Raw genomic sequence first — 55381 nt, forward strand, 5'->3', positions numbered from 1 at the left:
CAATAAATTGTGATTGGGAGGCAGAGAAGGGGTCTGAGCAGAGAGGGGCAAGAGAAGCGGCCAGGCGGTCACGAAATGGCGTAGCGGTCAACACGGTGTGGTATAATGTTACAAGATTGTCCTCAAGTTACCCGACCAGAGCGACATCGAAACTAGGAGGTAGGACGCTATGCCACGCCGTTTCAATGTGGCCGGGCCGTGCAAGCCCGAGATCCACTACATGCTGCCCGCCGCGGCACGCGTGCCGCTGGCGCGCCGCCTGGTGGCCGACCAGAACTACTTCGTCATCCATGCGCCGCGCCAGAGCGGCAAGACGACCGCGATGGCCAATCTGGCGCAGCAACTGACCGCCTCTGGCGACTATGTGGCCGTGCTCGTCTCCGTCGAGGTGGGGGCAGCCTTCAATGACGACCCCGGCGCGGCGGAACTGGCGATTCTAGACGAGTGGCAGCGTGCCATGAGCGCCCGCTTGGCACCAGATTTGCAGCCGCCACCCTGGCCCGAAGCGCGCCCAGGCGCCCGCATTGGCCGCGCACTGCAGATGTGGGCCACAGCCGCGCCGCGGCCGCTGGTGCTCTTCATTGACGAAATTGACGCCCTGCGCAATGACGCGCTCATCTCCTTGCTGCGCCAATTGCGCACGGGCTACTTCGACCGCCCACGCAGCTTTCCCTGGTCTCTTGCCCTCATCGGTCTGCGCGACGTGCGCGACTACAAGGTGGCTTCGGGCGGCAGCGAGCGCCTCAACACGGCCAGTCCCTTCAATATCAAAACCGAGTCGCTGACGCTGGGAGATTTTTCCGCTGACGACGTGACAACACTCTATGGCCAGCATACGGCGGAGACCGGCCAACGCTTTACGCCCGAGGCCGTGGCGCTGGCTTATGAATTGACCCAAGGACAGCCGTGGCTAGTCAACGCTTTGGCGCGCCGGGCGGTGATGGAGGTGGCCCCCGATCCGGCGATTGCCATCACGCCCGAGCACATTCTGACCGCCAAGGAGATTCTGATTCAGCGCCAGGACACCCACCTGGACAGCCTGGCCGAACGGCTGCGCGAACCGCGCGTGCGCCGCGTCATCGAGCCGATGTTGACTGGAGGGTCGTTGAGCGACGTGCCGCAGGACGATATTCGCTTCCTGGTTGACCTGGGGCTCTGCCGCTTCGACGGCGCTGGCGGCTTGGTGATCGCCAATCCGATCTACCGGGAAGTGTTGCCGCGCGTGCTCGCCTACACCACCACGGCTTCGCTGCCGCAGATTAGCCCGACCTGGCTCAAACCCGATGGCGGCCTGGACGCGGATAAGCTGCTCACCGCGTTTCTCGCCTTCTGGCGCCAACACGGCCAGCCGCTGCTAGGCAGCGTGCACTATCACGAGGTGGCCGCGCAGCTGGTGATGATGGCCTTTCTGCACCGCGTGGTGAACGGGAATGGCACGCTTGACCGCGAGTATGCGATCGGCACGCGGCGCATGGACCTCTGCCTGCGTTACGGTGGGCCGCAGCCGGTGACGCTGGGGATCGAACTCAAGGTGTGGCGCGATGGCGAGGAGGACCCCCTGGCTGACGGACTGGTGCAGCTCGACGCCTACCTGGACGGGCTTGGCCTGCCCGGCGGCTGGCTGGTGATCTTCGACCGGCGCAGCGGCCAACTCCCCATCGCCAAACGCACCACGGCTGAGCCCGCCGCGACGCCGGCCGGACGCACGATTACGCTCATCCGCGCCTGACGCGACCCTGGGTAGCGATGGACGGCCACATGCAGCAATCCAACTTCTGTGGCGAGAGTCTTTCACTGATTGGACTAGCCGCCGCCCCTTGGCCCCTTGGCTGCGTCCTCCAGTGACACAGCCAAGAGGCCAGGGGGGGGATGACGGATTCCGTGGCAGCCCTTACGGCACGAGCGGGGCATAACCGAGGTTCGCCAGGGCACCCGCAATGACCTCGCTGCCCTTGTCCGAGGGGTGTCCGTTCATTTTGCTGATGGTAAGGTCGCCTGCGATAGCCTTCAGACCGTCCGGGCCGTTGAACGCATGGTAGGTGTCCGCGCAGGTAAATCCGTTCGCCTGCGCCGCTTTGCAGATCATTGCGCTCCACGCGTCGTAGACGGCGCGCGTTGGGTTCGTGGCTTCGGGCGGGGTAACGTTGCCATTGGCGGAGTCTATCCCACCGAGCCAGTCATTGTAGGGGGTGATTGTCCGGAAGATGGTTGACTTTCCGGCGCGCAGGGCGACGATCTGGGCAAAAACGCTCTCGAGTTTCGGGCGGAAGATCTCCGCCGCCGTAGCCGCGCAGGTCGGATTGAACTTCGACCAGTCAATCGTGCCGCTGCTGTCACCGTCGCACGGGTCGTCGTCACGGTTGAAGGGGGAGTCGTTGGCGCCGATGCTGACGACAATGATGTCCGCATTGGCGAGCGCCTCGCGCCGTTGGACGTCGGTCTGCAGCTCTTCGAGCAAACCGTCGGTCTGCAGCCCATTGGCCTGGGAGAGGTTCCGGAGATCCACGGGGTGGCCGGTTGCCTCGGTGATGCTATGGGCATACCGGACGACGGCGTTGATACAGCCAGGACAGTAGTCCTTCCAGTTGAATAGTAACGAATCGCCAACAGCCACGAGCGACCAGGGCGCCGGCGTTGGCGTAAGTGTTGCGGTGGCCGTTGGGGTAGGTTGTGGTTTAGGCGCTGCCGGTGCGCTACACCCAACCAACAAAGAGAGTGTTAAAACTAATCCAAAGCCAATCCGGTGAAGGATTTTTCTGTCGTCCATAATAGCCTCCTATGGCCTTGGTGCCGCTCCACTCATAAAGAAGCGGGCTAACCGTTTGCGTTTCCCGCTGGCAGGCGCCAATTCCAACGCTACGCGCCCTCCTGGACCTCGATAATCTGGTCTGCGACGAGTCCATGGGCCTCGCGATGCACCGCGTTGGCTGCTTCTTTGTTTGGCGCCTCGACCAGGCAGAAGACTTTGCCCTGGCTTACGTCGTACCAATAATTCAGGTACTTCACACCGTGCTTTGCCTGAGTCTCGAGGTCTTGTGCGTGGGCATTGATGACCGCTTCCGCAGTCAGCCCTTCCACATGTTCGTGAATATCCATATAGAGCGGCATATTCTAGACAATCCCTTCATTAGTGAGTCTTGTATCTCGATACCGAGAGTGATTGATGTCCATGCCGCACCGGCACGGGTTGTTGATCTGTGTTCATCTTACGCCCATTCCCCGCGCGGTGATAGACATAAATTGATCTACTTTTGGGGCAGTTTCACGAAGATAAATTGTAATTGAGGAGAAGGGCGCGCGCGGTCAAGAAGACTGTTTATATTGGAAGTGCTGCGGTTACGCGGACGGCTCGTCCAGCGCAACCCAGCCCTGGCGCAAGGCATGGAGCGCGGCCTGGGTGCGGTTGGTCACGTGCAGCTTTTGGTGGATGGTGCGCAGCCGGTTGATCGCGTCTGAATCTAGCGATCTACCAACCGCCGATCGTTCAGCGCTGTCACGTTTGGCCTTCTTCGCTAAGCTGTAACTGGCACAGACGAAATCCCCAAGCCCGCCATCTGCCGGATGTGGTCATCGAACGCGAAAACCTGCGAAATGCCTAAACGCTTAGCCATCACCAGGATCGAGCAATCGGTATAGCTCCAAGCTTTATCGTCATACCGGCAAAAGGCTTCCCAAGTCGCGGTATCGTCATCGTCGGATAGATTGACATAATGATGTTCTTCTCGCATGACGCGGCCGATCATGATAGAAGCCTTCGGCGAAACCTTGGCTCGAAACCATGTCACTGTCTCATCAAACACCGATTCCAGGATGACCCAACGCATGTTCGAATGCGTCGCTACGTACTGTTGAGCATCCTGGTGGTGCGCTTCCGTTCTCACGAAAAAGGCAATGAGAGCCGATGTATCTGCGATGATCTCGGCCATTAGCCACCTCGGTTAAGCAGATCGTCCACGTGCTCGGCGTAGTTGGTGATTTCGTGGCCCTGCGCATCGCGGCCAACGATATATTGAGGGTCTGGTTCCGACACTTCCAGCGCGCCACAGAGTTGCCAGGTGCGAGTCTGGGTGATGTCGAAATCCGGCTCCTCTGTTTGGGCAAAATGCTCCAGCATCTGCGGGATGATCTGATCCAGAGGCGCAGAGCGGCGCGCTGCTTCATTCACCAGCCATCGGTATAATGCTGGCGATAGATCGAATTGGACACGGTAATCTGGTGTTGACTCGGCTGCTGTTCTGCCCATCGGATCCTGCTCCCTTCTCTTAAATCATCAGGTGAAGTAGCGGCAGGCGCAGTATACTTCAGAATTGACGGCTAGGCAAGCGTGTTTCGCGAACAAGCACCGGACAGGTAACTGCTGTCAATGTTACGAAGAAGGCGCCGCGAACAATGGGAGCAGGTAGAGCGAGGACAATCTCCAGACTGCGGTTACGCGGACAGCTCGTCCAGCGCAACCCAGCCCTGGCGCAGGGCATAGAGCGCGGCCTGGGTGCGGTTGGTCACGTGCAGTTTTTCGTAGATGGTGCGCAGCCGGTTGGCTACGGTGTAGACGGAGTAGTTGAGCGCTTGCGCAATGTCCTGGTTTTCAACGCCCTGGGCGACCAGGCGCAGGATAGCCATCTCGCCCTCTGTCAGCAGCTCGACGGCCGGCAGTTCCGGCATGCCCAGGTGCAACTCGCTGAGCACGCGGGCGGCGATGATGGGGTCCATGAGGTAGTCGCCCCGGTGCACGGCCTCGATGGCCGCAATCAACTCGTGGGCGTCCACGGTCTTGAGCAGATAGCCGCGCGCGCCGGCGCGAATGGCGTCGAGCATGTACTGCTCCTGGCGATACATGGTCAGCGCGATGATGCGAGCCGTGGGGGTCTCGCGCATGATCTGGCGAATGGCCTCCGCTCCGTCTACATCGGGCATCACGATGTCCATCAAGATCACGTCCGGCTGCGTCGTGCGCGCCAGCGCCACCGCCTCAGCGCCGTGCGCCGCTTCGGCCACAACTGTATAGCCCCCAAGCCCTTCGCAAAGTTGGCGCAAGCCCTGGCGCACCAGGGTGTGGTCATCGGCAATCAGGATCCTAATCCGCGGCATGGTTGACCTCTTGGGTGCGCGGCGGCAAGGTGATAACCAACTCCGTGCCCTGGCCGGGCGCGCTGCGGATGTCCAGGGTGCCGCCCAGATCCAGGATGCGTTCGCGCATCTGGCGCAGGCCGAAATGGCCGGCCTGATCGGTCGGGCCAAGCTGGCTGGGGTCGAAGCCGCGGCCGTTGTCGCGCAGCGAGACGGCGACGCCGCCAGCGGCATCTACCGTCAGCCGCACCAGCACCGAACTGGCGCCGGCATGCTGGCCAATGTTGTTCAAGCCTTCTTGCATAATGCGGAACAAGGGCAATTCATAGGCCGAGGAGAGGGCCTCTTGCCGTCCAGATACCTCGAGCCGGGCCGCCAGTTGATTTTGGTCGCCAAAGTCGCCCACCAACTGCGCCAGCGCCGGGAAGAAGCCGAGCGCCTCCAGGTCCACCGGACGTAGGGCGAAAATGGCGCGGCGCAGATCCATGATGGCGGCCATCAGCACGGCTTGCAGCTCGTCCAGCGCAGCGCGCATCCCGGGTGGCGCGCCGTCGGCCAGGTGAGACCACAGAGCCGACTTGAAACGCAGCCCGGCCAGGTTTTGCGCCACGCCGTCGTGAATCTCGTGGGCGATGCGCCGGCGCTCAGCGTCAATGGCTTCGGCCTCAGTGCGGCGCTGCTTTTCCGCGCTAATGTCTTCCACCGTGACGATCATGCGGCCGGCGTCCGTCGCATCGGGTGCGGCGATCACGCGTACGGGAAAGCGCGTACCGTCGCGATGCTGGTTGGTGGTCTCGACCATCACGGTCTGGCCATGCCGGACCTGCTGCATGAGGGCAAGGACTGTTGGCCTGGCATCGTCGGGCACGAGTTGGAGCGCCGGCATGCCCATTAGCTCGGCGGGCGTGTAGCCGTAGACCAGCCCCGCCCGGCGGTTAGCCTCCAGGATCGTCACGGAGCCAGCGGTCAGGTCGGCCACGAAAATGCAGATGGGCACGGACTCGAAGAGGCGGCGGTAGCGCTGCTCGCCAGCCCGACGTGCGCTGTTAGATTGACTACTCACCTTGTTACCATTCCTTCGCCCCTAACCCGGGCAAGCCGGAACCAGAAAGTCAAACCACAAAATTATAGCTGAGTTTACGGCTCTGACCAAGCCAGCAGGTCTTGGCAGGGTGAATGTTCCGTTACGCGGTTGACAAACTGATGCTGCGCGACTAAAATGTACGTACAGGCATTTCAATAACGTACGTTCGTATGTGTTCCATAGGGAGGAAAGATGAAGACGGTATCTGCCACCGAATTACGAGCGAACATCTATCAACTTCTCGATGAGGTATTGCGCAGCGGCCTGCCCATCGAGGTCAAACGGGGAGAGCGAAAATTACGCATTGTGCCGGTCGAGAAGGCAGACAAGTTCCAAAACCTTGTCTATCGGCCGGATGTGATCCAGGGTGATCCCGAAGAACTGGTTACCCTCAGCTGGGAAGCGGAGGTAAGCCTTGATCTACCTTGATACCCACGTCGTTGTCTGGCTCTTCTCAGGGTTGACCGACAAGTTCAGTGCGACAGCGCAAAGGCTGATCAACGACAACGAAATTCGTATCTCACCTGTCGTGCGCTTGGAATTGCAGTACCTGTTTGAAATCCAGCGGATTGCAGAAACGCCAGACAGCGTCGTGACCGACCTGGTTAACCGCATCGGGCTACAGGTCTGCACCAGACCGTTCAATCTCATCGTGACGCAAGCCTTGACATGCACCTGGACGCGTGATCCTTTCGACCGCCTGATCACAGCCAACGCGGCCTTGCACGACAATATCCTCTTGTCAAAGGATCGTAACATCCTCCAGCACTACACGCATGCCAGATGGGCGTAAGTGTCCTTCAGAAACTCGCCCTAGAGGCTCGTTTGGACATTTCCAAATCGAATGGGTAGGACAGGTTTCAGATTCGCGCCTCGACTTCATTGGTGTTGATGACCGTTTCGACGTCGTGAGGCGTCCGGAGTTCACCCTGACCTGCTTTGAAAGCGTTGATCTCTTGGATGCCATCCAGAATTTTCTGTCCGATGTCACGCTTAACCATGTTTGATTTCCTCAGAAATCTTCCTTCGTCGCTGCGGCCGGGGCCGCGCGCTCGACCAGGGCCGCGGCGACGGCCAGGCCAATGTACAGCCAGAGGAGGCTGCTCATGTGCGGATAGGTCAGGTTGAAGAGGTAATGATCGAGCGCGGCGGCCGCGAGCGCGCCGGCCAGCGCGCCGCCCAGGCCCAACAGGACGGCATCGCGCCCGGCTGCCAGGCCGTGGCGCCAGGTGCGCCAGAGGAAGGCAAAGAAACCGGCGATGACGGTGAGGAAAACCAGCAGCCCAGAGAGTCCCATCTCTTCCGCCATCAGCAGATAGGCGCTGCTGACGCCGATGTAAATATCAATGTCCGGCGTGCCGCTGAAGCCTACGCCAAACCAGGGATAGCGGCCGATAAGCAGCAGGGCGTCCTTGTATTCGCCAAAGCGCATCTGCGTCGCCAGGTCTTCGCCGCGCAGCCCGGCCAGCAGGCGCGCCACGTAGGCTTGGGTCTGCGGCAAGAGCAGCAGGAGCGCCGCACCAAGCACCCCCAGAAGGAGCAAGCGGCGGTATTTCAGGCTGGCCAGGATCAGGAGTGAGATGCCCAGGCCCATCAACGCGGAGCGCGAGTAGGTCAGGTAGAGCGCCAACACCTGCACGACGAAAATGGCGCTGATCCACACGCGCGGCAGGAGCGACGAACGGCTGAAAAACTGCGGCGCGGTCAGTCCCGCGGCCAGGATCATCATGCCGCCCAAGACATTGGGGTCCACAGCCAGGCCAATGGCGCGCATGGGATTGTTGGGATCATCTTCGATGTAGCGCAGCGCGCCGTAGCCGCCAGGGTATTTCAAACGCGCCAACGCGTCCAGGATGCGCACGGTCCAGGCGTCGGGGATGACATAGAAGACGACCGCGATCAGCGCGCAAACGCCGCCGCCGATGATCAGGACGCGGGTTAGCCAGTCCACATCCTCGCGGGTGCGAATCTCGTTGACGGCCACAAAAAAGAGCGCAATGCTGATCACCACTTCGATGAACTGGCGCATAATCTGCTGCGTTGGCATCGCGTGCGTGGCGCCCATGACAAAGGTGAACATCGCCAGGGCCAGGAAGAGCAGCACCAGGCCGCCTAACGGCGAAAAGACGAAGGCGCGATCCTGGCCCGTGGCGATGCGCACCAGCCAAACGAAGAAGAGGGCCAGCAGCGCGGCGTCCAGGAAGGTGGGCGTGAAACCGAGTTTGAACGGGAACGCCGCAAACGGTAGAATCCAGATGACGGCGGCGAGGACGATGAAACCCCAACGCGTGCTGCGCAAGACGAGGATGGCGGCGGCCAAGCCAACTGCGCCGGCCAGGGCGTAGGTTGGCCCCAACACGGCCACGTAGAGACCAAGCGCCGCCGCCGCCAGGCCGATCAACCACCAGAGGGTGCGCCGCGTGGCGCGCGGATCGCCTTCCATCAGCGCCGCCGACAGACGGCGCCAATCCCACCATCGCCTCGGCCTGGCGCCCAGCGCGACACCTGGCGCGGCGTCAGGAGGCCAGGAACGCGCGCTCATACCACGTGCACCTTCATCAGATCGGTGGCGCCGGGCTGACTGCCCACGCTGCCGGCCGTGACCACCACTGTGTCGCCCAGGTTGACAAAGCCCTGACGCTGCGCTGCGCGGATGGCGTCGGCCAGCATACGGTCGGTGGTGGTCTCGCGGTCGGCCAGCAAGGGGTAGATGCCCCACGAGAGCATGAGCTGGCGCTGCGTCTGCGCGCTGGGCGTCACCGCGACCACGGGGGCTTGGGGCCGGAAGCGCGCGACCAGCCGCGCCGTGCTGCCAGAAAGGGTCGGGGCGATAATGGCCTTCGCTTTGAGATCGCGCGCGGTCTCGCAGGAAGCATGGGCCACGGCCTGGGCGACGGTCACTTTGACCACCGATTCATCGGTGAAGCGCAGGCTCCAACTCGCGGCCTGTTCAGCCTGCTGAACGATGTGCGCCATCGTCTGCACGGTCGCCACCGGGTATTGACCACTGGCCGTTTCGCCGGAGAGCATCACCGCGTCGGTGCCATCGAAAACCGCATTCGCTACGTCCGAGGCTTCGGCGCGCGTCGGTCGCGGGTTGCGCATCATCGAGTCGAGCATCTGCGTCGCGGTGATGACCGGCTTGCCAGCCTGATTGCACAGGCGAATGATGCGCTTCTGGATCACCGGCACCTCTTCGGTCAACATCTCGATGCCCAGGTCGCCGCGCGCCACCATGATGCCATCCGCATCCGCAATGATCTCCTCGATGGCGATGACCGCCTGGGGCTTCTCGATCTTGGCAATCACCAGCGTGGGTTGATCGAGTGGGTTGGCGGCTCGAATGAGCGCCTTGAGCTCGCGCACTTCGGCGGCGCTGCGCACAAAGGAGAGCGCCACCCAATCCACGCCCTGGCCCAGGGCAAAAGCGAGATCGGCGCGATCCTTGTCCGTGATGGCGGGGATGCTCAGAGAAGCGTCTGGCAGATTCATGCCCTTTTTGGAGGTCAGCAAGCCGCCGGTCAGCACCAGGCAGGTGATCTCCTGGCCAGAGACGCTCCGCACTTCCAGTTCCAGCAGGCCGTCGTCGAGCAGAATGCGCTCGCCCTGGTGGACGACGCCAGGCAGCTCGGCGTACTGAATCGGCACCAGGCCGGCCTGGCCGATCAGCGGCGCTGTCGTAAGTACGACGGTCTTGCCTGCCTCCAGCAGCAGGCCGGCGCCCATCTCGCCCACGCGCAGCTTGGGGCCTTGCAGATCGGCCAGCAGCGCCACCGGCTTGCCGGCCGCTGACGCCGCGGCGCGCACGCGCGCGATGGTATCTGCGTGGAAGGCATGATCGCCGTGCGAAAAATTGAGCCGCGCCACGTCCATGCCGGCGGCGATCAGACTGTTCAACACATCTGGTTCGCGGCTGGCCGGGCCAATGGTGCAAATGATCTTTGTGCGCAGACGGGCTTGGTTCATTGGTAAATCATCTCCCTTGGTGGATCGAGATCGGTGTCATCCAGGCTGAGGAGGGCTGGTTCCTCAGATTGTGGGGGCATGGGCGGCGCCGCGGATTCGGTGGCGGCTTCGATGGCGGCCATGATTGTACGCGTCACCGCTTTGACGACCCGCGGCAACGGTCGCTCGCTGTGACGCTTGGCAAAATGAGTGAGCGCCGTCAGCAGGTCAATGTCAACCCCATAGCGTTCGCGCAGGCGATCGCGATGATAGGTAATCCAGAGATAGAGGTCGGCCTCGGTGCGCTTGGGGAATTCTCTCAGAATATCGCTATCGCGAATCACCTGCACATTGGGCAGATAGACATGGTCATACCAGCTTTCCACCGCCTCTTGATAGGGCACATCGCGCTGATGTTGCAGCCCCAAGTAATAGTGGTGGACGTGAATGTGCTCCAGGAGTTGTTGATAGCGGCCTGGCTCGGTCAGCTCGATGTGCGCATCAGGCCGCAGGGTGTTGAGGTCAGTCTGATCGAGAAAATGAGCGTACTCGATCTTGATGATCATTTCGTCAGGCTGCACCGTGGGAGGCAGCTCAACCGGCACATCAATCACCGTGACCCACGCTTCGATATGACTCAGGCCGTTGGCGCGCGCCACCGACACGCGGTGATTGCCGTCACGCACAAAGTAGACTTCGCCCAGTTGGTAGACCTCGATCGGCGGCAAGTCTTCCAGGCGGTTGAGGGCCATGTCAATCCGCTTCCAGCGCTCGGCATTGGCGCCGCTGAGGGGAACGAAGTAGCGGTCGAAGTCGCGGTAGCGCCCCACGCTGCCGACGATTCGGTCCAGCCGAATCATCTGGGTGTCGCGCATCTTGATCTGCCCACGGGCCAGCAGCAGGTCTTTTACTTCATCGTAAGACATCAGACGATCTGACTTGCCCGTCAACGAATTGAGAATTTGACGGACAAGCGCCTGACCCTGCACGCGATGGAAGCGTTCATACGCGGCATTGGAGGAATAAAGGGCATTACTTGCCATACGTGCATTCCATTAAAAACGGGAGCCAGCCTATGGCGCTGCCCCCGTTGCATTACCTTCAGATTTTGCACCGCCCGACCCAGGCCTGCGTCCGACCACTGGACAGCAACGACAAGCGGTCGAGTGGTAGACGGATGGCTGAGTGCGATGATTGGTCGCGCGTGGCGGCGCAAGTAGTTTAGCACACATCAGAATGGTTGTCTAGCCAGAAGATCAATCAAATGGCGAATGGATCCGCCGCGTTGCTCATGAGTTGGTCAAGGATGCGCAGTTCGCGGCGCTGAATGGTCTGCAGAAAATAGTCCGCGCCTTGCATGTGCTTGAACGCAGCAAAACCCTGCTCAAGGAAATCCTGCAGCTCAATCCAGCCCGCGCGATAAGCCGGTCCGTGCGCCAGGCGTAAAGTTAGCGTAATGAAAGGCAGTCGCGTCAGGCGATCAATGCCGCGGCCCACCTCGCCAATTAGTTCAATCTGATAACGACGGATGTCCAGGTTGTCGCACAACTGGTAGCCCCTGGCGTACTGCTGCGGGGTCAAGGAGTTGGTGACGCCCAGTTGATTCACCAGCACGTCCAGCAGTTGGGCATCCAGCGCGCGCGTCAGGTTGTTCAGCTCGATGGTCAGCGTGAGCGTGTGCAGCATGCGCTCGGGTAGGAAACGCAGCATGAAGTTGTGCATGCGCTCCACGTCCTGGTCTCGTTGGCTGAAATCGCGTGGGGCGTAGATGTGATCGAGAAAAAAACGACAGCCCGGACCGTAACGATCGCTGGCGAGCAGATCAGCATGTGTGCGCGCCAGGCGCTGCGATTGCCAGGCGCGGAAGAAAACCTCAGACGGGGGCAGCGCCGCTCGCGACAGCGATTGGTGAACAGACTGCTGATGCCGGTGTAACTGCATAAGCAGGCGAACAGCATCGGTTGGCTTGGGTGTTTCATTCATAGCTTGCCGATTATACAACAATGAGGGCCGTATGAGACAAAAGTCGCTGCCTTGCGCGCGCCTTCCGCCTATACTTGTGTCTGAAAGCACAAGTGAGGCCAGTTCAAGATGAAACCTAACGTCGGACTGCCAAGAATGGATGCCCTTCCCCTCCCCAGGATCATCGAGGAGAAATGTACAGGCTGCGGCCGCTGCGTCGCAGCCTGCCCCACCGACGCCCTCGCACAGGTGAACCAGGTTGCGCAGCTTATCCGGCCAGACGATTGTACTTATTGCACGATCTGCCAGGATTTGTGCCCCGAAGATGCCATTGAACTGCCTTTCTTGATTGTCTTTGCTTAAAGCGTTCGGTTTGAACCGGTGTCTGCCTGGTGCAGGCTGTGGCCCGTAGCCTGCAAGCCTGTGCCAGGCAGCCCGCAGTGCCAAAACCTATTTTTCTCGTTTGTCTGCTCTTGGAAAGGAGGACGTGAGTCCATGAAGCGCACAGTGTACGTTGTCCTGCTCATCACCCTGCTCGTGTTGACCGGTTGTAATCGGGCGCAGCAAACCCCCACGCCACAGGCGTCGCTGCCTGCCGACGCCGGTCTGCCCCAAAGCGCCGCCGCCATCGCCGCGGAGCGAGGCCTGACCCCAGACGATGTCGCGGCCGCCCTGAAGACCTATGTGCCAACCGGCAAGTATGATGATTACGTCATGTTTGCCTCGGGCGGCCAAAGCGGTCAGATTCTAGTCATTGGCCTGCCTTCGATGCGCATCCTGAAGCTAATCGCTGTTTTCACACCTGAATCGTGGCAAGGCTGGGGCTACGGCTCGAACGAATCTGAAGAGGTGCTCAACGGCGGCAACGTCGGACCTAACAAGATTCGCTGGGGCGACACGCACCATCCGGCCCTCAGTGAGACCGCGGCCGAGTACGACGGCAATTTCCTCTTCATCAATGACAAAGCCAATGCGCGTATCGCCGTGATTGACCTGCGCGATTTTGAAACCAAGCAGATCATCAAGAACCCGAATGCCATCAACGATCATGGCGGCAGCTTCGTCACCCCAAACACCGAGTATGTCGTCGAAGGCCCGCAGTATGCAGCGCCCATTGGCTTCAGCTATGCTGCAATTGATGAATACAAGGACAAGTATCGCGGCCTGATTTCCTTCTGGAAGTTCGACAAGGAAAAGGGCCGCATTGACATGGCCGCCTCGTTCCAGATCGAGCTGCCGCCGTACTGGCAAGACCTGTGTGACGCTGGCAAGCTGGAGAGCGATGGCTGGGTCTTCTGCAATTCGTTCAACACGGAATTGGCCACCGGCGCCGGGCCAGATGGCAAAGGCCCGCAGTTCGAAGCGGGCGTGTCCAAGAATGACATGGACTACCTGCATATCATCAATTGGAAGAAGGCCGAAGAGGTCTACAAGGCCGGTAAGGTTGAAAAGATCAACGGCATTGATGTGATCCGTATGCAGACCGCGATTGATGAAGGGCTGCTCTACTTCGCGCCCGAGCCGAAAAGCCCGCACGGCGTGGATGTGACGCCGAGAGGCGATTACATCACCATCGGCGGCAAGCTCGATCCGCACGTCAGCGTCTACAGCATCGCGAAGATCAAGGCTGCCATCGCGGCCGGCCCGACCGAGAAGGACGCCTACGGCGTGCCGGTGCTGAAATTCGACGATGTCCTGCAGGCGCAGGTGGAACTGGGCCTCGGCCCCCTGCACACCGTCTATGACGACCAGGGCTATGCCTACACCAGCCTCTTCCTCGACAGCGCCGTCGCGCGCTGGAGCCTGGGCGAGCCGTATCGCAAGGACGGCTGGAAGCTGGAAGGCAAGCTGCCTGTGCACTACAACATCGGTCACATCGCGGCAGCCGAAGGCGACACCGCATCGCCCGATGGCAAGTACGTCGTGGCGCTCAACAAGTGGTCCGTAGATCGCTTCGTCAATGTAGGCCCGCTGCTGCCGCAGAACTTTCAGTTGATAGACATCAGCCAGCCGGGCGACAAGATGCAGCTGCTGTATGACATGCCAGTGGGCATGGCCGAGCCGCATTACGCCCAGATCATCAAGGCCGACAAGCTGCACGCCTGGGAGGTCTACCCTGAAGTCGGTTTCAACACCATCGCGATGGCCAAAGACGCGAACGCAGTGGAGGCCGGCCAAGAGCGCGTGGTGCGCAACGGCAACCAGGTCGAAATCTGGATGACCGTGGTGCGCAGTCACTTCACGCCGGACCGCGTCGAGCTGCAGAAGGGCGATCATGTGATCTGGCACCTGACCAGCATCGAGCGCGCCCGCGATGCCACGCACGGCTTTGCCCTCTCCGGCTATAATATCAATCTGAGCCTGGAGCCAGGCGAATCGAACACCATTGAGTTCGACGCTAACCTGCCGGGCACCTTCACCTGGTACTGCACCGAGTTCTGCTCGGCCCTGCACCTGGAGATGTTGGGCTACATGCTCGTCAAACCGTAAAATTGCCCTTCACGACTGCCCTGCTGCGTGATGCGGTCGCTGCCGCATCACGCAGCCCCCCGCCCCGCCCGACGCCATGCGACATCGGGAAGTTCACCACAGAAAGGGTTGGCGAAAAAGAGAAATAATGACAAACCAAGCCAAGCAGCCGATGACAAGCCCATCCAATACGCCTTTACCCCGCATGGTCAATCCCAACACGTATGTCATGCCCACCGTCATGTTCATGTTGGCGGCCATGCTGGTCGTAGTTTCAATCTTTCTGCCCTATTGGACGATGACGCTTCATGCTCCGCAGTACCCGAAGGGGCTGACGGTGCAACTGTATGTCAACCGCGTGGGCGGCGACGCCAAGGAAATTGACGGCCTGAACCACTACATCGGCATGCCCAAGATGGAAGAGGCCGCAGCGTTCGAGCGTTCATTCTCCGTGATCGCCATTGTCGCGCTCGCGCTGCTGCTGATTGCGGCCATCTTCATTCACAACCAGTGGGCGGCTCTGCTGGCGCTGCCGGTCATCGCCTATCCGCTGATTTTCCTGGCCGACCTCTTCTTCTGGCTCTACAGCTTCGGTCACAACCTGGATCCGGCAGCGCCGCTTTCGAGCAGCATTAAGCCGTTTACCCCCACGCTGTTGGGCACTGGCGTCGTCGGTCAGTTCAAGACGACGGCCATGGTGGATACCGGCTTCTACCTGGCAATTGCGGCATCCGCGATCATTCTGGTTGGCCTGTGGCTGCACCGCGCAGCCTACAAACCCCTGCTCGACGCCGAAAAGCGCGCCCACGCGCCGACCAGCAACTAAGGCGCGTTCGTTTGGAAATCGAACCATGTATCTGTTCCTGGCTGTCCTACTGACCATCGTCCAGCCCCGCGCGCTGACCAGCACGATCACCGTCGCGCCCCACGGCGCGGTGACCAGCATCGGCGCGGCTATTGCCCAGGCCCTGCCAGGCGATACCATCGAGGTGCAGGCTGGCGTCTACCCGGAACATGTCGTGATTGACAAACCGTTGACCGTGATCGGCGTAGACAATCCGGTGATTGACGGCGGCGGCGACGGCATTATCGTCCTCATCACCGCGCCCGGGGTCACGCTGCGCGGTTTCACCGTGCGCAACAGCGGGCGTGTACTCGAACACGAAGATGGCGGCATCGAGAGCCGCGCCGAGCGGACGGTCATCGAAGGCAATCACCTGGAAAATGTTCTCTTTGGCATCTACCTGAACAACGCCGCAGGCGGCATCGTGCGCGGCAACGTCGTGCGCGGCATGGATCTGCCCTCGGCCCATCGCGGCGACCTGATTCGTTTTTGGTACAGTCACGACAGCCTGCTGGAAGACAACACGATTGAGAACGGTCGTGACGCAGTGATTTGGTTCTCCAGCGACGTCACGATTCGCAACAACGTGATTCGCGACGGCCGTTATGGCTTGCACTTCATGTTCTGCGACAACAACACGCTGATTGGCAACCGCATGGAAGGAAATTCAGTCGCCATCTACCTCATGAACAGCAAGAACCTCAAGGTCATCGGCAACACCATGGCGCGCAGCCGCGGCCCGAGCGGTTATGGCCTGGGGCTAAAGGATATGGACGGCGTGCTGGCGGAAGGCAACCGCTTCCTGGACAACCGGGTCGCCGTCTACCTGGACAGCCCACCCACCGCCAGCGGTCTGACCGACCAGTTTCACCTCAACCTGTTTGCCCACAACGACATCGGCCTCTTGTTTCTGCCGCATGTGCGCGGCGCTCAGCTGTGGGACAACATTTTTTGGGAAAACGCCGAGCAGGTGGCGATTCAAGGCGGCGGCGAGTTGAAGGGAAATCTGTGGCAGAAGGATGGCCGCGGCAACTACTGGAGCGATTACACCGGTTTCGACGCCAACGAAGATGGCATCGGCGATCTTGCCTATAAATCCACGAGCCTGTTCGAGAACCTGATGGATCGCTATCCGGGCCTGCGCCTGTTCAATCTCAGCCCGGCGTCTGACGCCGTTGACCTGGCCGCGCGTGCCTTCCCCATCACGCAGCCGCGGCCCAAGATGACCGACGCCAACCCGCTGATGACCCCGCCGGCTATCCCCGCCGGCCCTGGGCTGGCGCGTCCGGCGCAAGGGCCTGCGCTCGCCGCGGCGCTGGGGCTGTTGGCCCTGGCCATCCTCATTCTAGCCAGCACACAACCCCACGATGAAATTCGCCGCCGGCTGTCCTCGTTCCGGCATAGGCAGGTAACAGCATGAAAACGTCACGCGCAACCCCATCTAACTCTGTCGCCATGATTGAGGTTGCCGGTCTGCACAAGCGGTTCGGCAAAGTCACGGTGGTCGCCGATCTTAGTTTCGAGGTGGCGGCCGGAGAGGCGCTGGCCCTGTGGGGCGCGAACGGCGCCGGCAAGACGACGGCCATCAAATGCCTGTTGGGTCTGCTCGACTACGAGGGCCGCATCGGCATCAACGGCCTGGATGCCCGGCGCCACGGGCGTGACGCGCGCCGCCAACTGGGCTATGTGCCGCAGGAATTGGCCTTCTACGACGATCTGACCACCCTGGCTACGGCGCAGTTCTATGGCCGCCTCAAGCATGTGCCGTCCACACGGCCGCACGCAGTGCTGACCCAGGTTGGCCTGGCCGATCATGCTGGCAAGCCGGTCAGCGCGCTCTCGGGCGGCATGAAACAGCGCCTGGCCCTGGCCCTGGCCCTGCTGGCGGATCCGCCCGTGCTCGTGCTTGATGAGCCAACCTCCAACCTGGACACCGTGGCGCGCGATCAGTTTTTGCAGCTGCTGGGCGAGGTCAAGACCTCTGGCAAGACGATCCTCTTCACCTCGCACCGCCTGGAAGAAGTGGAAACCCTGGCCGACCGCGCGCTGGTGCTGGAGAAAGGCCAACTGATCGCCCAAGTGCCCGCAGCCAATCTGGCCGTAACCGTCGGCCTCAAGAGTCGGGTCAAGCTCTATCTGCCCGATGCTGCGCTCGACGCCGCGCTGGCGATCCTGCAGCGGGATGGGTTCACTGCCTCGCGCAACGGCACGGGCATCTACGTAGACGTACAGCCGGGGCACAAGGCGCAGCCGATCCAGGCGCTGGCCGCAGCCCAGATCACGGTGCGCGATTTTGAAGTGGTGTGAGGCAAGATCATGGATTTTCGCAATGTGGCAACGCTCCTGCAAAAAGAACTGCGCGACTCGCTGCGCAACCGCTGGTTTGTGCTCTACACTGTGGCCTTCACCGTTCTGGCGCTGGGACTTTCGTTCCTGGCCCTATCTGGCGCAGGCGTGGTGGGGTTTGCCGGTTTCGGACGCACGGCCGCCAGCCTGATCAACCTCGTGCTCCTGATCGTGCCGCTCATGGCGTTGACCGTCGGCGCGCAGAGCCTGGCGGCGGAGTCCGAGCGGGGCACCCTGAGCTACCTGTTAGCGCAGCCCATTACACGGCTGGAAGTCTTCTTGGGCAAGTACCTGGGATTGGCCCTGGCTATCCTGGCCGCGCTGACGTTGGGATTCGGCATTTCCGGCCTGGTCATGGCCGCCAACGGCATGGCCTACGCCGATACGTACCTGGCCCTGGTCGGCCTGGCGTTTTTGTTGGCGTTGACGATGCTGAGCGTCGGCTTCGTCATCTCCGCCTTTGCCCACAAAGCTGGCATCGCCATCGGCATCTCACTCTTCCTCTGGTTGACCTTCGTCTTCCTGGGCGACCTGGGCATGATGGGGACAGCGGTTTCGATGCGGTTGAAGATTGCCGATTTGTTCCTGCTGGCCAGCGCCAACCCGCTGCAGGTGTTCAAGATGGCCTCCATCCTCAGCATCAACGCCACGCTGGATGTGCTAGGGCCTGCTGGGCTTTACGCCCTGCAGACCTATGGCAGCAATCTGCTGTGGATATTCCTGGCGGTGCTCGTGGTCTGGGTGCTGGCGCCCCTCGGCCTGGCGTACGCACGCTTTCGGCAGCGGGGAGATTTTTAGGTTGAGGACAAAGTACAAAGTGCGTAGGGGCGAACGCTGAATGAGGAAAGCTAAACGCTGATATCGAACAGTGTGCAGAGTGCGTAGTCGAGTCTCGGATTAGTGAACGCTGATGGTGAAGAGCGATGGCCGGCTCGCCGTGGAAAAAGAACCGTAAAAATGCGGAGAAAGGTGAAGAACAAAAAATGAAGACGCGTGTGATTCTCTTCGTAACCGTTGTGCTGGCGCTCGTGCTGGCAGGCTGCAGCCGGGGGCAAACCGAAATCAAGCCGCCGACTGTCCGCCTGGGCGAAGATAAGTGCGCTGACTGCGATATGATCATCAACGATATGCGCTTTGCCTGCGCTGCCATGCGTGAAGTGAGCGCCAATGACTATGAAAGCCTGCTCTTCGATGATATTGGCGACCTGGTGCGCTACCTGGCGAAACACAGCGATCAGAAATTCGTGGCGACTTATGTCCACGATTATGAAACGCAGGCCTGGATCGAGGCCGACAAGGCCGCCTATGTGAGCAGCAAGGAGCTGAAGACGCCGATGGCGTCCGGCCTGCTGGCGGTCAACAGCGCGAGCGCGGCCCAGGCCCTGGCCGCCAAAATGAACGGCGCGGTCATGGATTGGGCGGCGGTCAAGGCGCAAGCAGGCGGCATGGGCATGCCCGGCGGCAAGATGCAGGGGCAAGCGACGCCAGCCAGCCAGTAGAAGGGCTGCTGTGGCGGCCGGAGCAGCGATTGTGCAGCCGTTGCGCAGTGCGTCACAAGCCATGCCGCGATTGACGAAAAGCGCCTTTTGTAGTATGCTTGGGTTCAGCCACGTCAGCCACAAAGCCTTCCGTACGACTGACGGGGTGGTTGATCATCACGTAAGAAAATCGGAGGAGATCAAATCGTATGCGTAAATTCTGGTTGTTTGCGGTATTAGTTGTTGTCGTCCTGGCTCTCGTCGCCTGTGGGGGCGGCGCGGCAACTCCCGCTCCGGCCAAAGCCACCGAAGCCCCGAAGCCTGCTGATACGACGATGAAGGGCGACGCTGTCGCCGGCAAGAAACTCTATGACACGGCGTGTGTCGCGTGCCATGGTCCCGATGCCGTAGGCGTGCAGGGACTCGGCAAGTCGTGGGTCACTTCGACTTTCATCAAGTCAGAGACCGATGCCCAGATTCTGGAATTCGTCAAGAAGGGGCGTCCCGCGAGTGATCCGGCCAACACCACCGGCGTTGACATGCCTGCGAAGGGCGGCAACCCGGCGCTGACCGATCAGGACCTGACCAACATCATCGCGTACATGCGCACCGTCAACAAGCCATAACGGCTCCACGTTTCAGCCAACGAAAAGCTGGCTGGAAACGGCAGATTTGAAGCAAAGAAGGCCGGGGGTGAAAGTCACCCCCGGCCTTCTTGCGTCCCGGCGCCGCACGAGCAAGGATGGTTGGGCGAGCTGACCGGACGGCGCTGTCGCGTAAGCCGCTGGTCTGCCGTGGCTGGCGCGCCGGAGCATGACCGGCCGCAAACGGCGTTGTCACGCCGGAGTCGTGACCTATCACCCTGGCGAGCGGGGCAAGACCGACATGACAAAAGTCGCAGACCCCAGCGTGGCATGGCGCGATAGTTTGAGCGAGGGCCGGCCCTCATCAATCGCTAAAGGACACGATTTTCCATGCCGACATTTACCCGTTGGTGCATCAAGACCGCTTTTCTTTACTTCACTGTGGCGGTCTTGATCTTCGCCGCCCTGCTCTGGTCGCAGGTGCTCACGCTGCCGCCGTATGTGGCGGCGCTGCGCCCCGTGGCCTATCATCTGCTGATGGTGGGCTGGGCAAGCCAGTTGATCTTTGGAGTGGTCTTTTGGATGTTTCCGCGCCTCAGCAAGGAACGGCCGCGGGGCAATGAGCGGGCCGCCTGGTACGTCTACGGGGCGCTGAATCTGGGTCTCCTGCTGCGCCTGCTGGCGGAGCCGCTGCAGACGCGCAGCCCGGCGCCGATCTGGGGTTGGCTGCTCGTCGCATCAGGCCTACTACAAGTCAGTGCAGGCTGGGTGTTCGTCTGGAACTCATGGTCACGCGTCAAGCCGCTGGGCAGCGCGGCAGGAGGTAAGTGATGCCGACCCTGTCCCGCTGGTTCGTGCGCACCTCATTCGTTTACCTGGCGGCTGGGTTCACGTTAGGCGGATTGATCTTGCTCCAGAAGGGGCTAGGCATCCTGCCCGGCGTTTGGGTCTGGCTGCCGGTGCACGTCTTCTTCGTGCTCTTCGGTTGGATCCTCCAGTTCACTCTGGGCATGGCCTACTGGATTCTGCCGCGCTGGGGCGTCATCGAGGGCCGCAACCGGGGCAATGACCGGCTGCCGCGTCTCAGTTACATTGGTTGGAACGGCGGGCTGCTGTGCCTGCTGCTGGGGCCGTGGCTGCGCGGCGCCTGGTTGTCCCAGGCTGCTGCGTGGTTCAACGGCGTTGGGGGAACACTCCTCGTTATGGCCACGGTGCTTTTCTTGGCTCACAGCTGGCCGCGAGTCAAGCCATTCTTGACGTGAGCAGCGCGATGCGCGGCGTAGACTTGGGTGTCCCATTCCAGACTAGACAGGCTTTCGTAGTACAATGGCGCCACGCATTCAAGCACGAATAGGTAGGAGGACAGCATGGCGACTAGATCAACGGCTCATTCCATTGATGAGTACATTTCAGGATTTCCGCCCAAGACTCAGCAGGTGCTGGAGGAGCTGCGCGCGCTCATCAAGGCATCAGCACCCGCCGCGACAGAGACGATTAGCTACGCGATCCCCACGTTCGATCTGAACGGGAAACACCTGGTCCACTTCGCTGGCTATGAGCGGCACGTCGGGCTTTATCCGGCGCCAAGTGGGCTTGAGGCGTTCAAGGAAGACCTGAAGCCTTACAAGCAGGGGAAGGGTTCAGTGCAGTTTCCACTCGACCAACCATTGCCCACGGATTTGATTCGCCGGATCGTCGAATTCCGGGTCGCGCAGAACACTGGCAAGGCCTAGACCTAGGGCCGCGGTCAACGAATGTCTGGAGGCTCATCATGAATGGCGCGGGCAGGGCTTGCGACCACAGGCTGGCCTGGTATCAATTCGTAGCCGGTGATTTGGTGGCCGTGATCGGGAATCCAAATAAACTGGCCGCCTTCGAAGCGTTGGTCGCTCCACTGGCGCCTGAATCCCTCGAGGCCGCTTAAGCCGCGCTGGCCTCAGCCTGCGGCGGCGCGGTCAGTACGCGCGGCAAAGCCGCCAGGGCTACGGCCAGCGCGATGAGCTGCTCGGCACGGAACCCGCCGGCCAGGAGCAAGCTGTCGCCGCGGAAGGCGTCGCACAGCAGGCGGCTGAGCGCGTAGAGGAAAAGGGCCAGCCAGGCGCGCTGGCCCGGCCAGGTCGCTGGTCGTCGCAGCACCGCCAGAAGCGCCAGCAGTCCCGCGCCCAGTTGATAAAGCTGCACGGGATGGCGCCGCGCCCCCCATAGGTCCACCGCCCACGGCAGCGTCGAAGGCGCGCCATAGGCATCGCCAGCTAAGAAATCGGCCAGGCTCAAGATCGTCAGCCCAAGCAGGATGCCTGGCGCGAGCGCATCCAGCACCGTCAACAGCGGCAGACGCAGGCGCCGGGCGTAGAGCCATCCCGCCAGCAGGCCGATGAGCAGACCGGGCGTCCAGGCCAGGGTGCCTGGACGCAGCGAGATAATGGCGAGCGGGTCTTGCTGATAGGCCGACCAGAACTGTACGACGTAGACCAGACGGCCGCCAATCAGCGTTGCGATGGCGCTAACAAAGCCCAGGTTCCAGAGGTGATCGCCATCCAGGCCGCGAGCGCGTGCCAGGTGTGCGGCCAACCACAGCGCCGCGTACAGCGCCGCCAGCGCCAGCAGAGGCTTGACCGGCAGGCTGACGCCGGCAATCAGAATGGTTCGCAGCACGGTCGTTGTCCCTACTTCAGCAGACTTTCCATCTTACTTGCCAGCAAGGCCTGGCTCATAGGCCCGCCGATGATGATCTCGCGGATCACGCCCTCGCGATCTATGAAGAAGGTCGTGGGCAGCGAACGTACGCGGTAGAGTTGGCTAACCGCCGCGTCGCGGTCGAGCAGCACGGGAAAATCCAGCCCGAGCGTCTGCATGAACCCGGCTACCTGGTTCGCCTCTTCAGCCTGGTTGACGCCCAGCACGCGCACGCCCTGGTCGCCATACGCCTGCGCGGCCGCCTGCAAGGCCGGCATTTCGGCGCGACAGGGAGGACACCACGTGGCCCAGAAATTGAGCACCACAGGCTGCCCATGCCAGTCCGCCAACCGCACGCTCTGGCCGTCCAGGCGGCTGAGGCTGAAGTCCGGCGCAGGGAAGCCGACCTGCGGGCTGGGCGGACGCTGGCCCGGTGGGCCAAACAGGGTTGCATCTTGCACCCGCGTCGCATTGATCCAGACCAGACCGGCAATGAGCAGCAGCAGCCAGGTGAGCCGCGCGGCTTTCATGATGATCCCTGGGCGACGACAAAGGCCACGGCGTACGCAGCGGTGTGTGACAGGCTGATCGCCCACTGCTGCAAACCCAGGCGCTCGGCCTGCGCGCGCGCGGCGCCGTGCAGGGCCACGGTGGGCTGGCCGTGCGGCGTGCGCACAATCTCGATCTCGGTCCACTGCAGACCGTCCCAGCCAGTGCCAAGCGCCTTGCTAACCGCCTCCTTGCCCGCCCAGCGCGCGGCCAGGGATGTGGCCTGACCCTGGCAGTCGGCCGCTTCCCGGGCGGTATACACCCGCGCCAGGAAGCGCGCCGCATGCCGATCAAGCACCGCCTGTACGCGCGCAACCTCGATCAGATCAACACCAATGGCCAGGGTCATAGGAGTCTACGTCCTGTTCAGCCGCGATCATGCGGCTGCGGGTGGGCCGGCAATGCCGAGCGCATAATTGGCCGGGTCCAGGAAACGATGCACCGCCGCCTGCAACTGCGCGGCCGTCAGCTCTTTGATGAAGGTGGGGTAGTGATCGAGGAAATCAAGCCCCAGGTTGAAGCGCTCCATGTCGGAAATGGTGTCGGCCACACCCTGGTTCGTTTCCAATCGCAGGGGCAAGATGCCGGTCATGAAGGCTTGCGAGTCGGCCAGTTCGTCTTCCGGGATCAGCTCGTCGCGCAAGCGCACGATTTCCTCCAGCACGCTGCTGATCGTGCGCTCGACGTTTGCCGGGTTGACGCCGGCCACCGCCATCCATGAGCCCGGGCCTTCACCAGACTCCACGGCGCTGTACGCGTAGTAGGCCAGGCCCTGCTTTTCGCGCACGTTCTCACCCAGACGACCCATCATGCCGAAACGCCCCAAGATGGTGTTCGCCAACGCCGCCGCGTAGTAATCGGGGTCGTTGCGTTCCGGCCCCAACCAGCCCAACACGATGTCCGTCTGCGTCTTGCCGGCAATGGCTACCCGACGCTCAACAATGCCGTTGGGCGCCGCGACGGGCGGCAGCGCCGCGCTGACCGTCGGGCGCTCCCAATTCCCCAGCAGTTGCTCAAGCTGCGCCAGCAGGCTGTCTGTCTGCACATCTCCCACGATGACGAGGGCGCCGTCGGCCGGGCTATAGGTGCGATGGTAGAAATCGAGCATGTTCTGTCGCGTCAGGCCAAGCACGGTTTCACGTTCGCCGGATAGGCTGCGGCCGTACGGATGATCCGCGCCGTAGAGCAGTTGGCGGAAGGTGAGGGACGCCATGCTGCGCGTATCATTGTCGCGCTCCTGAAGACCCGTCAGGATCTGTCCGCGCACCTTCTCCACGTGTTCTTCAGGGAACGTGGGATGGCGGAGGATGTCGGTCATGATATCCAACAGCAAAGGCAGGTCCTCGCGCAGGCATTTGCCGTTGAAATCGGTGATGTGGCGTCCACTGCCGACGCCAAACGATGCGCCTACAGCTTCAAGCGTCTCGTTGATGTCGGCAAAGGAGCGGTTGGCCGTGCCGCGGCGCAGCATGGAGGCCGTGAAGCTGGCCAGGCCGCTCTGGGCCGGCGTTTCCAACAGAGAGCCGCCGCGCAGATAGCCGCTGACGACCACCGAAGGATTGGTATGATTTTCATGCACCAGCACGATCAGCCCATTGCTCAAGCGCTGCCGGGTGATGGAAGTTGAATCAGGGACAGCCAGTTTGTTCATAAGACTCGCTCTTGGTTTCTTGTATCAGTTACTCATGCTCCGGGGGCACAACCGTGAATGATAACAGGCAATTCGTAGCGATCCGTGTTCATTCGCGGCCTGTTTGTATGTCAGGACAATTCCTCCGGCAAGAAGATGCCGATCGTGCGCTGATCTGCGCCCAGATAGGTCGCGGCGACGCGCTGCACGTCTGCCGGGGTGACAGCCGCCAGGCGTTCCAGGTAAGAATCGAGCCATGCCTGGGATGCGACCACTTCGCTGAAACCGAGCCAGTAAGCCTGGTCGGTGACGCTTTCCGCGCCATAGACGAACTCGGCCTGCGTTTGCTTGATCGCTTTGGCCACTTCGGCCTCGCTTACCGGCGCATCCACCATGCGCTGCACTTCGACCAGCAACGCAGCTTCCACCGCCTCTGGTTCGGCGGGCGCTTGCACGGTGACGTTGAGCATGTACAGGAACGGCGCCACCGTCGGCGCCAACTGCGTACCCACATCGGCCGCCAGGCCCGTTTCCACCAGCGCGCGATAGAGCCGCGAGCTGCGGCTCGGTTCAGCATCGGCAAACATGCCCATCGCGCTGGCGCCGCCCAGGATGGTATCCATGACCACTAACGGGAAATGATCAGGGTGGGTGGCAGCCGGCACATGATAGGCAGCGGCCAGGTAAACGGTGTCGCCTGGTCCGCGGCGAATCACGCGGCGCTCACCGGCCTGCGGCGGCTCCACGCTGCGCTCCGGGGGCAGCGCCGGCCCAGCCTCGATCTGGCCGAAGTACGCGGTGATTTTCTCGATGACTTCTGGCCCGTCGAACGGGCCGACCGCCACGACGATGACATTGCGCGGGGTGTAGTGCCGCCGATAGTGGTTGAAGAGGTCGTCGCGCGTCATCTGCTCCAGGTCGCACTGCCAGCCAATCGTGCCGTGATGATAACCGTGCACTTTGAAGGCCGCAGCCCTGATTTCCTCGTCGAGCAGGAACAACGGCTCATTTTCCGCGCCCTGTCGTTCGGAGATGATGACGGTGCGCTCGCTCTCAACCTCAGCCGGGTCAAAACGGCTGTTGACCAGGCGATCGGCTTCGATCTGCAAGGCCAGCTCAAAATGCTCCGCGGGCACGGTCTGGTAGTAGGTGGTAAAGTCAATCCAGGTCATGGCATTGCGCACGCCGCCGACGCGCGCCACCTGGCGATCGGCCTCGCCTGGTGGGAAGGCTTCCGTGCCCTTGAAGAGCATGTGCTCCACCCAGTGTGAGGCGCCGGTGATGCCTGGCACCTCGAGCCGGCTGCCGACGCGGTACCACAGCCAGATACTGGCGACGGGCGCGGTAAGCACGGGTTTGACCAGGATGGTCAGTCCATTTGCCAAAGTGGTGCGTTGAAGGTTTTGTGTGAACATCAGTGCGCCGCCTGGCGAGGCAGGTAATGCCCCACGGTGCACTGGTCGCGCCGCAGGTAATGAGCTGCCACGCGACGCACATCGTCCACGGCGACCTGGCTGACCTGATCCAGATAGCTACTGAGCCAGGCCGGCGAGGCCACAACCGCGCTGAAGCCCAGCCAGTAGGCCTGCTGCGTGATGCTCTCGCTGCCGTAGACGAACTGGGCGCGTGTCTGTTTGATCGCTTTTTCCACTTCCTGGCTTGTGAAACGGCCGGCTGCGGCCGCGTCCACAACCTCCCACAGGGCGGCTTCCACGGCGTCAGCGGCTTGTCCGGCGCGTACGGTGGCGTAAAAGCTGAACAGGTGCGGGTCCAGGCTGGGCCGGATGTAGGAACCAGCGCTGGCCGCCAGACCGGACTCCACCAGGCGGCGATAGATGCGCGCGCTGCGCCCCATCGCCTCGCCGCCAAAAGCGCCGGGTGACTTCGCGCCGCTCAGAATGGCATCGAGCACCGTCAAGGCGAAGAAATCAGGGTGCAGCGCGGTAGGCGCACGGAAAGCCAGCTCCACATAGGCCACAGGGCTGTCCCCTTCTACCATGACGCGACGCATCCCGGTTTGCGGCGGCTCTTGAATGTCCATCACCGGCACGGGCGCGGCGGCGGGCGGCGCCGGGCTGAACAACTCGTCAATCCGCGCCAGCATCGCCTCCGTCTCCACATCGCCCACGGCGATCGCAATCGCGTTGTTGGGCGCGTAGAAGGTGCGGTAATGCTCCCACAGATCGTCGCGCGTCATGCTCGTCAGGTCCGCCCGTGAGCCGATGACGGTGTGCCCGTAGGGGTGAACCGCAAACGCGGCGGCGTTCATCGCCTCATCGAGCAGGAAGCCGGGGCTGTTTTCGCGGCCGGCCCGCTCCGAAATGATGACCGTGCGTTCGGCTTCGACATCAGCGGGCGCAAAGCGCGCGTTGATCATGCGATCCGATTCGAGCTGCAGCGCCAGGTCAATGCGGTCGGCTGGCAGGGTCTCGAAGTAGGCCGTGTAATCGAGGTAGGTGAACCCGTTGCGCGTGCCGCCTTCGCGGGCCACCAGCTTGTGTACGGCGCCGCCGGGGAAGCGTTCCGTCCCGCGGAAGAGCATATGCTCCACCCAGTGCGACGCGCCCGTGCGGCCCGCGCGTTCGTTGCGGCTGCCCACGCGATACCAAACCCAAAACGAGGCCACCGGCGCGTGGTGCATTTCTTTGATCAGCACCTGAAGGCCGTTGGCGAGTGTGTAGCTGCTAAATTGATTGGTTGCCATGGCATGTTTCCAATTGTTTCATGAAGGCGATTTTGCCTCTTGCGTCTGTGTGGCCGCGCCGAAATCACGCCAGGTCACTTGTTCGCGCCACATGAAGAAAGCGCCCAGGGCCGTGATAGGGAGCCAGAGGGCCACATGCAGCACCAGCGTGTAGGCGGCGGCAATTTCCTTCGGCACACTGAACGCGCGCAAAACGGCGATGCCGGGCGCGTCGAAGGTGCCAACATAGCCCGGCGCGGCCGGAAGTGTCGTAGCCAGGTTTACAATGCCGTTCATCAACATCAAAACGATGAAGGAGACCGAGAAGTCGAAGGCATGCATGACAAACCAGTATTTGACCGTTTCGGCCAGCCAGATGACCACCGAGGTGGCAAAGATCATGAACACGTCGCGGCCTCGGCGCAGCGATGACAGGCCAAGCATAAAACGATCGAACAGGTCGCTGACGCGCGGGCGCAATCGTTCGGGCAGGAAACGGTTGGCTACGAAATCATACAATCGCCGGGTGCGCGCGGGCGACGCCGCCAGAATCATGAAGACGGCCAGCGCGACGAAAAAAATGACGCTGAAGATGATGACGGGCTGCCGGAAGTCCTGCAGCATGGGCGCGAAGGGCAGCGAAATAAAGACGAAGAGCAGCATGACCAGGCCATCGAACACGCGCTCGACAATCACCGTCGCCAACGAGGCGCTCATGCTGATGCCTTCTTTGCGTTTGAGCACGTAGGAACGGATGACCTCGCCGGCCCGCGCGGGATAGATGTTATTGCCCATGTAGCCAATGCAGACGACCGGAAAGAGGCGAGACAGCGGCACCGGCTTGAGCGGGCCGAGCATGTAATGCCAGCGCCACGTACGCGCCCACACGGCAAAAAAATAGACCAGCACGCCAGGGATCAACCAGGCGTAACGGGCGTTACGGATGTCTTTCCACGCCTCGGCCAGGTCGAGGCCGCGCAAAGCCAGGTACGAGAATACAAGGCTCACCAGGATGCCTAACCAAAACTGCCAACGCTTCAAGGTCTTCTCCAGGATGTTGTTTCAGTCTACGCGGCGATAAGTAACGGGCGGGTCAAGACATACGGCCCTGACCCGCCCGTGATGGGCGAAGGACACACGAGTTACAATGATCCGTGGTCGCCAGGTGTTCTATGAGATGCGGGCTGGCGCCAATTGATTACAGGTAGATGGCCGCGGGAGATTGGACGGGGAACCACTGTCAGGCGGTCACCGCCTCAGCTGTTGGGGTTGACAGCGGCGCTGGCAGCAAATAGCCGGTGAAGATGGTTTCGAGCGCGATGATGTGGGAGCAGAGACCTCGGTGTAAAAACGAACTGCAGTCGCATTTCCACTCGCCTTCTTGATAGTCCACCTGGTGTTCGCTGTGCTCACCGTGAAAATTTACGCGCAGTGAGGCCACGTGTACGCGATCAGTCTCCTGCGCATACCGTTTGCCTTTTTCGATCTTACCGATCAAACCTGAATCCATCAAACGAGCCTCCTTAGTGAATTTACATTCAACAACACAGGAATTCTAAGCGAAAAAGGCACCAGAGCGCAGACGCGCCCCAGTGCCTTCAACAGGGTGTACAAGTACGGCTGATTGCCGCGACCAGGAATTTCATAGCAATGTCATCCATCCTCCGTCTGTACGGGGGTTACGGTCAATGAGGTGGTATCCTATCCTGAGCCAAGTATACCTGTGCCCATGACATTTGTCAAGCATTTTTCGCGACCGAGCTGAGTTTCATGCGCTGGCGTCGGCCGCGGCATCTCGCTCCGCCACTTGCAGGCGATAGATGTCCTTTTTGCGCCAGCCAGAAAGCCGCGCCAACAAGCGCGGCGCCATCTGCGAATCAACGCCTTCTTGCGCCATGATCGCCAATGCTTCGCGCACCTGCGCGACGGGCCACAGGCCATCGTCGCGGGGAGGCGGGGCTGCGGCGCCTTCGATCACGATCACGTATTCACCGCGCGGCGTCTGTGTCTGCGCCAGGGTTAGCGCGGCCTCCAGGCCTCCGTGCCAGATTTCCTCGTGCTCCTTGGTCAACTCACGCGCCAGGGTCACACGTCGGTCGCCCAACACGGCGACCAGATCGGCCAGGCTTTCCAGCAGGCGATGGGGCGCTTCGAAGCAGACAAGTGCGCCTGGCTCATCCGCTGTCTGGCGCAGTAGTTGTTGACGCTCGCTGCGCTGGCGCGGTAAAAAGCCCAGGAACAGAAAACGCGCCGCGCAGAAGCCCGACACCGCCAGCGCGGTTACTACCGCCGAGGGGCCAGGCACCGGCGCCAGCCGATGTCCCGCGGCGATGGCGGCCTGCACCAGTTCGCAGCCGGGGTCGGCAATGCCGGGCATCCCGGCGTCAGAAACCAAGGCCACATCGCCCATCTCCAGCGCGGCCAGGATTTCGGCCTGGCGCTGCGCTTTCTTGGGGGCAAAGGCGTCGGTGTAGGTGAGCAGCCGCGTGGCGCTCAATCCGCAGTGCGCCAGCAGCCGCGCCGTGACGCGCGTATCTTCAGCCGCGATCACCGGCGCCGCCGCCAGCACCTGCTGTGCGCGCGGCGACCAATCCGCCGCATTGCCGAGGGGCGTGCCTACGATGTAGAGCGTATGATGCATTGATAATTCGTCCTACTGAGCCTTCAAGGTGAAGATCAGGCGTCCATCCACGGTGCGCAGGTCCACGAGGGGGCCGGCGCTCGATCCCAGGTCTGCCTGCGCTTCGTTGAGCCGCGCCACCAGTTCGTCGAGGGGATAATCAGGATAGAGACCCAAGCGCCCGCGCAGAATCTCGGCGCGCAGCACCTCTATGCGCGCTCGACTGAGGGTGTCGCTGTCGGGCAAAGCGCTGGCCAGATCACGGTAAAGGGCAAACAGGTTTGCGTTGGCTTCTGTCAACTGCGCCTTGATCTCATCGCGCTGCGTCTCCCATGCGGGCGCCAGGCTGGCCTGCAAGTCAAGCCGCGCCACACGCCACTTGAAGGTTAGCCAGTTGGTCAACGCCAACTGTGCGGCCGCCTGAACTGCTGGCGGCTGCGCTGCGTCGCTGACCATCTGCTGATAAAACGCCGTGCGCTGCGCGTCCTCGGCCAGCAGCGGCTGCTCCAGGCTGATCACATCGGCATCCGTCAGTTGGCGGCCCGCCAGCAGCCCGTTGATAAGGCCATCTGCGGTCAAGCGCCGCGCTTCGATGGTCGCCGTCAGCATCTCGGGAATGGCCAACGGCGCCTGCCAACGATCCAGCGTGAGATCGGGCGGCCGCTGAACCGGAGTCTGGCGCGGCGGCAGCTTCGTTGCCAGTTGGCGCAGGGCCTGCGCCTTTGGCCGCTCATCCATCTTGGAATAGGCCGCGGCCAGGCGAGTGAACAAATCCACGCGCTGAGGATCGAGCAGATAGGTGCTGCTGATGGCGAGCGTTTCGGCCATGTCGAGGCTAATGCGCGCCAGGCCCGGCTGCTGCAGCCCAAGCCAGCCTTCTGCCACCTGCACCGCCGTGTCGGCGCGCGCCACATCGGGCAGGGCCGGGCTGAGCGCGGCGACCTCATGCGCGAGGCGGAAACAGAGTGAGGCTTTACCTGGCTGTTGGGCGGCCAGGTAGCGTTTGCCCAAGAGCAGCAGGTGTCCCGCGCGCTGGGCATCGGTCAGCTCAGGCGACTGAACCGTCAGGGCGTAGCCGGCATCGAGTTCGTTGGCATCGAGCGCCCGGCGCACGGTGGCATCCACCGAATCGCCGGCTAACGGCAGCAGCCCCAGGTCGGGCGGCACATGCGCGCCATCCACGACACTCCACGGTTCTTGCCAGGTCAGGTCGAAGGCGTTGTTTTGGTCTGAATTCAGGCTGAAGTAAGTATAAAGCGAAATCGCGCCCAGGCCGAGCAAGAAAACCAGCCCTACCCCGAGGCCGATCAACGTCCAGTCAAGTCTACGCTGCATGCACCCAATCCTCTATCTCGACGCAAATCACAACGCACGCGTGTGCGCTGGGGCGTCAAGTATACTGCAAGACCGGCAAAATCTGGAATTGGCGCAGCGCCGACACAATCGGCGGCGACTTTGCCAAATCCCCAACGCTATGCTAGAATGTCTTTCATTATGATGGTACGCCGATGTGAGACGTACAAGTAGGCGCCCAGTTCCATACTATCTGCCGTTTCGACGGGGCGCCGACGATACTGAAACCTGGACGGATCGAACGTCCCTTGTCTGATGCGCCTCAACCAGACTGTTGTTCGTCACGCCGGCTGCGTCGTTTTCCAACCACGTATGCCAGTGTGTTTGCACGAGACTGGTGCGAGGCATTTTTATGTTTGAATACCCATTCACGAAAGGAGTGGCGTTTCGTCAATGCAGCAAGTCGCGAACTCGCCTGACCTCTATCCAAATCTGACCCGGTGGTTCAACAGCCGCACTGGAAGTTGGTTGTTGAATCTCGCTGTGGCCGGGCTTGTCATTCTGAGCTTGATCCTCCCGCCAGTTTCACTCATCGAGCGCATCCAAACGCGTGGCTATACGCGCATAGGCTCACAGGGCGGCTCCGTCGTTGACCCGGACGGCACGTCCATCACCGCGCCCGCGGAAGCGATGACGCAGGGCGCAGTGCAGATGCGCCTCACAAGCACGCCTCGCCAATCATTCATGGCCGGCGAGGGCGGCGCCGCGCTGCGCAAAGCGGCCGAGCAACTGCCTGCCACGGTCAACCCGCGCAGTCCGCTCTACCAGACCAGTGTGCGCGGGGCTAAACCGTCCCAGGCCGTCATTCACGTGCCGATCCCTAACGACTCGGAGCCATACGAAACGCTTGATCTCTATGGTTACGATGCGAAGACCGCCTCGTGGTCGTACATCCCAAGCCAAATCGTGCCCGCGGATGACGCCATCGAGTCGAAGTTGACGGCCGTGCCGCAAGCGTTCATGGTCATGCAAACAACGGCCCAGCCGCCTGTGGCCGCCGCGCTGGTCACTGCGGATAACCCGCTGCCAGACGCGGGCAAGGGCGCGCTGGTAGAGGTCAACCCGGTGGGCCTGCGCCTGGCTGGCGATGGCGGCATCGAAGGCAGCCTGCAGGGCCTGCCCGCGGATGCGGCCAGCTCGTTTGCTGTTGTTCCCACCCTGACCAACGTGGCGGCGGACGGTACGGTACGCACAGACCTGATCGCGAACCTGCTGGTCAGCGCAGAACAACAAGACAAGCACATCAATGCCATCGAGCAGTTAGTCGTGGGCAACCTGTACAAGGGGATTGACCTGGACTATCGGGGCATCAACGCTGAACTTGCGGGAGATTACGTGAAGTTCGTCGCCAAGCTGGCGGCCAAACTGCACGCCCAGGACAAGAAGCTCTCTGTGCGTGTAGAAGAGCCGCGCCAGGTGGCAGCCGATCGCTGGGAAACCGGCCCCTACCTCTGGCGCGAACTAGGCGCGGTCGTGGACACCTTCCGCATCCCGGCCATCAGCAACCCACAGGCTTACGCGCCAGACGGCCAGATGCACACCCTGTTGACGTGGGCCGTGGGCGAGGTCAACCGTAACAAGATTCAGATCGTTCTCCCAGGCCGCAGCATCGAAAAATCGGGCAACTATTACCTCCTCAAGCCGTACGATGAAGCCTTGCAGCCGTTGATCGGCCAGGTGCAGGCGACGAAGGATATCGCGGCGCCAGGCGAGCAGATTGACCTCAAGGTCATTGCCGAGCGCGCCACCAGCCAGTTGACTTTCGACGAGGCCATTGGCGCGTACACCTATCGCTATCGCGACGACCAGGGCTATGAGCGCACGGTATGGTTGGAAAATGCCGCCAGCCTCAGTCATAAGTTGGCGCTGGTCAGCCAGTATCACCTGCAAGGCGCCACGCTGGACTACCTGCCTGTCACCGACCCCGAACTGTGGCCCATGTTGACGAGCTTCCAGCAGGGCGCTCCGTCGGCCAAGCAAAGCGAATTCGGCATCAGTTGGACCGTCAAGGGCGCTGATGGTCAGGTGGCCGACGCGTCCACCCAGCCGTTGACTGAAAGCAGCACCTACGAGTTCAAAGCGCCCGACAGCCCTGGCGCCCAGTACCAGGTGGAAGCGGTGATCGTGGAAAACGGTCGCCCCGTCAGCCAGGCCGGTGAAGTGGCTTTGCTGGTCGCCACCTATACGCCCGTTGCCACCGCCACCCCAGAACCCACGGCAACGCCCACGCCTGCCCCCACCGCGACCCCGGCGCCGACCAGGCCGCCCGCGCCAACCTCTTCAGCGCCCCCGGCCACCAATCCGCCCGCACCTGCGCCTCGCCCCAGCGGCGGCGCCGGTTTTGGCTACGGCGTGCAAGCGCAAGTTTACGGCGGCGCTGACCTGGGCTATGTGGTCAACGCGACCCGCAACATGGGCTTCAACTGGGTCAAATTCCAGGCGCCGTGGAAAGACTTCGAAGGCGGCGGCAAGGGCGATTACGGCTGGGGCGGCATGGATGACATCGTCGGCAGGCTCTCCGGCGGCGGCCTGAAGATTCTGGCCAGCATTGTCAAGGCGCCCAACTGGTCGCGTAATCCGGCCTACGGCTATTCGGACGAAGGCCCGCCGCAGAATCCGCAGGATTACGCTGATTTTGTCGGCGCGTACGCTGGGCGTTACTGCGGCCGCGTGAACGCCATCGAGGTGTGGAACGAGCAAAATCTGCACTACGAATGGGGCAACGAGCCGCTCGACGCTGGCCGCTATGTAGAAATGCTGAAGTTGGCCTATCGCGCGATCAAGGGCGCATGCCCCAGCATGATCGTGGTCAGCGGCGCGCCCACGCCTACGGGCGGCGGCGGCGGCAAGGCCATTGACGACATCGAGTACCTGCAGGCGATGTACCGCGCCGGCCTCAAGAACTACGCCGACGCCATCGGCGCACACCCCAGCGGTTACAACTGCCCGGCCGACGGCGACTGGCGCACGGTGCAAGATCCCAGCGCCTCCTTCCGCGGCCCGTTCGACAACCATCATCATTCCTGGTGCTTCCGCGGCACCATGGAAGGCTACCGCAACGTGATGGTGGCGAACGGCGACGGCGGCAAGCGCATCTGGCCGACCGAGTTTGGTTGGGCGATTGGCCCGGCCGTCAATAACAACTACGGTTACGCCAACGACAACACGCCGGAAGAGCAGGCCGCCTGGCTGGTGCAAGCCTACCAAATGGCGCGCAATTGGGGTTGGGTTGGCCCCATGTTCCTCTGGAACCTCAATTTTGGCATCACCAACCCTGGCACGGAGCTGGCGCAGTTCGGCATTGCCGGTCGCCCGGCCTACGATGCCCTGGCCCGCATGCCCAAGTGAACCCAAACAGGAGAGGCGCTCATCTGATGCGCCTCTCCTGCTGCTGCCGAAAGAATTCGGGACGCAAGGGCGTTCCGCCGCCAGGTCAGCCTGCGCCAACCGGCGTCGCGTTCATACAGCGTTGCGCCCTTCAGGTGCGATTTCAATAACTCTCGTGAGGAGGACCCTATGTCTCGGTTGTTCTTGCTGCGTCGCGCCCTGTTTCTCACCCTCATGCTGCTCACCGCGCTGCCGGCCATGTCCCTGGCCGCTATTCCTCAACCAGGCCAAACCAATCTGGCGCCCATGGCCTCCGGGCCGACCGTGACCGTGACTGAAGACCTGGTCAATGTGCGCTCTGGCCCCTCGACGGCCTACGGCATTGTGGGTCGCGCCACGCGCGGCAAGTCGCTGGAAGTCGTTGGCAAGAACGCAGGCGCCACCTGGCTGAAGATCTGCTGCGTGAGCAGCAAGCAAGGCTGGATCAACGCTTCGCTGGTGAAAGCCAACGGCGACCTGAGCGCGGTGCCTCAAGCGGCTGCTCCTGCGCCTCCGCCGGCGGCGACAGTCAAACGCGCGGCCTCCGCGCCCGCGCCTAACGTGCGCGCGGCCGGGTTTTTTGGCTATGGCATCCAGGTGGACACCAGCGCGGACAAGGGCTTCATCGTCGGCGCGGTCAAGAACATGGGATTCAACTGGGTCAAGTTCCAGCTCCCGTGGAAAGATTTCGAGGGACAGCCGGGTCAGATTGACTTCGGCGGCCTGGACGACATGGTCGGCCAGTTCAACGGCAACGGCCTGAACATCCTGGCCAGCATCGTCAAGGCGCCGCAGTGGGCGCGGCCTGGCAACAGCAACTTCGACGTGGAAGGCCCCCCAGCAGACCCGGGCACCTACGCCAATTTCGTGCGCGCGTTTGCCAGTCGTTACTGCGGCCGCGTGCAGGCGGTTGAAGTGTGGAACGAGCAAAACCTGTGGTACGAATGGGGCGGCGAACCGATTGATCCAGGCCGCTACGTGCAACTCCTGGCCGCAGCCTATCGCGCGATCAAGGGCGCGTGCCCTGGCATGATTGTCGTCAGCGGCGCGCTGACCCCCACGGGCGCGCCCGCGCCGCTGGCCATGGATGACATCGCCTATCTTTCGGCCATGTACCGCGCCGGGCTGCGCAGTTATTCCGATGCGGTCGGCGCGCACCCCAGCGGCTTCAATTGCCCCGCGGATGGCGACTGGCGCTCGGTGTCCGACGGCAGCGCTGGCTACCGCGGCCCCTTCGACAACCGTCATCACTCCTGGTGCTTCCGCGGCACCATGGAAGGCTACCGCAATGTGATGGTGGCGAACGGCGACGGCGGCAAGCGCATCTGGCCCACTGAATTCGGCTGGGCCGTTTCCAACAGCCCGCATCCCGGCTATGAATATGCGGCCGACAATTCGGCCGATGAACAGGCCGCCTGGACGGTGCGCGCTTACCAGATGGCTCGCTCTTGGGGATGGGTTGGACCGATGTTCCTATGGAACCTGAATTTCGAGTCGGGCGAACAGAGCGCGTTCAAGGTTTGGGGCACGCCCACCTACGATGCGCTGCGCAACATGTCGAAGTAAGAGGAACGATGAGGCAATCCAACAACAACCGACGATTCTCGCGCCTGCTGGCCGGATTCGTGCTGATGACGCTGGTCCTGTCGGCTTGCGGCCAAGCGCCTCCGCCGCCCACACCCACGCCGACGAAGACGCCGACCGCGGCGGCGATGGCGACGGACACGCCGCAGCCGCCAACCAACACACCACTCCCGCCGACTGCCACGCAGCCGCCGGCAGCCTCGGACACCCCAACGCAGGCGCCTGCGCAGGCGACGGCACAACCAACGACTGCGCCAGTCAAGCCGACGGCTACCAAAGCGCCGGCGGGCGGCGGCTCTGATCGCGGCTTCACGTCGCCGGATTACGGCGTGCAGGCGTTCCTTTGGTGGCGCCCAGAAATTGCCGATCGTGACCTGGGTCTCGTGGAAGCCGCTGGCTTCACCTGGGTCAAACAGAACTTCCCCTGGCGCGAGATCGAGGGCGCGGGCAAAGGCAAATTCGACTGGAGCGTGACCGACCGCATTGTGCAGCAGGCCATTGAACACAACCTCAAGCTCATCGTGCGCGTGGACAGTCAGCCCAAATGGGCTGGCGGGGGTTTTCCGTGCAATGGGCCGCCCGACAAGTACAAGGATTTCGAGGATTTCCTGTTTGCGGTGGCTAACCGCTACAAATGGAAAATCCAGGCTTATCAGATCTGGAACGAACCCAATCTCAATCGGCCCGATGGCGGCGGCGAGTGGGGCTGTCGGCCGCCCAACGCCGCGGAGTATGCGCGGCTGCTGAAGTCGGCGTATGCTGGCGTCAAGAAGGGCGCGCCCCTGGCCCTCGTCATTTCGGCCGGCTTAACGCCGACCGGCTCCTGCTGCGACGTGGCGATTCCCGATGACAAGTACCTGGAGCAGATGTACCAGGCCATGGGCGGCAACAGTGCGGGCTACTTCGATGTCTTGGGCGTGCACGCGGCCGGTTTTCGGGCCGCGCCCAGCGTCAGCCCGGATGAGGCTGCGGCGAACAAGGCTGCCTATGGCGGCGAGCGTTTCTTTACGTTCCGCCGCGTCGAAGACCTGCGCAAGATCATGGTGAAGTACGGGGATACGGCCAAGAAGGTGGCCGTGCTGGAGTTTGGCTGGAGCACCGATTCACGGCCCGACTCGCCTTACCACTGGCACGCCGTGACGGAGGAGCAGCAGGGCGATTACCTGGTGCAGGCTTTTGAATGGGCCAAGAACCATTGGCGGCCGTGGATCGGCTTGATGGTCGTCGTTTACATGCCCGATGTGGACTGGACCGAGGCGCAGGAGCAATACTGGTGGTCCATCATGAAGCCAAGCCAGATTGACGAACTGCACTGGCGCCCGGCCTATGCCAAGCTGCGCATCTACATCCGCCAGCAGCGCGGTTTGGCTCCCAACTGGCCGCCGTAAGGCTGGAGTGGAGATCGGAGATCGGAGACCGGAGACCGGCTACGAGGTGAGACGCTTGATCTCTGGTCTCTAATCTCTGATCTTCATCCCCTGACCAACGTGTAGACCACCACCTGCGCCGGGTGATCCGCGTCGGGCGTGACGTTGACGACGGTGTAGCCGGCGCGAAACGCAGTCTCGAAAAGCGCGCGTGTGCCCAGGCGCCAATGGCTGGCAGCCATGACGTTGTCATGTTTGATGCGTTGAAAGTGAGCAGGAATCTGCACACCGATCCTATCAGCGTTGGGCAGGGGGCCGGTGGCAGCCAGGATCGGCAGATCATCTTCGAAGACGATCCGTGTGAGCATTTGCTCTGGCTGCGCAGCGACTGGCGCTGAGACGCGTTGGCCGGAGGTCACGCACTGGAGCGTGCGCGGGCTGTTCACCTCCCAACGCACATGAAAGCGGTCGGTGGGCAAGGCCGCGTTGATGCCGCCCAGGCGTTGACCGTAGATATTGCGCTTGTACACGTGCGCCGTGGCCCCCAACTTGGCAATGTTGAGCACCGCGTTGCGCGCCTCTAGCGGATCATACGTCCATGTGCAGATATCCAAGCCTTCTTGCAGCATGAAGGCGCGCTGCGCCAGTTTCAAGCGGTAGCCCAGGTTTTGATCTCGGTAGTACGGATGGACGGCGGCCATGTGCGAGCAGTGTTTGAGGATGCTGCCTTCACGGCCCAGGAAGCCAAAGACGAAGCCGATCAACTCGTTGCGCGGAGTGAACGCCCCCAACACAAGCCCACCCTCACTCTGCACAGTCAGCAGTAGATGAGCCGGCACCGCGTCGATCGGGTCAGTCTGCCAGCAGACCTGCTGCAGTTCCTCGGCTGCCGTGTATTCCTCGAATGTGGCCAGGCGGCGAATCGTGATTTCCATGGTCTCTGCGCTCCGCGTCATCAAGGCTTTGGTTTGACGTCAGGCATGTGACATTGTACACCCAGTTGCCCCCCGCCGGAAATTTGTAGATAGATGGAGAACTGTTGCCTTATGCGTCGTGTGTCTCGCGCCCTCTGGGCGGTCGTGGTCGTCGTGCTGCTGGTCGGTTCGGCGGGGAGCGGTCGTGCCTTGGCATCGCCGCTGTCCGGCCGTGTGGCCCCCTCCTCCGGTCCTTCATTTCCTGCTCCCATTGCGACTGAGCTGATCGGCCAAATCGGGGGCGCCACCTATGCCCTGGATGTGGCCGGCGCGTACGCGTACGTCGGCATTGGCTCACGCATCGTGGTGCTTGATGTCACCAACCCCGCGGCGCCGCACAAAATCGGCCAAAGTGCGATACTGCCCGGGCTGGTGCAAGATGTCCATGTCAGCGGCGCTCTGCTGGTCGTGGCATTAGGCGAGGCCGGCGTGCAAATCTTGGATGTCCACACGCCTGCTGCGCCTACGTTGCGCGGCAAGCTAGACACGACCGGCGATGTGCGGCGGCTGGCCTTGGCGCCCGATCGCATCTATGCAACCGATAGTACCGGCCGCCTGCAGATTATCGGCATGGCCGATGCCGATCACTTAACCTGGTTGGGAGCGTATGCTGGTCAGGCGCGCAATGTGGCCGTAGTCGGCCAGATCGTCTATCTCCTGCGCGGCACGCGTATGTTGGTGTTGAATGCCAGCAACCCAGCTAACCCTACGTTGATGGGGACGTATGAGTCCACCGCGCTTCTAGAGGCGGTCACGGTCGTCAATGGACTGGCCTACCTGGCTGCCAGCACCCAGGGCCTGGAGATTGTCAACGTGGCTGACCCGGCGGCGCTGGCGTATGTTGGACATCTTGTGACGCCAGGCGCGGCCACAGGCGTGGTTGTCTCCGGTTCACTAGCCTATCTCACGGCTGCACAGGATGGCTTGCAGATCATTGATGTTCAGAACACGGCCGCGCCGGTCTTGCTTGGCGTTTACGCGTATGCGTCTATCGGCAGCATGGCTCGCATCAGCGGCGGCCACGCGTACGTTGCTGGCAAAGACAAAAACATGGTGATCGTGGACGTATCCCAGCCTGCATCTCCCATGCGCGACGGTATGTTCGACCTGCCTGCGACTCCCCAACGCCTGGTCGTGCAAGGGACGCTGGCGTACATCGCGGATGCCGATGATGGGTTGTGGATCATGGACATCACGGATCCAGCCAATCCCGTGCCGCTGAGCGTTTACGACACACCCGACATGCCGCTCAATGTCACGGTGATAGACCATATCGCGTATGTGGCCGATGGAGACAGCGGTCTGCAGATTCTCGATGTCATGCACGCCAGCCATCCGATGCTGCTCGGCAGCTATGACACGGTCGGTTATGCGTTTGATGTCGCCATCAGCGACAATATCGCCTTCATCGCCGATGGGCCGCGCATGACCATTCTCAATGTCAGCCAGCCCACGTCGCCGGCGCTGGTCACTGTGCTAGGACTGCGTGATGCCCGCAGTGTTGACATCGAAGGCTCGCTCATGTACGTGGCTGATTTTCGCGCCCCGCGCGGGCTGCGGATTTTCAACATCAGCAATCCGGCGGCGCCGGTCCTGTTGAGCACCTATCGCTACGACGGCACCGCGGGCGAGGCTCGTGTACGCAACCATGTGGCGTACATCGCGCAGACCGTCGGCCTGGAGACCGCCGACGTGATTAGCTCTACCGCGCCCTCGCGACTCGCAAGCCTGCCGCTGCCGGGAAACTCCTACAGCCTGGCCGTGGCCGAACCGTATGCTTTTGTCGCCAGCGGACTTGGCGGCTTACAGATTGTGGATGTGAGCAACCCGGCGCAGCCGCTGGTGGCCGGCGTCATGCCGACGCCTGGTTCTGCGCGCGGCGTCGCCGTAGCGGGTGATTTGGCCTACGTGGCGGCCGACGCTGGGGGCTTAGTTGTAGTGCGCACGACGCCGCTGCCGCAGGCGTCGCCCTGGTTCTTCCCACTGCTGTGGCGCTGAGCCGATTATCTAGAACCTTGTAAGCGCAGGGCCGGTCCTTCCTATCGAAGTGACCGGCCCTGTCTTTGCGTCATTCGGCGTCGCTTATGCCGACTTCTTCCTCCTGCTGTCTGGCGGATGCCATCCAGCCGCGACCCATTGACGGCGTACCGTGACGGCGATCAGTTGGTTCAACTGCAGAGCCACAACTGTAGCGCGACCACAGACCGTTTTGCCGATAATGATTGTACCGTCTTCGCTCCAGGTGAAGTGCCGTGACCAGATCTGTCGGCGAGGATCGAACAGGCGAACGACTCGCTTCGTCACCGGATCGCGAGCATGCGTCTGAGTCCCTTTGGCGTTATTGCACAAACGGCACGCCAACCACAGGTTTTCTTCTGCGTCAGTACCGCCTTTGGCTTTTGGGATGATGTGTTCGATCTCCAAAAGACCCAACACGTAACGCTGGCGACTTTGGCAATAGCCGCAGCGGTTTTCGGCAGATGTCCGTACGCGGACACGAACGATCTCGGGAATCTTGGTTTGGCTCATGGTTCCAATGCAGGCAAGATGCCACGTTTGACAGCTTCAGTTAATGCCTGAGACTTGCGTAAGAGGCCAATCTGGTAGATCTGCATCAACGCCTGCAATTCAGCGCGTTCTGACGGATAGAGGTTTTCCATCTGCTGCTTGGCCAGCAGTTGGCTCAGTCGTTCATCTTGCTCCGGCGGCAGCTGCAGATTAGTCAATGCCAGAATGTCAACATTGGCTAACTCGTTTACCGGCCTGACCATGTCATCGCGATCTGTCAGTACAGGCAGGGAGATCACGATGGTATCGGCCAACAAGTCAGCCACCTGGCGATTTGCCAGCCTGGCCAAGAATTCGGCCTGGTGAAATGTTTGATCAGGGAGAGTCACTTCGATCCTGGTCGTCATGATTTTGCCCTTTCATGTACCGCTTCTTAGAGGTTGAGCAGCATCCCCGCCAGCACCGCCGCGCGCGGCGCGAGCGGCTCAATCGTTACGTACTCGTCATCGGTGTGTGCGCCATCGCCGCATGCGCCCAGTCCATCCAGGGTGGGAATGCCCAGGGCGGCCGTCAGATTGCCATCACTGGCGCCGCCGACCGCGCGTTCGGCCAGGTCGAGGCCGATCTCCTGGCCCAGGCGCCGCGCCAGTTCGAACAAGCGCACCGTGCCTGGCAACCGTTCCATGGGCGGACGTTCCACGCCGCCGCTGATGCGCAGGCTGGCGTCCGGCAGATGCGGGCGCAGCGCATAGACCTGCTGTTCGATCCAAGCCGCATCCGCCAGGCGCTGAACGCGCACATCCACCTGCATCTCAGCCGCAGCCGGCACGGTGTTGACGGCCGTGCCGCCCTGAATCAGCCCCACGCTAACGGTGACGCCGCGTGCATAATCGGTCAACGCGGCCAGGGCCTGGATCTGGTGCGCCAGTTCCACAATGGCGTTGACGCCCAGTTCGTGCGCGGCGCCCGCATGCGAGGCGCGCCCCAGCGCGGTGATCGTGAACGTGCCCACGCCCTTGCGCGCGGTTTTCAACTCGCCGCCGTATGAGGCTGGTTCCAGCACCAAAACTGCTTCCGCCTCCCGCGCCAGCGCCTCGATCAAGGGCCGCGAATCGGCGCTTGCCAACTCCTCGTCAGCCGTGCTCAGCAGAATCACTGGACGCGGCAGGGGTCGCCCCAGGCGCTGTATGGCCTCGATGGCTGCGGCTGCCAGCAGCGTGCCGGCTTTCATGTCGTACGAGCCAGGCCCGTAGACGCGACCATTTTCCACCCGCGGCGGATTGCGCGGCAGACTGCCAAGCGGGTGCACCGTGTCGTGATGGGCCAGGAGCAGAACCGGCTTCTGGCCGCTGCCGGGCCACACGGCGCGCACCATGCTGCCGTTTACCTGACCGGGGATGATCTCAACCTGCGCGCCGCGGTCAGCCAGGTGCGCCGCCACGGCCTGCGCCATGCCTGTGGTAGCGGCGGCGTCGTTCGACGGCGATTCGATAGCGCACCAGGTCAACAGATCTCGAATCAGTTGATCTTGGCGAGCGGATAGATCGTGGAGCAATTCTTGCATCAACATGTTCGACCTCAAGTTGGCATCAATGTGGCGCTGTGCAAGGTCGCGCGGCCCAGCGCCTCGCGATGCACGGTGACACCCAGACCCAACGATGTGGGCACGCTAATCGTGCTGTCTGGGTTGAGGCTGAAGGTAGGTTCAGCGATGTCGGTCTGATAGTAACGACTGCTGGCCGAGATGTCGCCCGGCAGTCGAAAGTTGGGCAGCGAGGCCAGCGCTAGGTTGGCGGCGCGGCCGATGCCGGTTTCCAACATGCCGCCGCACCACACCGGTGCGCCAAGCGCCTGGCAAAGATCATGAATCTGGCGCGCAGGCAGCAGGCCGCCGACCCGACCTACCTTGATGTTGATGATACGGCAGGCTGCCAGTTCCAGGGCAGCGCGTGCATGCTGCACCGTCAGAATGCTTTCATCCAGGCAGATCGGCGTTTGCAGTTGGCGCTGCAGCAGGCTGTGCTCATAGATGTCGTCGTGATCGAGCGGTTGTTCGATCAGGAGCAAGTTGAATTCGTCCAACGGCCGCAGTAGATCGGCGTCAGCCAGGGTGTAGGCTGAATTGGCGTCTACCTGCAAGGGCACATCAGGAAACGCGGCGCGCACGGCCTTGACAAAGGCGATGTCTTTGCCCGGCTTGATCTTGAGCTTGACGCGGCCATAGCCCTGCGCCAGGTAGCCTGCGACCGTGTCCACCAATGCTTCCGGCGAGGACTGGATGCCGACGCTGACACCGACCGGTACGGCAGCGCGTGCGCCGCCGATGAAGGCGGCCAGGGATTCTCCCTGCTCAGCGGCCAACAGGCTGGCGGCCGCTTGCTCGACGGCTGCCCGCGCCATATGGTGCCCGCGCATCCAGGCCCAGCGGCTGTGCAAGTCTGCCAAATCAGCGACGGGCCGCGCCAAAACGGCCGGCGCCAGCCACCGGCTGAGGACAGACCAGGCGCTGTCGGTTGTCTCATAGGAATAGCTCGGAGAATCGCCCGCGACGCACTCGCCCCATCCGCTGCCTGCCGCGCTGCGCAGCTCGACGATGATCGCCTCGCGCTCCGTCTGGCGGCCAAAACTGGTCTCGAACGGCGTGACCAGCGGCATCGCGATGAGGTGCAAGGCCACCTGTTCAATGGCAATCATGCCCGATCCACGGCTCTGGCGCTGCCGTTGCCTTCGCTGATCGGAATCTGCGCCTTCGGACCGGTAGGCGGCGGAATCAAGAAAGGCTGCTGTGGTTCTTCGCCTTGCATGATGAGCTCGCCGCGCAGATAACCGCCTTCGTCCAACAGGAATGAGGCCACCTTGACGGTCCCCCAGATGCGTCCGCCCTCGAGCAGCTCGACGCGCTCGGCGGTAATCGTGCCTTTGAAGGCTCCCGACACCGACACGACCTTGGCCTGGATATCGGCCATGACCCGCGCGCTGGCCGTGATAATGACATTCGTGGGCGTGGTAATCGCGCCGCTTTCCACCACACCGTCAATCCGGACGCTGCCATCACAGCGCAGGTTGCCGCTGAAGGTGGCCCGCGCCCCAATCATGGCCTCGATGGCATCAGGTTCCGGTCGTTTCTCTTTTCCAAACACCAGGTTAGTTCCTTTCATGAACGAGATACAGTGACGCCTGAACAGCACACCTATTTGTGAAGAGGATCGCCCCATTCTTGCGGCGTCAGTTTGAGCAGCGGGCTGATCGTGCGCGCAGCGTGAATGCGTTCGATGGCGTCGGCCAAGAGGGGCGCCAGCGAAAGCACGACCAGCTTGGAATGATGTTTGCTGGGCGGGATGAAGATGGTATCCGTGACCACCAATTCCTTGATGATCGGGTTGTCGAGACGCTCCAACGCCGTGGGCAGCAGCAGTGGATGGGTAATCGCCAGGTAGATCTCCGGCCGCGCCCCGGCTTCGACCAGGGCGTTGAGCTGGGTGAGTATACTGCCGCCGGCGATCATGTCATCAATCACAATCGGCGTTCGATCGCGCAGATCGCCCACGACATGCGACGTTTCGACCGCGCTGTGCGACAGGCGTCGCTTGTGCATCAGCGCCAATGGCAATCCCATCGCCTCAGCATAACGGCCAGCCAGTTTCGCACGGCCTACGTCAGGCGCCACAATGATGGGGTTCTCCATCTCTTTATCTTGGAAGTATTCGATGAACACCTTGCGCGCGGACAGCGGATCCACGGGAATGTCGAAAAAGCCCTGGGTCGCTTCGGCATGAATATCCACATACACCACGCGGGTAACGCCGAGCGTCTCCAACATACGGGCTACCACGCGCGCACTAATGGCTTCACGGCCATGGGCCATGCGCTCTTGCCGGCTGTAGGGAAAGTAGGGAATGACTACCGTGAGTGAATGGGCCGACGCGCGGCGGAAGGCATCTACGAACAGCAACAGTTCCATCAAGTTATCGTTGACCGGCGGCCCACACGGTTGAATGAAAAAGATATCCTGTCCACGAATCGCTTCATGAATCTCAACGTACACTTCTGTATCCGCCAGGTGCTTCGTCTCACAGAGGCCGAGCTGTAGATTGAGACATTCGGCAATCCGTTCGGCCAGCGGGCGGTTGGCGGTGCCACAGAACAGATGCAACGGATGATGCGTCATACGGTCTTCTTCCTCTTTTGCGAACACGATGCGCAGCTTGCTGCCAGTGCGATTATATGATAGGATAGGTTTCTGGTCAAAGCCGGCCAGAAGTCCGAAGTCAAAGGTGGAATGACATGCGTAAGTTACTGATTGCGACGCACAACCAGGGCAAGGTGCGTGAGTATCGCGAGCTGCTGGCCGATTTGCCGGTTGAGGTCACTTTCCTGGACGAGCTTGGAATCACCACGGAGATTGACGAGACCGGCGAGAGTTTCGCCGAAAATGCGGTGCTCAAGGCGTTGGGCTATGCCGAGATGACCGGCCTCTGGACCTGGGCGGATGATTCTGGTCTGGAGGTTGATGCGCTCAACGGCGAGCCTGGCATCTTCTCGGCGCGCTACGGCGGCCTGCCAGACGACCAGGCGCGCTACACCTACCTGCTGGAGCGCCTGGCTGATGTGCCGGCCGGCCAACGCGCGGCTCGTTTTCGCTGCGTGGTGGCCCTTGCCCTGCCCGATGGTGATGCCTTCACCGCGTCGGGCGCCATCGAAGGCGCGATTGTGACCGCCCCGCGCGGCGGCAACGGCTTTGGCTACGACCCGATTTTTCAGATCGAATGGAGCGACCTGACGATGGCTGAACTGTCGCCGGAGCTAAAGAACTCCATCAGCCATCGGGCCAAGGCCGCGCGCAGCGCCCGCCGCATTCTCATGACGCTGCTTGAAGAGTTGGACGGCCCACAGGAGGATGTCCTGTAGACATTCCCATCGTCTGGCTGAGTGGCAAGTACTTCATCAGGAGAGTAGATCATGATCAACCTCGTCTTGTGGATTGTTTTTGGTGCGATAGTTGGCTGGCTGGCAAGCCTGGTGATGGGCAGCAATCGGCGCCAGGGCATGCTGCGTGATATTGTCATTGGCATAGCCGGCGCGTTCATCGGCGGCTGGCTGCTCGGCCGTGACATATCGAACGACCTCTTCAGCCTGCCCAGCATCATCACAGCGCTGGTTGGCGCCGTTGTCTTGTTGGCTCTGGTAAACCTGGGCACCCGCGGTCGCGTCCGCTGATGACGCCTGCGCTGCTGGACGGTTTTACCGTGACGGTGACGTTTCCCGTAGCCTGGGGCGAAATGGACGCCATGGGTCATGTCAACAACACCGTCTATTTCCGCTATTTTGAGAACGGCCGCGCCCAGTACATGACGGAGATCGGTTTCTTCGACGTGCGCGCCGATCAGCCGACCGTCGGCCCCATCCTGGCCTCGATCAACTGCCGCTTTCGTTATCCGCTTACCTACCCGGACAGAGTGACCGTGGGCGTGCGCGTGACGACGCTGGGCGCGGACCGCTTCACCGTGCAGCATCGAGTGGTCAGCCAGCAGGCCAACGTGATCGCGGCCGAAGGCGAGGGCGTCGTCGTCAGCTACGACTACCGCCGCGGCCAGAAGGCGCCGCTGCCCGCGGCCGTCCGCGAGGCCATCCTGGCCCTGGATGGCCCCAGCCTGAGCCTGGGGTAGCTCATTTTTGCCGATCCAGTTGTGATGTAAATGGTCGTGCGGGTCTACGCGACGCCTGGATTGAGCACCGTATGAACACCTCGCTTGACCTGGGTTTGCCACGGGGGTACAATCCAGGCGATGAAGCAAGGCAGGGGTGGGGTTCTGACTATGAAATTTCCGTACGGCATCAGCGATTTCGAGAAGCTCATAAGCGAAGGCTACTTCTACGTGGATCGTACTGATCGCATCCCCCTGCTGGAAAGCCTGGGCGATCAATTGATCTTTCTCCGCCCGCGACGCTTCGGCAAATCGCTGCTGCTCACGATGCTGGAGAACTATTACGACGTGGCCAAGGCCGAACGCTTTGCGCGACTGTTCGGCCACCTGGCGATCGGCCGCGCGCCCACACCGCAGCACAACCACTACCTGGTGATGCGTTGGGATTTTTCTTTTGTCCGCGCCTATGGCACACCAGCCGAAATCACTCAGGCTTTGCACAACCACGTCAACGTCCAGATTACGGGCTTTGCCTACCGTTACCGCAACATTCTGCCGACGGTTGTCCAGATCAGGGAGAATGACGCGATTGCGTCTTTTGAATCCTTACAGATGGCCGTGCAACAATCGCCGTATCACCTCTATCTCATGATTGATGAGTACGACAATTTCGCCAATGAAGTGATGATGAGCGCTCACTCTGGCAGCCGCCAACGTTACGAGGCGCTGCTGCACGGCGAGGGTGCGCTGAAGACGCTTTTCAAAGCAATCAAAGGCGGGGCAACCGGTCGCGGGGTAGATCGCGTCTTCATAACGGGCGTTTCGCCCGTGGTTCTGGCCGACATGACGAGCGGCTACAATGTGGCGCGGAACGTTTCTTTGCATCCCGCTTTGCTCGATTTGTGTGGTTTCATTGAAGCGGAAGTGGCGATGACCCTGCAGCAAGTTGCCGCCGACTGCCACTTCGCACCCGACCGCGCGGCCGAGGCTTTGGCCATGACGCGTACTTTTTACAATGGCTATCGCTTCGGCTACGACGCCGAGCAACCTGTGTATAACCCGACCCTGGCGCTCTATTTCCTACGGGAATTCCAAGAGCATTGCGCTTATCCCGAAGAGATGCTTGACAGCAACCTGGCGATGGATCGCAACCGACTAACTTATGTGTCGCAACTGCCAGGTGGCAGCCAACTGATTCTCGATGCCGTGGCCGGCGATCCCCCAGTCAGCGTTGACCGCCTGGCCGACCGTTTCGGCGTCGAAGACATGGTGCGTGAGGACAAGGAGGCGGGCTTCAATGCCTCGCTGCTCTATTACCTCGGTGTGCTCACCCTGGCCGGCCGATCGGAGTTAGACCGTCTGCGGTTGGTCATCCCCAATCTGGTGGTACGTAAATTGTATGTTGAGCGCCTGCTGGAGTTGATCTTGCCCGACCGCCGCGATCACGCCGCACCCGCCCTGGCGGCTGAAACATTCTATCAAACCGGCGACTTGCAGCCGCTGTGCGACTTCATCGAAGGCCGCTACTTCAAGGCGCTGGACAATCGCGACTACCGTCGCGCCGATGAATTGATTGTGAAGGTCGCGTTTCTGACGCTGTTGTTCAACGACCGGCTGTACATCATGGATTCGGAAACAAAAGTGGAACGGGGTTATGCCGACCTCACCATGATCGTGCGGCCGGAGCGCCGGCATTTGCCCATCAGCGACTTCTTGTTCGAGTTCAAGTTCGTTGCGCTGGCCGAGGCCAAGCTGTCCGGCGAAACGGCGCGGGGACTGCGCCAGGCCGACGTGGCGACGTTGCCCGCGTTGCAAAGCCAAATGATCGAGGCGCGGGCAAGGCTGGAGAGCTATCGCCAGGCATTGCAAACCAAGCACCATGACCGTCTGCATCTGCGGACTTATGCGGTCGTCGCCTTGGGGTTCGAGCGGCTGCTGTGGGAAGAAGTGTAGTGCTGCTCGGCGAAGCCCAACCGCGTCTATCGTCTGGCGGTTGAGCGCGTGTCGCACCTGGTATCATGGTTGAGGAAGGATCACGCCTATGACTTTTCCCGTTGCCGGCCCGCTGCGCACCTGGCTGCTGGCTTTGTTGGCGCTGTGGGCGCTTCTGCTCTTTGGCGGGTTCATCTTTGGTCAACCCGATGCGGCTCAATCGCAACGCATCCCGACCTGGATGCGCATGGCGTCATCGGCCGTGCTGGTAGTGGCGGCCTGGAGTTGGTGGCTGGCAGGGGTGCAAGACAAAGGGATGGCTCTGCTGATTGCCGTCGGCATGAGCCTGGGCTTCTTGGGCGACCTGTTCATGGCCGGACTGCTGCCCGCGTCGCCGCGCGTGCTGTGGGGCATGGGCGCTTTCGGCCTGGGGCACGTGGCCTACATTGCTGCGTTTATGCGCCTCGCCAACGTGCTGGGCTTGACGGCCAATGGGCCACGCCTGGCCGCCTGGTTGGCCTGGCTGCTGATCGGCGCCGTGGGCTGGTACTTGGTGGTTTTTCGGGGTCAGCAGGCCACGGCGCTGCACTGGGCTGCGCTGCCGTACGCGCTGCTGCTGGCCAGCACGGCCGGTCTGGCCAGCGGATTGGCGCTGCAAGCGCGGACGTTCATTCCGCTGGCCCTGGGCGGCGCGCTTTTCTTAACCAGCGACCTCATCCTGGCCGCGCAGCTTTTCAACGGATTGTCCTTCCCCTTGATTGGCAGCGTGATCTGGCTCACCTACGGCCCGGCGCAGGCGCTGATCGTCGCCATATCGCAGAATCGTCCCTGAACAAAAAGCACACGAGCGGCGTACACCGTTGTACACCGCTCGCCTGCTCTGTTGGAAAGGGCCAAGCCCAATTCACCACGGTTGTTCAATTGGGGGTTGCGACATGCCGTCGCCCGGCTTTACTCCCATTCGCGTCGCCACCGCTCGGTCAGTTCTTCCATTTCACGCTCATTCATCACCGTCATGAGCTTGGTGATCATCTGCACTTCAGGCAGCGCGCCTTCGATGTGCACCACCTCATTGATGACCGTGCGCGGCACGCCGTACACCTGGTATCTGGCCGACAGATGCGGAAATTCCGAGGCTTCCACCATCGAAGCGGTAATCAAATCGCTGGCCATGGCCAACTGGTAGGCGAGCATCACGGCTCGCGGACAGTACGGTCAGGTGGGGGTGACGTACACCTGGATGTTCACCGGTTTCGTCAGGCGCTGCAACTCGGCCAGGGTTTTTGGCTTCAGTTCGGCCTTACCATGACTGACGAGGATGATCGTTTCGATCAGCGTGCCGAATTCATAGCCCGACGGGATGCCGTAGAAGCGAATGCCGAAATCGGTGGGCGCCGGGCCGTTTTGCACCACGGCAAAGGCCGGAATCTTGTCCACGTGATACTGCTGGGCGAGCGCCGCGTCGCCCACAAAGTCGCGCACCTCCACGGTGATTTTGTCCGAGAGCGCGGCCACTTCTTCGATCAGATCCCGCGTTTCACGGCAAAAGTGACACTCCAATGCGCCACCTTCGCCCTGGGTAAATAGAATGAGTTTCACCGGCGCGGCCAGCGCTTCGAAGGCTGCACGCACCTGTTTCTGAATATCTGCGTTGAGAAACGCCATAGACGGCTCCTTCATGGTTAGTCTAGATTGAGCGATTTCCGAAATCCGGTTCAGGTTTTCGTTGTCCTCGCTAGGTTAGATACAGGCCGCAACAGAAGGTGACAACCTGCGCGCCGGCGATGTTACCGGCGGCGCCGATTGGCCGTCTCAATGGGTGACATCAAACCCACGCTGCTGCGCCCCCGATTTGACTTGGAGATAATCATGTTTTCCCTAACTTCGACCAAAACCCCCTTGACGGCCCGGCTCACGCCGCGTGGCTCCCTACGCCGCCTGTCCCTGAGCCTGTGCGTCGTGAGCGTAGGTCTGATCCTGGCCGCCTGCGGCGCGACGCCCACCCCGGCGCTGACAGCCACGCAGGTGCCGACGCTCACGCCGACGCCGACGCAGGTGCCTACACTGACGCCGACGAATGTGCCTACGTTGGCCCCCACGGCGACCGCAACGCCGGCGGCCTCACCGACACCGACGAAAGCGCCTGTCGCAACCGCAACCCCTATCTCCGCGGCGACGGTCGCTCCAACCAGCAGGCCATCGCCGAGCATCGCTGGTCAGTTTGACGGTCTGGCCCTCAGCCTGGCGCCTGTGATCAGCGGGCTGGATGAGCCGGTCTTTATCACCCATGCCGGCGACGGCAGCGACCGCCTGTTTATCGTGGAGAAGCGCGGCGCGATTCGCATCTGGCAATCCGGCCGCCTGCTGGAGACCCCGTTCCTCGACATTGCCGATCGTGTGGGCAGCCGTTCCAGCGAGCAGGGGCTGCTGGGCCTGGCCTTTGCGCCCGATTTTGCCAGCAGCCGCCTCTTCTTCGTCAACTACACCAATCTGCAGGGCGACACGATCGTGGAACGCTATGGCGTCACCGATGATCCCAATCGCGCCGACCCAACCAGCGACTTCCGCATCCTGCGCATTGACCAGCCCGCACCCAATCACAACGGCGGCATGTTGGCGTTTGGGCCGGACGGCAACCTGTGGATCGGCACCGGCGACGGCGGTGGGGCTGGCGATGTCTATCGCAACGGCCAGAACCCCAAGTCGCTGCTGGGCAAGATGCTGCGCCTGGACGTGACCAGCGATTCGTCCAAGCCCTATCAGGCGCCGACCGATAATCCGTGGGTCAACCAGACCTGGAACGGCCAGACGATGGCGCCCGAAATCTGGGCCGTAGGCCTGCGCAACCCCTGGCGCTTCAGCTTCGATCGTGCGACGGGCGACCTGTGGATCGGCGATGTGGGTCAAAACGCCTACGAAGAAGTGGATTGGGTGGCGGCTGAGCAGAAGGGCTATCCCAATGGCGGCCTCAACTTCGGCTGGCCCATCATGGAAGGCGTGCATTGCTATGGTTCTAGCGCCGGGTGCAACCGCCAGGGCCTGGCGCTGCCGGTAGCGGAGTATGACCATGATACCGGCGGCTGCGCCGTGACCGGCGGCTATGTCTACCGCGGCGCGGCCATACCTGAGCTGGAAGGCGTTTACTTCTACGGCGACTATTGCAGCGGGTACATCTGGGCGTTGCGCGCCGCTGGCAGCGGCGTGCAGGCCCCCGTGCGCGTGTTCGCCAGCGATCTCAACATCAGCTCGTTTGGTGAAGATGAAGCCGGCGAGCTGTACGTCGCCGACCTGGGCAAAGGGACGATCTTCCGGCTCGTCAAGCCGTGAAATTCCGCAGCAGGCAAAGGCGCGCAGGGAAAACGCCAACTCTCACCGCCTTTGACGCGAGCGGGTGTATCTCAGGGTGGGCGTGTGTCCCGTAGGGACACCTGATCTTATCCCCGCGGTCGCGGTATCGCCAGGGGATACGCCGGGGCGCCCTCATTCAATCGTCCCTACGGGACGACGGACGCGGGGCCGTCGCGGATCTCAAGTCAAGCGTCCCTACGGGACAACGGACGCGGGGGCCGTCGTCGATCTCGAGTCAAGGCGTCCCTTCGGGACGACGGACGCGGGGCCGTCGCCGATCTCAAGTCAAGGCGTCCTTCGGGACGACACGCTCACTCAGCGTGACCTGGACGTGTCGTAAGGGTAAAACCGGCGCAGTGTTTTCACCGATGGGTTGGCTCAAATAACCAAGAGGGCCTGAGACGCCCTTGACGGCCAAATCTGCGGGCGACATGAGGCAACGCATAACGGCGGAATTGTTCATCAAGAAAGAGCGGCTCATTGAGAGAGCCGCTCTTTCTTGATTGTTCGCAAGCGTGTTACTTTAGCCCCAAGTCAATCAATGCCTCTTTGAGGCCAAATCTGAGGTCGCCCACTTTCGCCTTGAGGCTCTTGGCGTTTGTCGGGACCTCATAGATAGCTGTGCAGGTCTTCGTAACGTTCGGATTGAGGCTTTCTACCACACACAGTTCCGCGGTCGGTATGAACATGAACACGTCGCCTGCGCCTTTGAAGGTACGGTCTTGGTCGTCAACAAGATCGAACCCGGCAAAGGTCAGCATATCTTTGCTCAAGTTTTCCACCTCAAAACGCAGTTGCACGAATCGCCCGGTCGTCGTCTTGTCTTCAACAAACTGATTGTCGCTCTTGAGCTTGTTGCCTAAGTCTTTCGCCGAAACGATCTTCCACCGCACCTCGCCAACCTTCACATCCTGTCCAACGGCCGGCAATGGCGTGGGAGCAACCGTGGGCTTTGGCTGCGATGGCGTAGGAGCGACCGTTGCCTCGGGTTGTGAAGGGGTGCTTACACCGGATGATTGGCTGGTGGGTGTAATTCCTGGATTCGTGGCAGCCGTATCGTTGTTGGCGCGATTGCCACCGCCCCCGATGGCGCTCAGGATACCGGCAAGCACGGCTAACCCGATGAGGCCCAAACACCCGAATTTCAAGAATTTCTTCATGGCTGGACTGGCTCCTTTGTTGGGATGATGTTTGACCTTGGAGGATCGCCAGCTCGGAGGCAATCTCCACAGTGTCAGATGTCAATAGCCGAAAGAGGATCTTCGGCCACACCGATTGAGCGCGAGTATAACATGAAAAAAAAAAAACGCCAACTTTTACCTGGATTACAACAAGGGCCGCCTGGCCTGTGTGTCCCACACCTGAATAACAACAGAGAAAAACTGCGCTGTCAACCACAGAAAAGCCGCCGATGGCGGTCGGCGGCTGAAACAGCGAGAAGCGTGCTGAAGCCAGGCTCAGCATGGTGGGTTGAATGTCCTTCTTGCGCAGTCCTGGCCCTCACATCAGCGGTAGATTGAGATAGCCATCCGGAATGAAAAGGCTGCCCTGGGTGACGCCTTGCGGCGCCCACTGCGCAAGCTGCCTGTTCAGTTCAAAAGCTGAGCGCGCGCCAGCCAGGGTGTCACTGAACGCGCGGGCGATGCGCGTCACCTGCTCGGCCGTTTCGTGCACGAACTCCAGGCGCCAGTGCTGGATGCCGGCCTGGCGCCAGCTTTCCAGGTGCTGGCTGGCTTCCTGCGCCTCCGCGCCGAAGACGGTGTTGCGGCAGCCAACATCGGCCATGACCGCATGGCTGCGGCCGGCCACGTCGCGCAGGGCCACGCGGTGAGTTTCGCACGGGTGGCCGCAGTCCTTGTAGCTCGTGCCGTTGGACAGAAAACGGCAGAAGACGCAGTGCTCGGTGTGGAAAACCGGCAGATGGTGGTAGGCTACGACTTCGATCTTGTCCGCGCCGATGCCGCGGGCCAGATCGGCTACCTGCGCGGCGTTGAGATCGTGCGTGGGGGTGATGCGCTGCAGGCCGCGGCGCAACAAGAGGTCCGCAGTCAGGACGTTGGCCGCGTTCAGGCTGAAGTCGCCGATCAGCGGCAGATGCGGGGCCACTTGCAGCGCGTAGAGCAGGCCGGTGGAACGCACCACGATCGGACAGTCGAGGCGCAGGAGGAAGTTGACGATGCGCTGCTCGTTGGGCTTGAGCACGCGCGGGCTGGCGACGCGCGCGGTGACGCCTGCGGCCTGCACCCGCTCCACAGCCGGGCGCAGACCGTACAGATCGAGATAGTCCAGCGTGATGCTGGCCGGCCGCAGGGCCAGCGCGGCGTCGAGCTGTTCCGGCGTGCGCACCAGCAGGTGCAGCTGCGGCGCCAGGTCAAGCGCGGGCGCCGGGCTGATCTGCGCCAGGGCTGCAGCCAGCATGGCCTGCGGATCGTGAATCTCCGGCACGCGCGGCTGGCCGAGGTGGTCGGCCAGCTGCTCCACAGCCTGCCGGCGCAGTTGGTTGAGCAGGGAACTGGGCGCAAACGGGCGTCCGCGTACGTCGAGGTGCAGCTCAGCCAGGGTATAGGGCGTTTGACCCAAACGACCCAACTGCTGGCGCAAGAATTCATCCGTCAGCGCCCGCTGCTGCGCCGCGGCCAGCGGTTCGTCGCTCTGCACGCTGACCGGCAGGTCCGGCCGGGCCAGCAGCGTCCAAGTCATGCGCAGCGGCGCGCCTTCATGCGCGGTGACGTGAACGGCCAGCGGCTGCTTATGGCGCGGCGAGGCGGCCTCGGTGAACGGCCGCGCGGCCTTGTCCAGGTCAGGGTCGTGCGTGCGCCACACCAGGTCGCCGGGCCGGATACGGCCAAAATCAAGCGCGCCGTTGCCGAACTGTACTTCCAGTTGGCCGTTGCGTGCGGCGGTTGCCTGGTACACGCGGCCGCCCTCTTCGGGCAGCTCCGGACTGCGCCAGTCTGCGGCATCGAAGACCACGCCGTCGCCCGACTTCAGCGGCGCCACGGTCGCGTCCGCGGAAGGCGCCAGCACGATGCGATCGGCCAGCACGCGCGCGACGCGGCCCATCAACACGCCGCGGTGTCGCGGCGCGCGGCCGGATACGACGGTTTGGTGGTTCGTGCCGGTAATGAAATGCGCGCCCAGCCCGCGTGAGTAGACCTGTTCCAACTGGAGTTCCTCACGGCGGGTCACGCTGAGCGGCAAGCCGGCCCAGGCTTCGTCCACGGCCTTGCGATAGGCCGCGGTGGTCAGCGCGACGTAGTTGGCATCCTTGTAGCGGCCTTCGATCTTGAGCGCGGCAATGCCAATCTGCACAATTTCCGGCATCTGCTGCAAGGCGTAGAGATCGCCCGGCGAGAGCAGGTAGCGC

The 55381-nt window shown here is 61.9% G+C and carries 56 protein-coding genes (1 of these 56 cut by a window edge); 25 read left to right on the forward strand and 31 right to left on the reverse strand.

Annotation, left to right across the window (positions count from 1 at the left end; genetic code table 11):
• Window positions 1-169 precede the first annotated feature (169 nt).
• The gene (locus ACPQ6D_RS17210) at window positions 170-1729 is read left to right on the forward strand and encodes an ATP-binding protein (RefSeq protein WP_423225584.1); all 1560 of its coding nucleotides are present in this window, start codon (window positions 170-172) and stop codon (window positions 1727-1729) included.
• Window positions 1730-1891: 162 nt separating this feature from the next.
• Here the strand turns inward: ACPQ6D_RS17210 and ACPQ6D_RS17215 are convergent, their stop codons facing one another.
• Both ACPQ6D_RS17215 and ACPQ6D_RS17220 read right to left on the reverse strand, forming a co-directional pair.
• A complete protein-coding gene (locus ACPQ6D_RS17215; protein WP_423225585.1) occupies window positions 1892-2614 on the reverse strand; it encodes an SGNH/GDSL hydrolase family protein in 723 nt (240 codons plus the stop codon).
• Between the two features lie 242 nt (window positions 2615-2856).
• The gene (locus ACPQ6D_RS17220) at window positions 2857-3108 is read right to left on the reverse strand and encodes a DUF4242 domain-containing protein (protein ID WP_423225586.1); all 252 of its coding nucleotides are present in this window, start codon (window positions 3106-3108) and stop codon (window positions 2857-2859) included.
• Between the two features lie 213 nt (window positions 3109-3321).
• On the opposite strand from ACPQ6D_RS17220, the gene ACPQ6D_RS17225 reads away from it, so the two are divergent.
• Window positions 3322-3456, forward strand: a complete 135-nt coding sequence (locus ACPQ6D_RS17225; RefSeq protein WP_423225587.1) for a hypothetical protein — start codon at window positions 3322-3324, stop codon at window positions 3454-3456.
• 56 nt (window positions 3457-3512) lie between these two features.
• Here the strand turns inward: ACPQ6D_RS17225 and ACPQ6D_RS17230 are convergent, their stop codons facing one another.
• The 4 genes from ACPQ6D_RS17230 to ACPQ6D_RS17245 all read right to left on the reverse strand — a co-directional run bounded on the left by ACPQ6D_RS17230 (window position 3513) and on the right by ACPQ6D_RS17245 (window position 6130).
• Complete coding sequence (locus tag ACPQ6D_RS17230; protein ID WP_423225588.1) at window positions 3513-3926, reverse strand: type II toxin-antitoxin system VapC family toxin; 414 nt, start codon at window positions 3924-3926, stop codon at window positions 3513-3515.
• Window positions 3926-4243, reverse strand: a complete 318-nt coding sequence (locus tag ACPQ6D_RS17235; protein ID WP_423225589.1) for a hypothetical protein — start codon at window positions 4241-4243, stop codon at window positions 3926-3928. Before ACPQ6D_RS17235 ends, ACPQ6D_RS17230 begins: the two co-directional genes overlap by 1 nt.
• Before the next feature lie 185 nt (window positions 4244-4428).
• Entirely contained in the window at window positions 4429-5088 is a 660-nt protein-coding gene (locus tag ACPQ6D_RS17240; protein WP_423225590.1) for a response regulator, read from the reverse strand.
• Window positions 5075-6130, reverse strand: coding sequence for a PAS domain-containing sensor histidine kinase (locus ACPQ6D_RS17245; protein WP_423225591.1), 1056 nt, complete (start codon window positions 6128-6130; stop codon window positions 5075-5077). Before ACPQ6D_RS17245 ends, ACPQ6D_RS17240 begins: the two co-directional genes overlap by 14 nt.
• 213 nt (window positions 6131-6343) lie before the next feature.
• On the opposite strand from ACPQ6D_RS17245, the gene ACPQ6D_RS17250 reads away from it, so the two are divergent.
• Together ACPQ6D_RS17250 and ACPQ6D_RS17255 are read left to right on the forward strand one after the other, a co-directional pair.
• Window positions 6344-6580 carry a type II toxin-antitoxin system Phd/YefM family antitoxin gene (locus tag ACPQ6D_RS17250; RefSeq protein ID WP_423225592.1) on the forward strand — a complete coding sequence of 79 codons (237 nt, stop codon included), beginning with the start codon at window positions 6344-6346 and terminating at the stop codon, window positions 6578-6580.
• The gene (locus ACPQ6D_RS17255) at window positions 6567-6944 is read left to right on the forward strand and encodes a type II toxin-antitoxin system VapC family toxin (RefSeq protein WP_423225593.1); all 378 of its coding nucleotides are present in this window, start codon (window positions 6567-6569) and stop codon (window positions 6942-6944) included. Before ACPQ6D_RS17250 ends, ACPQ6D_RS17255 begins: the two co-directional genes overlap by 14 nt.
• A gap of 67 nt (window positions 6945-7011) precedes the next feature.
• Here ACPQ6D_RS17255 and ACPQ6D_RS17260 read toward each other — a convergent pair whose 3' ends face one another.
• From ACPQ6D_RS17260 to ACPQ6D_RS17280, 5 genes are all read right to left on the reverse strand, one after another.
• Window positions 7012-7152: a hypothetical protein gene (locus ACPQ6D_RS17260; RefSeq protein ID WP_423225594.1), complete on the reverse strand. Its 141-nt coding sequence runs from the start codon at window positions 7150-7152 to the stop codon at window positions 7012-7014.
• A gap of 11 nt (window positions 7153-7163) precedes the next feature.
• On the reverse strand, window positions 7164-8693 hold the full coding sequence (locus tag ACPQ6D_RS17265) for an O-antigen ligase family protein (protein WP_423225595.1): 1530 nt from the start codon (window positions 8691-8693) through the stop codon (window positions 7164-7166).
• Window positions 8690-10117: a pyruvate kinase gene (pyk, locus tag ACPQ6D_RS17270; protein ID WP_423225596.1), complete on the reverse strand. Its 1428-nt coding sequence runs from the start codon at window positions 10115-10117 to the stop codon at window positions 8690-8692. Before pyk ends, ACPQ6D_RS17265 begins: the two co-directional genes overlap by 4 nt.
• Window positions 10114-11139: a hypothetical protein gene (locus ACPQ6D_RS17275; RefSeq protein WP_423225597.1), complete on the reverse strand. Its 1026-nt coding sequence runs from the start codon at window positions 11137-11139 to the stop codon at window positions 10114-10116. Before ACPQ6D_RS17275 ends, pyk begins: the two co-directional genes overlap by 4 nt.
• Before the next feature lie 217 nt (window positions 11140-11356).
• Window positions 11357-12079 (reverse strand): DUF8198 family protein, encoded by a 723-nt coding sequence (locus ACPQ6D_RS17280; RefSeq protein WP_423225598.1) that lies wholly within the window; start codon window positions 12077-12079, stop codon window positions 11357-11359.
• A 135-nt stretch (window positions 12080-12214) separates the two neighbouring features.
• Here ACPQ6D_RS17280 and ACPQ6D_RS17285 point away from each other — a divergent pair, with 135 nt between their 5' ends.
• The 11 genes from ACPQ6D_RS17285 to ACPQ6D_RS17335 all read left to right on the forward strand — a co-directional run bounded on the left by ACPQ6D_RS17285 (window position 12215) and on the right by ACPQ6D_RS17335 (window position 21512).
• The gene (locus ACPQ6D_RS17285) at window positions 12215-12421 is read left to right on the forward strand and encodes an ATP-binding protein (protein WP_423225649.1); all 207 of its coding nucleotides are present in this window, start codon (window positions 12215-12217) and stop codon (window positions 12419-12421) included.
• A 132-nt stretch (window positions 12422-12553) separates the two neighbouring features.
• Window positions 12554-14548, forward strand: a complete 1995-nt coding sequence (nosZ, locus tag ACPQ6D_RS17290; RefSeq protein ID WP_423225599.1) for a Sec-dependent nitrous-oxide reductase — start codon at window positions 12554-12556, stop codon at window positions 14546-14548.
• Window positions 14549-14675: 127 nt separating this feature from the next.
• Complete coding sequence (locus tag ACPQ6D_RS17295; protein ID WP_423225600.1) at window positions 14676-15353, forward strand: cytochrome C; 678 nt, start codon at window positions 14676-14678, stop codon at window positions 15351-15353.
• 25 nt (window positions 15354-15378) lie between these two features.
• Complete coding sequence (locus ACPQ6D_RS17300) at window positions 15379-16791, forward strand: nitrous oxide reductase family maturation protein NosD (RefSeq protein ID WP_423225601.1); 1413 nt, start codon at window positions 15379-15381, stop codon at window positions 16789-16791.
• Complete coding sequence (locus ACPQ6D_RS17305; RefSeq protein WP_423225602.1) at window positions 16788-17678, forward strand: ABC transporter ATP-binding protein; 891 nt, start codon at window positions 16788-16790, stop codon at window positions 17676-17678. Before ACPQ6D_RS17300 ends, ACPQ6D_RS17305 begins: the two co-directional genes overlap by 4 nt.
• A gap of 9 nt (window positions 17679-17687) precedes the next feature.
• Entirely contained in the window at window positions 17688-18515 is an 828-nt protein-coding gene (locus ACPQ6D_RS17310; protein ID WP_423225603.1) for an ABC transporter permease, read from the forward strand.
• A gap of 185 nt (window positions 18516-18700) precedes the next feature.
• A complete protein-coding gene (locus ACPQ6D_RS17315; protein ID WP_423225604.1) occupies window positions 18701-19216 on the forward strand; it encodes a nitrous oxide reductase accessory protein NosL in 516 nt (171 codons plus the stop codon).
• Between the two features lie 188 nt (window positions 19217-19404).
• Window positions 19405-19821: a c-type cytochrome gene (locus ACPQ6D_RS17320; RefSeq protein WP_423225605.1), complete on the forward strand. Its 417-nt coding sequence runs from the start codon at window positions 19405-19407 to the stop codon at window positions 19819-19821.
• 348 nt (window positions 19822-20169) lie between these two features.
• A complete protein-coding gene (locus ACPQ6D_RS17325; RefSeq protein WP_423225606.1) occupies window positions 20170-20610 on the forward strand; it encodes a hypothetical protein in 441 nt (146 codons plus the stop codon).
• Window positions 20610-21041: a hypothetical protein gene (locus ACPQ6D_RS17330; protein WP_423225607.1), complete on the forward strand. Its 432-nt coding sequence runs from the start codon at window positions 20610-20612 to the stop codon at window positions 21039-21041. The genes ACPQ6D_RS17325 and ACPQ6D_RS17330 overlap by 1 nt, the downstream gene beginning before the upstream one ends.
• Window positions 21042-21146: 105 nt before the next feature.
• A complete protein-coding gene (locus tag ACPQ6D_RS17335; RefSeq protein ID WP_423225608.1) occupies window positions 21147-21512 on the forward strand; it encodes an iron chaperone in 366 nt (121 codons plus the stop codon).
• A 187-nt stretch (window positions 21513-21699) separates the two neighbouring features.
• Here the strand turns inward: ACPQ6D_RS17335 and ACPQ6D_RS17340 are convergent, their stop codons facing one another.
• The 10 genes from ACPQ6D_RS17340 to ACPQ6D_RS17385 all read right to left on the reverse strand — a co-directional run bounded on the left by ACPQ6D_RS17340 (window position 21700) and on the right by ACPQ6D_RS17385 (window position 31272).
• Window positions 21700-22434, reverse strand: coding sequence for a prolipoprotein diacylglyceryl transferase (locus ACPQ6D_RS17340; protein ID WP_423225609.1), 735 nt, complete (start codon window positions 22432-22434; stop codon window positions 21700-21702).
• An 11-nt stretch (window positions 22435-22445) separates the two neighbouring features.
• On the reverse strand, window positions 22446-22985 hold the full coding sequence (locus ACPQ6D_RS17345) for a TlpA disulfide reductase family protein (RefSeq protein ID WP_423225610.1): 540 nt from the start codon (window positions 22983-22985) through the stop codon (window positions 22446-22448).
• Window positions 22982-23353: a holo-ACP synthase gene (locus ACPQ6D_RS17350; protein ID WP_423225611.1), complete on the reverse strand. Its 372-nt coding sequence runs from the start codon at window positions 23351-23353 to the stop codon at window positions 22982-22984. Before ACPQ6D_RS17350 ends, ACPQ6D_RS17345 begins: the two co-directional genes overlap by 4 nt.
• Window positions 23354-23380: 27 nt before the next feature.
• Window positions 23381-24655 (reverse strand): M16 family metallopeptidase, encoded by a 1275-nt coding sequence (locus ACPQ6D_RS17355; RefSeq protein WP_423225612.1) that lies wholly within the window; start codon window positions 24653-24655, stop codon window positions 23381-23383.
• A 110-nt stretch (window positions 24656-24765) separates the two neighbouring features.
• Window positions 24766-26049: a M16 family metallopeptidase gene (locus ACPQ6D_RS17360; protein WP_423225613.1), complete on the reverse strand. Its 1284-nt coding sequence runs from the start codon at window positions 26047-26049 to the stop codon at window positions 24766-24768.
• The gene (locus ACPQ6D_RS17365) at window positions 26049-27338 is read right to left on the reverse strand and encodes a M16 family metallopeptidase (protein ID WP_423225614.1); all 1290 of its coding nucleotides are present in this window, start codon (window positions 27336-27338) and stop codon (window positions 26049-26051) included. The genes ACPQ6D_RS17360 and ACPQ6D_RS17365 overlap by 1 nt, the downstream gene beginning before the upstream one ends.
• 18 nt (window positions 27339-27356) lie before the next feature.
• Window positions 27357-28358 carry a lysylphosphatidylglycerol synthase transmembrane domain-containing protein gene (locus ACPQ6D_RS17370; RefSeq protein ID WP_423225615.1) on the reverse strand — a complete coding sequence of 334 codons (1002 nt, stop codon included), beginning with the start codon at window positions 28356-28358 and terminating at the stop codon, window positions 27357-27359.
• A gap of 199 nt (window positions 28359-28557) precedes the next feature.
• Window positions 28558-28827, reverse strand: a complete 270-nt coding sequence (locus ACPQ6D_RS17375) for an SWIM zinc finger family protein (protein WP_423225616.1) — start codon at window positions 28825-28827, stop codon at window positions 28558-28560.
• A 258-nt stretch (window positions 28828-29085) separates the two neighbouring features.
• Window positions 29086-29958 (reverse strand): 16S rRNA (cytidine(1402)-2'-O)-methyltransferase, encoded by an 873-nt coding sequence (gene rsmI / locus ACPQ6D_RS17380; protein WP_423225617.1) that lies wholly within the window; start codon window positions 29956-29958, stop codon window positions 29086-29088.
• Window positions 29959-29970: 12 nt separating this feature from the next.
• Window positions 29971-31272 (reverse strand): hypothetical protein, encoded by a 1302-nt coding sequence (locus tag ACPQ6D_RS17385; RefSeq protein WP_423225618.1) that lies wholly within the window; start codon window positions 31270-31272, stop codon window positions 29971-29973.
• A 411-nt stretch (window positions 31273-31683) separates the two neighbouring features.
• On the opposite strand from ACPQ6D_RS17385, the gene ACPQ6D_RS17390 reads away from it, so the two are divergent.
• The 3 genes from ACPQ6D_RS17390 (at window position 31684) to ACPQ6D_RS17400 (ending at window position 37628) form a co-directional block, all read left to right on the forward strand.
• Window positions 31684-34638: a glycoside hydrolase family 18 protein gene (locus tag ACPQ6D_RS17390; RefSeq protein WP_423225619.1), complete on the forward strand. Its 2955-nt coding sequence runs from the start codon at window positions 31684-31686 to the stop codon at window positions 34636-34638.
• A 168-nt stretch (window positions 34639-34806) separates the two neighbouring features.
• The gene (locus ACPQ6D_RS17395) at window positions 34807-36222 is read left to right on the forward strand and encodes an SH3 domain-containing protein (RefSeq protein WP_423225620.1); all 1416 of its coding nucleotides are present in this window, start codon (window positions 34807-34809) and stop codon (window positions 36220-36222) included.
• 8 nt (window positions 36223-36230) lie between these two features.
• Window positions 36231-37628 carry a cellulase family glycosylhydrolase gene (locus tag ACPQ6D_RS17400; protein ID WP_423225621.1) on the forward strand — a complete coding sequence of 466 codons (1398 nt, stop codon included), beginning with the start codon at window positions 36231-36233 and terminating at the stop codon, window positions 37626-37628.
• Window positions 37629-37711: 83 nt separating this feature from the next.
• On the opposite strand, the gene ACPQ6D_RS17405 is transcribed toward ACPQ6D_RS17400, so the two are convergent.
• Window positions 37712-38542: a hypothetical protein gene (locus ACPQ6D_RS17405; protein WP_423225622.1), complete on the reverse strand. Its 831-nt coding sequence runs from the start codon at window positions 38540-38542 to the stop codon at window positions 37712-37714.
• 111 nt (window positions 38543-38653) lie between these two features.
• On the opposite strand from ACPQ6D_RS17405, the gene ACPQ6D_RS17410 reads away from it, so the two are divergent.
• Entirely contained in the window at window positions 38654-40579 is a 1926-nt protein-coding gene (locus ACPQ6D_RS17410) for an LVIVD repeat-containing protein (RefSeq protein WP_423225623.1), read from the forward strand.
• A gap of 84 nt (window positions 40580-40663) precedes the next feature.
• Here the strand turns inward: ACPQ6D_RS17410 and ACPQ6D_RS17415 are convergent, their stop codons facing one another.
• The 6 genes from ACPQ6D_RS17415 to ACPQ6D_RS17440 are packed head-to-tail and all read right to left on the reverse strand — an operon-like array spanning window position 40664 to window position 45257.
• The gene (locus tag ACPQ6D_RS17415) at window positions 40664-41110 is read right to left on the reverse strand and encodes an HNH endonuclease (RefSeq protein ID WP_423225624.1); all 447 of its coding nucleotides are present in this window, start codon (window positions 41108-41110) and stop codon (window positions 40664-40666) included.
• On the reverse strand, window positions 41107-41496 hold the full coding sequence (locus ACPQ6D_RS17420) for a hypothetical protein (RefSeq protein ID WP_423225625.1): 390 nt from the start codon (window positions 41494-41496) through the stop codon (window positions 41107-41109). The genes ACPQ6D_RS17415 and ACPQ6D_RS17420 overlap by 4 nt, the downstream gene beginning before the upstream one ends.
• A 26-nt stretch (window positions 41497-41522) precedes the next feature.
• Window positions 41523-42659 (reverse strand): M20 family metallopeptidase, encoded by a 1137-nt coding sequence (locus ACPQ6D_RS17425; protein ID WP_423225626.1) that lies wholly within the window; start codon window positions 42657-42659, stop codon window positions 41523-41525.
• 8 nt (window positions 42660-42667) lie between these two features.
• The gene (menC, locus tag ACPQ6D_RS17430; RefSeq protein ID WP_423225650.1) at window positions 42668-43780 is read right to left on the reverse strand and encodes an o-succinylbenzoate synthase; all 1113 of its coding nucleotides are present in this window, start codon (window positions 43778-43780) and stop codon (window positions 42668-42670) included.
• Window positions 43780-44229, reverse strand: coding sequence for a bactofilin family protein (locus tag ACPQ6D_RS17435; protein ID WP_423225627.1), 450 nt, complete (start codon window positions 44227-44229; stop codon window positions 43780-43782). The genes menC and ACPQ6D_RS17435 overlap by 1 nt, the downstream gene beginning before the upstream one ends.
• 50 nt (window positions 44230-44279) lie before the next feature.
• Complete coding sequence (locus ACPQ6D_RS17440; protein WP_423225628.1) at window positions 44280-45257, reverse strand: ribose-phosphate diphosphokinase; 978 nt, start codon at window positions 45255-45257, stop codon at window positions 44280-44282.
• Window positions 45258-45373: 116 nt separating this feature from the next.
• On the opposite strand from ACPQ6D_RS17440, the gene rdgB reads away from it, so the two are divergent.
• The 5 genes from rdgB (at window position 45374) to ACPQ6D_RS17465 (ending at window position 49498) form a co-directional block, all read left to right on the forward strand.
• Entirely contained in the window at window positions 45374-45997 is a 624-nt protein-coding gene (gene rdgB / locus ACPQ6D_RS17445) for an RdgB/HAM1 family non-canonical purine NTP pyrophosphatase (protein WP_423225629.1), read from the forward strand.
• Between the two features lie 51 nt (window positions 45998-46048).
• Window positions 46049-46306 (forward strand): GlsB/YeaQ/YmgE family stress response membrane protein, encoded by a 258-nt coding sequence (locus ACPQ6D_RS17450; protein WP_423225630.1) that lies wholly within the window; start codon window positions 46049-46051, stop codon window positions 46304-46306.
• Window positions 46306-46755, forward strand: a complete 450-nt coding sequence (locus ACPQ6D_RS17455) for an acyl-CoA thioesterase (protein ID WP_423225631.1) — start codon at window positions 46306-46308, stop codon at window positions 46753-46755. The genes ACPQ6D_RS17450 and ACPQ6D_RS17455 overlap by 1 nt, the downstream gene beginning before the upstream one ends.
• Before the next feature lie 150 nt (window positions 46756-46905).
• Window positions 46906-48687, forward strand: a complete 1782-nt coding sequence (locus ACPQ6D_RS17460) for an AAA family ATPase (protein ID WP_423225632.1) — start codon at window positions 46906-46908, stop codon at window positions 48685-48687.
• 88 nt (window positions 48688-48775) lie between these two features.
• Window positions 48776-49498, forward strand: coding sequence for a lysoplasmalogenase (locus ACPQ6D_RS17465; RefSeq protein ID WP_423225633.1), 723 nt, complete (start codon window positions 48776-48778; stop codon window positions 49496-49498).
• Window positions 49499-49617: 119 nt separating this feature from the next.
• Here ACPQ6D_RS17465 and pdo read toward each other — a convergent pair whose 3' ends face one another.
• A complete protein-coding gene (gene pdo / locus ACPQ6D_RS17470; protein ID WP_423225634.1) occupies window positions 49618-50331 on the reverse strand; it encodes a protein disulfide oxidoreductase in 714 nt (237 codons plus the stop codon).
• Between the two features lie 204 nt (window positions 50332-50535).
• Here pdo and ACPQ6D_RS17475 point away from each other — a divergent pair, with 204 nt between their 5' ends.
• Window positions 50536-51993, forward strand: a complete 1458-nt coding sequence (locus tag ACPQ6D_RS17475) for a PQQ-dependent sugar dehydrogenase (RefSeq protein WP_423225635.1) — start codon at window positions 50536-50538, stop codon at window positions 51991-51993.
• A gap of 539 nt (window positions 51994-52532) precedes the next feature.
• On the opposite strand, the gene ACPQ6D_RS17480 is transcribed toward ACPQ6D_RS17475, so the two are convergent.
• Window positions 52533-53174: a DUF4352 domain-containing protein gene (locus tag ACPQ6D_RS17480; protein WP_423225636.1), complete on the reverse strand. Its 642-nt coding sequence runs from the start codon at window positions 53172-53174 to the stop codon at window positions 52533-52535.
• A gap of 340 nt (window positions 53175-53514) precedes the next feature.
• Window positions 53515-55381: the 3' portion of a U32 family peptidase gene (locus ACPQ6D_RS17485; RefSeq protein ID WP_423225637.1), read on the reverse strand. Its footprint extends 656 nt past the window's final position; the window shows 1867 of its 2523 coding nt (coding positions 657-2523); its start codon lies beyond the right edge, outside the window; the stop codon is at window positions 53515-53517.

Origin of the sequence: Candidatus Amarolinea aalborgensis, from assembly GCF_900491745.1 — a bacterium.
Taxonomy (GTDB): Bacteria; Chloroflexota; Anaerolineae; order SSC4; family Amarolineaceae; genus Amarolinea; species Amarolinea aalborgensis.

Excerpts from the sequence above, each read along its gene's own strand:
- ACPQ6D_RS17210 (WP_423225584.1), top strand. The coding sequence starts at position 170 with ATGCCACGCCGTTTCAATGTGGCCGGGCCGTGCAAGCCCGAGATCCAC.
- ACPQ6D_RS17220 (WP_423225586.1), bottom strand. The coding sequence starts at position 3,108 with ATGCCGCTCTATATGGATATTCACGAACATGTGGAAGGGCTGACTGCG.
- ACPQ6D_RS17230 (WP_423225588.1), bottom strand. The coding sequence starts at position 3,926 with ATGGCCGAGATCATCGCAGATACATCGGCTCTCATTGCCTTTTTCGTG.
- ACPQ6D_RS17235 (WP_423225589.1), bottom strand. The coding sequence starts at position 4,243 with ATGGGCAGAACAGCAGCCGAGTCAACACCAGATTACCGTGTCCAATTC.
- ACPQ6D_RS17240 (WP_423225590.1), bottom strand. The coding sequence starts at position 5,088 with ATGCCGCGGATTAGGATCCTGATTGCCGATGACCACACCCTGGTGCGC.
- ACPQ6D_RS17250 (WP_423225592.1), top strand. The coding sequence starts at position 6,344 with ATGAAGACGGTATCTGCCACCGAATTACGAGCGAACATCTATCAACTT.
- ACPQ6D_RS17260 (WP_423225594.1), bottom strand. The coding sequence starts at position 7,152 with ATGGTTAAGCGTGACATCGGACAGAAAATTCTGGATGGCATCCAAGAG.
- ACPQ6D_RS17265 (WP_423225595.1), bottom strand. The coding sequence starts at position 8,693 with ATGAGCGCGCGTTCCTGGCCTCCTGACGCCGCGCCAGGTGTCGCGCTG.
- pyk (WP_423225596.1), bottom strand. The coding sequence starts at position 10,117 with ATGAACCAAGCCCGTCTGCGCACAAAGATCATTTGCACCATTGGCCCG.
- ACPQ6D_RS17275 (WP_423225597.1), bottom strand. The coding sequence starts at position 11,139 with ATGGCAAGTAATGCCCTTTATTCCTCCAATGCCGCGTATGAACGCTTC.
- ACPQ6D_RS17280 (WP_423225598.1), bottom strand. The coding sequence starts at position 12,079 with ATGAATGAAACACCCAAGCCAACCGATGCTGTTCGCCTGCTTATGCAG.
- ACPQ6D_RS17285 (WP_423225649.1), top strand. The coding sequence starts at position 12,215 with ATGGATGCCCTTCCCCTCCCCAGGATCATCGAGGAGAAATGTACAGGC.
- nosZ (WP_423225599.1), top strand. The coding sequence starts at position 12,554 with ATGAAGCGCACAGTGTACGTTGTCCTGCTCATCACCCTGCTCGTGTTG.
- ACPQ6D_RS17295 (WP_423225600.1), top strand. The coding sequence starts at position 14,676 with ATGACAAACCAAGCCAAGCAGCCGATGACAAGCCCATCCAATACGCCT.
- ACPQ6D_RS17300 (WP_423225601.1), top strand. The coding sequence starts at position 15,379 with ATGTATCTGTTCCTGGCTGTCCTACTGACCATCGTCCAGCCCCGCGCG.
- ACPQ6D_RS17305 (WP_423225602.1), top strand. The coding sequence starts at position 16,788 with ATGAAAACGTCACGCGCAACCCCATCTAACTCTGTCGCCATGATTGAG.
- ACPQ6D_RS17310 (WP_423225603.1), top strand. The coding sequence starts at position 17,688 with ATGGATTTTCGCAATGTGGCAACGCTCCTGCAAAAAGAACTGCGCGAC.
- ACPQ6D_RS17315 (WP_423225604.1), top strand. The coding sequence starts at position 18,701 with ATGAAGACGCGTGTGATTCTCTTCGTAACCGTTGTGCTGGCGCTCGTG.
- ACPQ6D_RS17320 (WP_423225605.1), top strand. The coding sequence starts at position 19,405 with ATGCGTAAATTCTGGTTGTTTGCGGTATTAGTTGTTGTCGTCCTGGCT.
- ACPQ6D_RS17325 (WP_423225606.1), top strand. The coding sequence starts at position 20,170 with ATGCCGACATTTACCCGTTGGTGCATCAAGACCGCTTTTCTTTACTTC.
- ACPQ6D_RS17330 (WP_423225607.1), top strand. The coding sequence starts at position 20,610 with ATGCCGACCCTGTCCCGCTGGTTCGTGCGCACCTCATTCGTTTACCTG.
- ACPQ6D_RS17335 (WP_423225608.1), top strand. The coding sequence starts at position 21,147 with ATGGCGACTAGATCAACGGCTCATTCCATTGATGAGTACATTTCAGGA.
- ACPQ6D_RS17345 (WP_423225610.1), bottom strand. The coding sequence starts at position 22,985 with ATGAAAGCCGCGCGGCTCACCTGGCTGCTGCTGCTCATTGCCGGTCTG.
- ACPQ6D_RS17350 (WP_423225611.1), bottom strand. The coding sequence starts at position 23,353 with ATGACCCTGGCCATTGGTGTTGATCTGATCGAGGTTGCGCGCGTACAG.
- ACPQ6D_RS17355 (WP_423225612.1), bottom strand. The coding sequence starts at position 24,655 with ATGAACAAACTGGCTGTCCCTGATTCAACTTCCATCACCCGGCAGCGC.
- ACPQ6D_RS17360 (WP_423225613.1), bottom strand. The coding sequence starts at position 26,049 with ATGTTCACACAAAACCTTCAACGCACCACTTTGGCAAATGGACTGACC.
- ACPQ6D_RS17365 (WP_423225614.1), bottom strand. The coding sequence starts at position 27,338 with ATGGCAACCAATCAATTTAGCAGCTACACACTCGCCAACGGCCTTCAG.
- ACPQ6D_RS17375 (WP_423225616.1), bottom strand. The coding sequence starts at position 28,827 with ATGGATTCAGGTTTGATCGGTAAGATCGAAAAAGGCAAACGGTATGCG.
- rsmI (WP_423225617.1), bottom strand. The coding sequence starts at position 29,958 with ATGCATCATACGCTCTACATCGTAGGCACGCCCCTCGGCAATGCGGCG.
- ACPQ6D_RS17385 (WP_423225618.1), bottom strand. The coding sequence starts at position 31,272 with ATGCAGCGTAGACTTGACTGGACGTTGATCGGCCTCGGGGTAGGGCTG.
- ACPQ6D_RS17390 (WP_423225619.1), top strand. The coding sequence starts at position 31,684 with ATGCAGCAAGTCGCGAACTCGCCTGACCTCTATCCAAATCTGACCCGG.
- ACPQ6D_RS17395 (WP_423225620.1), top strand. The coding sequence starts at position 34,807 with ATGTCTCGGTTGTTCTTGCTGCGTCGCGCCCTGTTTCTCACCCTCATG.
- ACPQ6D_RS17400 (WP_423225621.1), top strand. The coding sequence starts at position 36,231 with ATGAGGCAATCCAACAACAACCGACGATTCTCGCGCCTGCTGGCCGGA.
- ACPQ6D_RS17405 (WP_423225622.1), bottom strand. The coding sequence starts at position 38,542 with ATGGAAATCACGATTCGCCGCCTGGCCACATTCGAGGAATACACGGCA.
- ACPQ6D_RS17410 (WP_423225623.1), top strand. The coding sequence starts at position 38,654 with ATGCGTCGTGTGTCTCGCGCCCTCTGGGCGGTCGTGGTCGTCGTGCTG.
- ACPQ6D_RS17415 (WP_423225624.1), bottom strand. The coding sequence starts at position 41,110 with ATGAGCCAAACCAAGATTCCCGAGATCGTTCGTGTCCGCGTACGGACA.
- ACPQ6D_RS17420 (WP_423225625.1), bottom strand. The coding sequence starts at position 41,496 with ATGACGACCAGGATCGAAGTGACTCTCCCTGATCAAACATTTCACCAG.
- ACPQ6D_RS17425 (WP_423225626.1), bottom strand. The coding sequence starts at position 42,659 with ATGTTGATGCAAGAATTGCTCCACGATCTATCCGCTCGCCAAGATCAA.
- ACPQ6D_RS17440 (WP_423225628.1), bottom strand. The coding sequence starts at position 45,257 with ATGACGCATCATCCGTTGCATCTGTTCTGTGGCACCGCCAACCGCCCG.
- rdgB (WP_423225629.1), top strand. The coding sequence starts at position 45,374 with ATGCGTAAGTTACTGATTGCGACGCACAACCAGGGCAAGGTGCGTGAG.
- ACPQ6D_RS17450 (WP_423225630.1), top strand. The coding sequence starts at position 46,049 with ATGATCAACCTCGTCTTGTGGATTGTTTTTGGTGCGATAGTTGGCTGG.
- ACPQ6D_RS17455 (WP_423225631.1), top strand. The coding sequence starts at position 46,306 with ATGACGCCTGCGCTGCTGGACGGTTTTACCGTGACGGTGACGTTTCCC.
- ACPQ6D_RS17460 (WP_423225632.1), top strand. The coding sequence starts at position 46,906 with ATGAAATTTCCGTACGGCATCAGCGATTTCGAGAAGCTCATAAGCGAA.
- ACPQ6D_RS17465 (WP_423225633.1), top strand. The coding sequence starts at position 48,776 with ATGACTTTTCCCGTTGCCGGCCCGCTGCGCACCTGGCTGCTGGCTTTG.
- ACPQ6D_RS17475 (WP_423225635.1), top strand. The coding sequence starts at position 50,536 with ATGTTTTCCCTAACTTCGACCAAAACCCCCTTGACGGCCCGGCTCACG.
- ACPQ6D_RS17480 (WP_423225636.1), bottom strand. The coding sequence starts at position 53,174 with ATGAAGAAATTCTTGAAATTCGGGTGTTTGGGCCTCATCGGGTTAGCC.